General features: G+C 43.8%; 60 protein-coding genes (1 of these 60 running past the window's edge). All 60 read left to right on the plus strand.

Going from position 1 to position 57,671, the window contains the following annotated elements:
• The first annotated feature begins 121 nt into the window (after positions 1 to 121).
• Positions 122 to 1,051, plus strand: coding sequence for a chemotaxis protein CheV (locus L4C32_RS05315; protein ID WP_428195821.1), 930 nt, complete (start codon positions 122 to 124; stop codon positions 1,049 to 1,051).
• Between the two features lie 49 nt (positions 1,052 to 1,100).
• On the plus strand, positions 1,101 to 1,928 hold the full coding sequence (locus tag L4C32_RS05320) for a CheR family methyltransferase (protein ID WP_428195822.1): 828 nt from the start codon (positions 1,101 to 1,103) through the stop codon (positions 1,926 to 1,928).
• 229 nt (positions 1,929 to 2,157) lie between these two features.
• Positions 2,158 to 2,553, plus strand: coding sequence for a flagellar basal body rod protein FlgB (gene flgB / locus L4C32_RS05325; RefSeq protein ID WP_428195823.1), 396 nt, complete (start codon positions 2,158 to 2,160; stop codon positions 2,551 to 2,553).
• 3 nt (positions 2,554 to 2,556) lie between these two features.
• Positions 2,557 to 2,973 carry a flagellar basal body rod protein FlgC gene (flgC, locus tag L4C32_RS05330; protein WP_428195824.1) on the plus strand — a complete coding sequence of 139 codons (417 nt, stop codon included), beginning with the start codon at positions 2,557 to 2,559 and terminating at the stop codon, positions 2,971 to 2,973.
• Between the two features lie 17 nt (positions 2,974 to 2,990).
• Positions 2,991 to 3,704, plus strand: coding sequence for a flagellar hook assembly protein FlgD (gene flgD, locus L4C32_RS05335; RefSeq protein WP_428195825.1), 714 nt, complete (start codon positions 2,991 to 2,993; stop codon positions 3,702 to 3,704).
• A gap of 28 nt (positions 3,705 to 3,732) precedes the next feature.
• Positions 3,733 to 5,034, plus strand: coding sequence for a flagellar hook protein FlgE (gene flgE, locus L4C32_RS05340; RefSeq protein WP_428195826.1), 1,302 nt, complete (start codon positions 3,733 to 3,735; stop codon positions 5,032 to 5,034).
• 193 nt (positions 5,035 to 5,227) lie between these two features.
• The gene (locus L4C32_RS05345; RefSeq protein WP_428195827.1) at positions 5,228 to 5,977 is read left to right on the plus strand and encodes a flagellar basal body rod protein FlgF; all 750 of its coding nucleotides are present in this window, start codon (positions 5,228 to 5,230) and stop codon (positions 5,975 to 5,977) included.
• Between the two features lie 39 nt (positions 5,978 to 6,016).
• Entirely contained in the window at positions 6,017 to 6,805 is a 789-nt protein-coding gene (gene flgG / locus L4C32_RS05350; RefSeq protein WP_428195828.1) for a flagellar basal-body rod protein FlgG, read from the plus strand.
• Positions 6,806 to 6,820: 15 nt separating this feature from the next.
• Positions 6,821 to 7,597 carry a flagellar basal body L-ring protein FlgH gene (gene flgH / locus L4C32_RS05355; RefSeq protein ID WP_428195829.1) on the plus strand — a complete coding sequence of 259 codons (777 nt, stop codon included), beginning with the start codon at positions 6,821 to 6,823 and terminating at the stop codon, positions 7,595 to 7,597.
• A gap of 60 nt (positions 7,598 to 7,657) precedes the next feature.
• The gene (locus L4C32_RS05360; protein ID WP_428195893.1) at positions 7,658 to 8,749 is read left to right on the plus strand and encodes a flagellar basal body P-ring protein FlgI; all 1,092 of its coding nucleotides are present in this window, start codon (positions 7,658 to 7,660) and stop codon (positions 8,747 to 8,749) included.
• Positions 8,750 to 8,778: 29 nt separating this feature from the next.
• Positions 8,779 to 9,726, plus strand: a complete 948-nt coding sequence (gene flgJ, locus L4C32_RS05365) for a flagellar assembly peptidoglycan hydrolase FlgJ (RefSeq protein WP_428195830.1) — start codon at positions 8,779 to 8,781, stop codon at positions 9,724 to 9,726.
• Positions 9,727 to 9,777: 51 nt separating this feature from the next.
• A complete protein-coding gene (locus tag L4C32_RS05370; RefSeq protein WP_428195831.1) occupies positions 9,778 to 10,206 on the plus strand; it encodes a hypothetical protein in 429 nt (142 codons plus the stop codon).
• A 108-nt stretch (positions 10,207 to 10,314) separates the two neighbouring features.
• The gene (gene flgK / locus L4C32_RS05375; RefSeq protein WP_428195832.1) at positions 10,315 to 12,195 is read left to right on the plus strand and encodes a flagellar hook-associated protein FlgK; all 1,881 of its coding nucleotides are present in this window, start codon (positions 10,315 to 10,317) and stop codon (positions 12,193 to 12,195) included.
• A gap of 15 nt (positions 12,196 to 12,210) precedes the next feature.
• Positions 12,211 to 13,404 carry a flagellar hook-associated protein FlgL gene (gene flgL, locus L4C32_RS05380; protein ID WP_428195894.1) on the plus strand — a complete coding sequence of 398 codons (1,194 nt, stop codon included), beginning with the start codon at positions 12,211 to 12,213 and terminating at the stop codon, positions 13,402 to 13,404.
• Positions 13,405 to 13,900: 496 nt separating this feature from the next.
• Positions 13,901 to 15,040, plus strand: coding sequence for a flagellin (locus L4C32_RS05385; RefSeq protein WP_428195833.1), 1,140 nt, complete (start codon positions 13,901 to 13,903; stop codon positions 15,038 to 15,040).
• A 239-nt stretch (positions 15,041 to 15,279) separates the two neighbouring features.
• Entirely contained in the window at positions 15,280 to 16,416 is a 1,137-nt protein-coding gene (locus L4C32_RS05390; protein ID WP_428195834.1) for a flagellin, read from the plus strand.
• Positions 16,417 to 16,603: 187 nt separating this feature from the next.
• Entirely contained in the window at positions 16,604 to 17,737 is a 1,134-nt protein-coding gene (locus L4C32_RS05395; RefSeq protein WP_428195835.1) for a flagellin, read from the plus strand.
• 279 nt (positions 17,738 to 18,016) lie between these two features.
• Complete coding sequence (gene fliD / locus L4C32_RS05400) at positions 18,017 to 19,693, plus strand: flagellar filament capping protein FliD (RefSeq protein ID WP_428195836.1); 1,677 nt, start codon at positions 18,017 to 18,019, stop codon at positions 19,691 to 19,693.
• 39 nt (positions 19,694 to 19,732) lie between these two features.
• Positions 19,733 to 20,023, plus strand: a complete 291-nt coding sequence (fliT, locus tag L4C32_RS05405) for a flagellar protein FliT (RefSeq protein ID WP_428195837.1) — start codon at positions 19,733 to 19,735, stop codon at positions 20,021 to 20,023.
• 14 nt (positions 20,024 to 20,037) lie between these two features.
• Complete coding sequence (fliS, locus tag L4C32_RS05410; RefSeq protein WP_428195838.1) at positions 20,038 to 20,448, plus strand: flagellar export chaperone FliS; 411 nt, start codon at positions 20,038 to 20,040, stop codon at positions 20,446 to 20,448.
• Between the two features lie 170 nt (positions 20,449 to 20,618).
• Positions 20,619 to 22,100 carry a sigma-54 dependent transcriptional regulator gene (locus L4C32_RS05415; RefSeq protein ID WP_428195839.1) on the plus strand — a complete coding sequence of 494 codons (1,482 nt, stop codon included), beginning with the start codon at positions 20,619 to 20,621 and terminating at the stop codon, positions 22,098 to 22,100.
• A gap of 123 nt (positions 22,101 to 22,223) precedes the next feature.
• Positions 22,224 to 23,327, plus strand: a complete 1,104-nt coding sequence (locus L4C32_RS05420) for a sensor histidine kinase (RefSeq protein ID WP_428195840.1) — start codon at positions 22,224 to 22,226, stop codon at positions 23,325 to 23,327.
• The gene (locus tag L4C32_RS05425; protein ID WP_428195841.1) at positions 23,324 to 24,781 is read left to right on the plus strand and encodes a sigma-54-dependent transcriptional regulator; all 1,458 of its coding nucleotides are present in this window, start codon (positions 23,324 to 23,326) and stop codon (positions 24,779 to 24,781) included. Before L4C32_RS05420 ends, L4C32_RS05425 begins: the two co-directional genes overlap by 4 nt.
• A gap of 96 nt (positions 24,782 to 24,877) precedes the next feature.
• Complete coding sequence (gene fliE / locus L4C32_RS05430) at positions 24,878 to 25,189, plus strand: flagellar hook-basal body complex protein FliE (protein ID WP_428195842.1); 312 nt, start codon at positions 24,878 to 24,880, stop codon at positions 25,187 to 25,189.
• Between the two features lie 17 nt (positions 25,190 to 25,206).
• Positions 25,207 to 26,955 (plus strand): flagellar basal-body MS-ring/collar protein FliF, encoded by a 1,749-nt coding sequence (gene fliF / locus L4C32_RS05435; protein ID WP_428195843.1) that lies wholly within the window; start codon positions 25,207 to 25,209, stop codon positions 26,953 to 26,955.
• Positions 26,948 to 28,000, plus strand: a complete 1,053-nt coding sequence (fliG, locus tag L4C32_RS05440) for a flagellar motor switch protein FliG (RefSeq protein ID WP_428195844.1) — start codon at positions 26,948 to 26,950, stop codon at positions 27,998 to 28,000. The genes fliF and fliG overlap by 8 nt, the downstream gene beginning before the upstream one ends.
• A gap of 14 nt (positions 28,001 to 28,014) precedes the next feature.
• Complete coding sequence (fliH, locus tag L4C32_RS05445) at positions 28,015 to 28,830, plus strand: flagellar assembly protein FliH (protein WP_428195845.1); 816 nt, start codon at positions 28,015 to 28,017, stop codon at positions 28,828 to 28,830.
• Positions 28,827 to 30,149, plus strand: a complete 1,323-nt coding sequence (fliI, locus tag L4C32_RS05450) for a flagellar protein export ATPase FliI (RefSeq protein WP_428195846.1) — start codon at positions 28,827 to 28,829, stop codon at positions 30,147 to 30,149. The genes fliH and fliI overlap by 4 nt, the downstream gene beginning before the upstream one ends.
• A 3-nt stretch (positions 30,150 to 30,152) precedes the next feature.
• Entirely contained in the window at positions 30,153 to 30,584 is a 432-nt protein-coding gene (gene fliJ / locus L4C32_RS05455) for a flagellar export protein FliJ (RefSeq protein ID WP_428195847.1), read from the plus strand.
• A gap of 85 nt (positions 30,585 to 30,669) precedes the next feature.
• Positions 30,670 to 32,040, plus strand: a complete 1,371-nt coding sequence (locus L4C32_RS05460) for a flagellar hook-length control protein FliK (RefSeq protein ID WP_428195848.1) — start codon at positions 30,670 to 30,672, stop codon at positions 32,038 to 32,040.
• Between the two features lie 45 nt (positions 32,041 to 32,085).
• Positions 32,086 to 32,568: a flagellar basal body-associated protein FliL gene (gene fliL / locus L4C32_RS05465; protein ID WP_428195849.1), complete on the plus strand. Its 483-nt coding sequence runs from the start codon at positions 32,086 to 32,088 to the stop codon at positions 32,566 to 32,568.
• A 7-nt stretch (positions 32,569 to 32,575) separates the two neighbouring features.
• The gene (gene fliM, locus L4C32_RS05470) at positions 32,576 to 33,598 is read left to right on the plus strand and encodes a flagellar motor switch protein FliM (protein WP_428195850.1); all 1,023 of its coding nucleotides are present in this window, start codon (positions 32,576 to 32,578) and stop codon (positions 33,596 to 33,598) included.
• Positions 33,599 to 33,653: 55 nt separating this feature from the next.
• Positions 33,654 to 34,058, plus strand: a complete 405-nt coding sequence (fliN, locus tag L4C32_RS05475) for a flagellar motor switch protein FliN (protein ID WP_428195851.1) — start codon at positions 33,654 to 33,656, stop codon at positions 34,056 to 34,058.
• 2 nt (positions 34,059 to 34,060) lie between these two features.
• The gene (gene fliO / locus L4C32_RS05480) at positions 34,061 to 34,465 is read left to right on the plus strand and encodes a flagellar biosynthetic protein FliO (protein ID WP_428195852.1); all 405 of its coding nucleotides are present in this window, start codon (positions 34,061 to 34,063) and stop codon (positions 34,463 to 34,465) included.
• On the plus strand, positions 34,458 to 35,330 hold the full coding sequence (gene fliP / locus L4C32_RS05485) for a flagellar type III secretion system pore protein FliP (RefSeq protein WP_428195853.1): 873 nt from the start codon (positions 34,458 to 34,460) through the stop codon (positions 35,328 to 35,330). Before fliO ends, fliP begins: the two co-directional genes overlap by 8 nt.
• Positions 35,331 to 35,333: 3 nt before the next feature.
• Positions 35,334 to 35,603 carry a flagellar biosynthesis protein FliQ gene (fliQ, locus tag L4C32_RS05490; RefSeq protein WP_428195854.1) on the plus strand — a complete coding sequence of 90 codons (270 nt, stop codon included), beginning with the start codon at positions 35,334 to 35,336 and terminating at the stop codon, positions 35,601 to 35,603.
• Positions 35,604 to 35,615: 12 nt separating this feature from the next.
• Positions 35,616 to 36,398, plus strand: a complete 783-nt coding sequence (fliR, locus tag L4C32_RS05495) for a flagellar biosynthetic protein FliR (protein WP_428195855.1) — start codon at positions 35,616 to 35,618, stop codon at positions 36,396 to 36,398.
• A complete protein-coding gene (gene flhB, locus L4C32_RS05500; RefSeq protein ID WP_428195856.1) occupies positions 36,398 to 37,531 on the plus strand; it encodes a flagellar biosynthesis protein FlhB in 1,134 nt (377 codons plus the stop codon). The genes fliR and flhB overlap by 1 nt, the downstream gene beginning before the upstream one ends.
• Positions 37,532 to 37,674: 143 nt before the next feature.
• Positions 37,675 to 39,768 (plus strand): flagellar biosynthesis protein FlhA, encoded by a 2,094-nt coding sequence (gene flhA / locus L4C32_RS05505; protein ID WP_428195857.1) that lies wholly within the window; start codon positions 37,675 to 37,677, stop codon positions 39,766 to 39,768.
• Positions 39,769 to 39,798: 30 nt separating this feature from the next.
• Positions 39,799 to 41,322 carry a flagellar biosynthesis GTPase FlhF gene (gene flhF, locus L4C32_RS05510; protein WP_428195858.1) on the plus strand — a complete coding sequence of 508 codons (1,524 nt, stop codon included), beginning with the start codon at positions 39,799 to 39,801 and terminating at the stop codon, positions 41,320 to 41,322.
• The gene (locus tag L4C32_RS05515) at positions 41,315 to 42,202 is read left to right on the plus strand and encodes a MinD/ParA family ATP-binding protein (RefSeq protein ID WP_428195859.1); all 888 of its coding nucleotides are present in this window, start codon (positions 41,315 to 41,317) and stop codon (positions 42,200 to 42,202) included. Before flhF ends, L4C32_RS05515 begins: the two co-directional genes overlap by 8 nt.
• Positions 42,195 to 42,929 carry an RNA polymerase sigma factor FliA gene (locus L4C32_RS05520; RefSeq protein WP_428195860.1) on the plus strand — a complete coding sequence of 245 codons (735 nt, stop codon included), beginning with the start codon at positions 42,195 to 42,197 and terminating at the stop codon, positions 42,927 to 42,929. The genes L4C32_RS05515 and L4C32_RS05520 overlap by 8 nt, the downstream gene beginning before the upstream one ends.
• 48 nt (positions 42,930 to 42,977) lie before the next feature.
• Positions 42,978 to 43,346 (plus strand): chemotaxis response regulator CheY, encoded by a 369-nt coding sequence (gene cheY, locus L4C32_RS05525; protein WP_428195895.1) that lies wholly within the window; start codon positions 42,978 to 42,980, stop codon positions 43,344 to 43,346.
• Between the two features lie 31 nt (positions 43,347 to 43,377).
• A complete protein-coding gene (locus L4C32_RS05530; RefSeq protein WP_428195861.1) occupies positions 43,378 to 44,130 on the plus strand; it encodes a protein phosphatase CheZ in 753 nt (250 codons plus the stop codon).
• A gap of 9 nt (positions 44,131 to 44,139) precedes the next feature.
• Positions 44,140 to 46,269, plus strand: coding sequence for a chemotaxis protein CheA (locus L4C32_RS05535; RefSeq protein ID WP_428195862.1), 2,130 nt, complete (start codon positions 44,140 to 44,142; stop codon positions 46,267 to 46,269).
• 13 nt (positions 46,270 to 46,282) lie between these two features.
• A complete protein-coding gene (locus L4C32_RS05540) occupies positions 46,283 to 47,410 on the plus strand; it encodes a protein-glutamate methylesterase/protein-glutamine glutaminase (protein ID WP_428195863.1) in 1,128 nt (375 codons plus the stop codon).
• Between the two features lie 11 nt (positions 47,411 to 47,421).
• Positions 47,422 to 48,201 carry a ParA family protein gene (locus tag L4C32_RS05545; protein WP_428195864.1) on the plus strand — a complete coding sequence of 260 codons (780 nt, stop codon included), beginning with the start codon at positions 47,422 to 47,424 and terminating at the stop codon, positions 48,199 to 48,201.
• Entirely contained in the window at positions 48,191 to 49,192 is a 1,002-nt protein-coding gene (locus L4C32_RS05550; protein WP_428195865.1) for a chemotaxis protein CheW, read from the plus strand. The genes L4C32_RS05545 and L4C32_RS05550 overlap by 11 nt, the downstream gene beginning before the upstream one ends.
• Before the next feature lie 3 nt (positions 49,193 to 49,195).
• Entirely contained in the window at positions 49,196 to 49,690 is a 495-nt protein-coding gene (locus L4C32_RS05555) for a chemotaxis protein CheW (protein ID WP_428195866.1), read from the plus strand.
• A complete protein-coding gene (locus L4C32_RS05560; RefSeq protein WP_428195867.1) occupies positions 49,690 to 50,154 on the plus strand; it encodes a DUF2802 domain-containing protein in 465 nt (154 codons plus the stop codon). Before L4C32_RS05555 ends, L4C32_RS05560 begins: the two co-directional genes overlap by 1 nt.
• Before the next feature lie 254 nt (positions 50,155 to 50,408).
• Positions 50,409 to 51,023 (plus strand): cytochrome c biogenesis heme-transporting ATPase CcmA, encoded by a 615-nt coding sequence (gene ccmA, locus L4C32_RS05565; protein ID WP_428195868.1) that lies wholly within the window; start codon positions 50,409 to 50,411, stop codon positions 51,021 to 51,023.
• A complete protein-coding gene (gene ccmB, locus L4C32_RS05570) occupies positions 51,024 to 51,692 on the plus strand; it encodes a heme exporter protein CcmB (RefSeq protein WP_428195869.1) in 669 nt (222 codons plus the stop codon). It abuts the gene before it with no gap.
• A gap of 54 nt (positions 51,693 to 51,746) precedes the next feature.
• On the plus strand, positions 51,747 to 52,487 hold the full coding sequence (locus L4C32_RS05575; protein WP_428195870.1) for a heme ABC transporter permease: 741 nt from the start codon (positions 51,747 to 51,749) through the stop codon (positions 52,485 to 52,487).
• Positions 52,488 to 52,489: 2 nt separating this feature from the next.
• Positions 52,490 to 52,696, plus strand: coding sequence for a heme exporter protein CcmD (gene ccmD / locus L4C32_RS05580; protein WP_428195896.1), 207 nt, complete (start codon positions 52,490 to 52,492; stop codon positions 52,694 to 52,696).
• Complete coding sequence (gene ccmE, locus L4C32_RS05585; RefSeq protein WP_428195871.1) at positions 52,693 to 53,178, plus strand: cytochrome c maturation protein CcmE; 486 nt, start codon at positions 52,693 to 52,695, stop codon at positions 53,176 to 53,178. The genes ccmD and ccmE overlap by 4 nt, the downstream gene beginning before the upstream one ends.
• Positions 53,175 to 55,130 (plus strand): heme lyase CcmF/NrfE family subunit, encoded by a 1,956-nt coding sequence (locus tag L4C32_RS05590; protein WP_428195872.1) that lies wholly within the window; start codon positions 53,175 to 53,177, stop codon positions 55,128 to 55,130. The genes ccmE and L4C32_RS05590 overlap by 4 nt, the downstream gene beginning before the upstream one ends.
• 2 nt (positions 55,131 to 55,132) lie before the next feature.
• Positions 55,133 to 55,684: a DsbE family thiol:disulfide interchange protein gene (locus L4C32_RS05595; protein ID WP_428195873.1), complete on the plus strand. Its 552-nt coding sequence runs from the start codon at positions 55,133 to 55,135 to the stop codon at positions 55,682 to 55,684.
• Complete coding sequence (locus tag L4C32_RS05600; RefSeq protein ID WP_428195874.1) at positions 55,684 to 56,202, plus strand: cytochrome c-type biogenesis protein; 519 nt, start codon at positions 55,684 to 55,686, stop codon at positions 56,200 to 56,202. Before L4C32_RS05595 ends, L4C32_RS05600 begins: the two co-directional genes overlap by 1 nt.
• Positions 56,199 to 57,416: a c-type cytochrome biogenesis protein CcmI gene (ccmI, locus tag L4C32_RS05605; protein ID WP_428195875.1), complete on the plus strand. Its 1,218-nt coding sequence runs from the start codon at positions 56,199 to 56,201 to the stop codon at positions 57,414 to 57,416. Before L4C32_RS05600 ends, ccmI begins: the two co-directional genes overlap by 4 nt.
• A gap of 179 nt (positions 57,417 to 57,595) precedes the next feature.
• Positions 57,596 to 57,671, plus strand: the 5' end (the start) of a protein-coding gene (locus L4C32_RS05610; protein ID WP_428195897.1) for an MlaA family lipoprotein. It continues 710 nt past the right edge of the window; the window shows 76 of its 786 coding nt (coding positions 1-76); the start codon lies at positions 57,596 to 57,598; the stop codon falls past the right edge of the window.

The following is a 57,671-nucleotide window of genomic DNA, read 5'->3' on the forward strand; positions in this document are numbered from 1 at the left end:
GTGGATGATACATTTAGAAAGGAATGTACTTTATAATATTTCATTCTGTTTATCTTATCTGCAATGAATAGATGATCATAGATGTAGTCTACTAAAAAAAGAACAAGATGGAGCCACACAAATGACTGGGATTCTTGATTCAGTGAATCAACGCACACAAATTGTTGGACAAAACCGCTTAGAGTTGTTGACCTTTCGTTTAATGAGTCGCCAACGCTATGGGATAAATGTTTTTAAAGTAAAAGAAGTGCTTCAGTGTCCAAAACTAACTGCACTACCAAATTTAAGCCCTATGGTTAAAGGTGTGGCCCATATTCGTGGGCAAACAATCTCAGTGATTGATTTAAGTCAGGCTATTGGTGGAAGACCGGTTGTTGATCTCGAAAAGAGCTTTCTTGTCATATCTGAGTTTAATCGAACCATCCAAGGTTTTCTTGTTAGTTCAGTAGAAAGAATAGTCAATATTAACTGGGAATCAATGTTGCCACCACCTGATGGCGCGGGCAACGACCACTATTTAACAGCGGTAACTACCATAGATGAAGATCTAGTAGAAATTATTGATGTAGAAAAAATATTGTCTGAAATAATGCCAGTTGAAGAGACAATGGATGCTGGCCTGATTGAAGAGATTTCGGAAATCAGCGATGTTACTGCACGTAAAGTGTTGGTATCAGATGACTCCTCTGTTGCAAGAAAACAGGTAAAAAGAGCGATTGAAGCCATTGGGTTTGAAGTGATTTTAGCCAAAGATGGAAAAGAAGCGCTTGAGTTGCTAGAACAGATGGCAGAGCAGGGCAGCATTTATGAGCAGCTCGCATTGGTGATTTCAGATATTGAGATGCCAGAAATGGATGGTTATACCTTCACCACTGAAGTCAGACGAAATCCACAATTAAAAGATCTTTATGTGATTTTACATACGTCATTAAGTGGCGTGTTTAATCAGGCAATGATTGAGCGCGTTGGTGCCAACAAATTTATTGCAAAGTTTAACCCTATAGAATTAGGGACAGCAGTTAAAGAAGCAATGGAAGTGACTCAAAAATAATCAGCCCTATATGGGCTATTAATATTGAACATTAAAAATAAGAGCAAAAATGACCTCAATAAGTATTAGTGAGCAAGAGTATCGTGATTTTAGTCGATTTTTAGAAGCTAAGTGTGCTATCTCGCTTGGAGATGGCAAGCAGTACTTAGTTCGCAGTCGGTTAAGCCCACTTGTTCAACGTTTTTCATTAAGCTCGCTTTCAGAGTTATTAATGAAAGTGTCTACTGGCCGTGATAGAGAACTGCAACTGGCGGCTGTGGATGCGATGACGACGAACGAAACGTTGTGGTTTAGAGATACCTATCCGTTTAAAGTGTTAGCAGAGAAGTTGTTGCCTGAATTTGCCGCTAATAAACGTCCGATTAAAATCTGGTCTGCAGCGAGTTCATCAGGGCAAGAGGCATACTCTATGGGAATGACCATTGCCGAGATACAAGCTCGTCGACCAGGTTTTCTACCTAATGTTCAAATAACGGGCACGGATATCTCTCAAACTATGCTTGATAACTGTCGTGCCGGTATCTACGATAACTTAGCGTTAGGTAGAGGCTTGTCACCAGAACGAAAAAAACAATTTTTTAAAGATGTTGGCGATGGCCGTATGGCGATTGATGACAAAATAAAACGAATGATGAACTTTCGTCCTCAAAACTTGATGGACAGTTACGCGCTGCTCGGTAAGTTTGATATTATTTTTTGCCGTAACGTGTTGATCTATTTTACGCCGGAAATGAAGTCGAAAGTGCTTAATCAATTAGCGGGAAGTTTAAACCCAGGTGGATACTTACTGTTAGGGGCTTCTGAGTCGTTAACGGGTTTAACCGATAAATTTGAAATGGTACGTTGTAACCCAGGTATTATTTATAAATTGAAATAACCGGATACGACGCTCCTCTTCAACATCAAATAAACGGCTTCGGCCGTTTTTTTTCCCTCTTTCCCGTCACTTTTATTCAATCTGGCTCATTCCTTGCTAAACTTATCTCATTATTAGAATGTATCTATGTGAAATCTTGGCATAGCAATTGCATTTATTTATACGTAATAAAAGATTTATCAGAAAAGAGTAAAGCAACATCAGTTTGAACGTTCTTGTAGAGGTAGATATGGGCATTTCTTTTAATAACGCATTGGGTATACACCAACACACCGTTGGCGTCCGTGGCGACAGGGCTGAGATAATCTCAACCAATATCGCCCAGGCAAATACTCCAGGTTTTAAATCAAGAGGAATGGACTTTAGTCGAGCACTACAAGCGGCAAGCTCTGGGGCAAGTATCGGCCTTAGTCGCACAGATGGACGGCACATTAATGCCTCTACTAAGGTGACGGGTGAAAAGATGTACCGTACTCCGACACAACCTGATACGGGTGATGGCAATACGGTAGATGTGGATTTGGAGCGTAATTTATTTATGCAGAACCAATTGAGATATCAAGCATCTTTGGACTTTTTAGGTAGCAAGTTCAAAAACTTAACCAAAGCAATTAAGGGGCAATAACAGATGAGCTTATTTAATGTTTTTAACGTTACAGGTTCGGCCATGAGTGCAGAATCGGTTCGTCTTAATACTACCTCGAGTAACATGGCAAATGCGGACAGTGTCAGTAGCTCAGCTGAGCAGACTTACAAAGCCCGTCAAGCCATCTTTGGAGCGGAATTGAGCAAAGCAAAATATAACCGTGATGAGAGTGTCCCGGTAAAAGTTCTCGGTATTGTTGAGAGTCAAAAACCTCTTGTTGCGGAATATAAACCAGATCACCCTATGGCAAATGAAGATGGCTATATTTTTAAGCCTAACGTGAATGTCATGGAAGAGATGGCGAATATGATCTCAGCATCACGTGCGTACCAAACGAACGTACAGGTTGCTGATGCAAGTAAACAGATGCTGCTGCGTACGCTGCAGATGGGTCAATAGGGTAAGGGAGACATATTATGGCCGGAATTAACGGCATAGGTCAAAACAGCCTATCCTACATCGATCAGCTGAAAGATATGCAAGACAAGAAGCTGAAAGGTGAAGAAAAAGTCACAGGTCAAAACGAACTGAAGCAAGAGGACTTTCTCTCTTTGCTGACTAAACAGCTTGCCCAGCAGGACCCGTTTAAGCCAGTTGGTAATGATCAAATGATTGCGCAAATGGCATCATTTGCCACCGTTGATGGTATCGGAAAGATGAATAGCCAGTTCGATAGTTTGAACTCGTCTATGACCTCTAATCAGGCTCTACAAGCGTCATCGCTGGTTGGCCGTGATGTTCTAGTACCAGGCGCAAAAGGGTTAAAAGAAGCAGATAAGGGCATGGCAGCAATGGTTAAATTGCCGCAATCGGTTAATAACTTACTCGTTCGTATTGAGAATGAGCAAGGACAGTTAATGCGAACCTTAGATGCGGGCGCTAAACCTGCAGGCGACACTCGAGTTGAGTGGGACGGAAAAGATGAAAACGGCAACGCATTGCCTGCTGGCCGCTACAGTGTAAAAGCGGGTGGCATACTAGACGGAGAGAGCAAAGAGTTTGATGTTTCAACTTACGCAAACGTCAACAGTGTTCTTCTTGGTAAAGGCGATGGAAATGTATTGCTCAATCTAGCTGGTTTCCAGTCACCAGTTCGACTTGCAGAAGTATTAGAAGTCGGCAAAGCATAATACAAAGAGTTAGATAGGGGATTCAGGAATGTCATATGTATCATTAAGCGGTTTAGCCGCTGCCCAAAAAGATTTGAATACAACCAGTAATAACATTGCCAATGCCAACACATACGGCTTTAAAGAGTCCCGTGCTGAGTTTGGAGATGTGTACTCTACATCGTTGTTCTCAAATGCTAAGACCACAACGGGCGGTGGTGCTAATACGTCCATAGTGGCACAACAATTCCATGAAGGCTCTAGTATTTATACCAACAATCCGATGGACTTACGAATTGCAGGGCAAGGTTTTTTTGCCGTGGCTAAGAATAGGCTTCAACCAGCAACGAATGAACTAACAAGAAATGGCGCTTTTCATTTAGACAAAGATAACTACATGGTAACGTCAGATAATCAATCATTGTTAGGTTATGAAGTTGATGCTGAAAGTGGTGAAGTCACCTCTTATGAACCCAAAGCGATCAAAGTACCCGATCAATTTGGTAAACCGAAACAGTCTGAGAACGTTGAGATCGGATTGAACTTGCCATCGAATGCTCCGGCAAAAGATGTCGCTCTGTTCGATGCCAACGATCCAGATACCTATAATAAGTCGACGTCTATTACGGTTTATGACTCAAAGGGTCAGCCGTATAAAATGACCACCTATTATGTGAAAGATCAAACTAAGCCCAATACGTGGAGTGTGTATTACACAGGCACTGACGCAGAGGGTGAAAAACCGGTGAACATTGCTGGTGGAGATGCAAGCAGTGCGACTGGACATGTGGGCCATACTCTAGAGTTTAATCATGATGGTACCCCGAAAGTTATCAATGCTGGCCAACCGATCATTTCCGAGGCGTTAGGTGATGCGAGTACGATGAATCTAAATGGTGCTGATCCCTCTCAAGTATTGACCATGAATTTTGATACACCAACGCAATACGCTGCTCCTTTTGAAATGCGTCGATTTAATGAAGATGGTGCTACCACGGGTTACTTAGCCAAGGTGGACATCGATGAGCGCGGTAATATTGTTGGTTCTTACTCGAATGGCCAAGATGTCACTCTAGGACGTATTGCTACAGTACGTGTCGCTAATATGCAGGGGTTATCTCAGCAAGGTGGTACTCAGTGGCAAGCGAACCAGAAATCTGGTGCAGCGGTCTGGGGTGAAGCAAATCAAGGCTCATTTGGTGCGATTCAAAGTGGTACCATTGAGCAATCGAATATTGATATGACGCAAGAGCTGGTTGATCTAATTTCAGCTCAGCGAAACTTCCAAGCGAACTCACGTTCATTAGAAGTTCATAATCAGTTACAACAGAATATTCTACAAATCCGATAGAGAACTGCCTCTTATCGTTTTCGTCTTTGCCACCTCATCGAAGGTGGCAATTTTTTACCAACTCCTGCATTAAACATCGGTTACTCTTCAAATACCACCTCCAAAAAAATCTCAAACCATTGAAAATAAAGATTATTAATTCATGGCACAGTTATTGCTTTATCCTGATTAATAACGATTTCAGGAGTAGACAATGGATCGCGCACTATTTCTCGCCATGAGTGGGGCAAAGCAGAATATGCAAGCTATGCAGCTTCGTTCAAATAACTTGGCGAACGTGAGTACTACAGGCTTTCGAGCTGATTTAGCACAAGCAAGGTCAATGCAAGCTTATGGTGAAGGTCTACCTACTCGTGTGTTTAATATGACAGAACGTCCTGGACAAAACTTTCAGCAAGGATCAGTGATTACCACAGGTCGAGATCTGGACATTACGATTGAAGGTGATGGTTGGTTAGCAGTGCTAGACAACACGGGCCAAGAGGGGTTAACCCGAGCAGGCAACCTGAAAATCGATCAATCAGGTCTATTAATGAACAGCAGTGGTCAACTGATTCTTGGTGAGAATAATGCACCAATTACTCTGCCCCTTCCCCTCGCGAAAATAGAGATTGGGCGTGATGGTACTGTGTCTGTGTTAGAGCAAGGCGCACCAGCAGAAGCGATGGAAGAGATAGATCGAATTAAATTGGTTCGCCCTGATAATCGTTCACTGTTTAAAGATACTAACGGTCTGTTTCGTTCAAAAAACCCCGATGCGGAGTTTGAAGCTGATGCCAGTATTACCATTTTAAGCGGTGCCATCGAAGGCAGTAACGTTAATGCCGTAGGTGAAATGACAAGTTTGATTGACCTTCAGCGTCAATTTGAAATGCAAGTTAAGATGATGAGCACAGCCGAAGAGATGGATAAAGCCTCTGACATGTTGTTGCGCAGTAGCTAATGTCATCATTAGCCTAAACAGAGAGTAAAGGATTAAATTATGCATCCAGCATTATGGGTCAGTAAAACGGGTTTAGACGCGCAGCAGACTAACATTTCGACTATTTCGAATAACTTAGCTAACGCCTCAACCATAGGTTACAAGAAAGGCCGTGCTGTTTTTGAAGATCTGTTTTATCAGAATATCAATCAAGCAGGAGCAAAGTCATCGCAAAACACTGAAATGCCGAGTGGTTTAATGCTTGGGGCGGGTGCAAAAGTGGTGGCAACCCAAAAAGTCTTTACCAATGGTAATGCTCAAACCACCTCTAACGCGATGGACATGATGATTGAAGGCGATGGCTTCTTTCAAGTGTTAATGCCCGATGGCAATATTGGTTATTCGCGTAATGGTCAGTTTACCCTTAACGATGAAGGCACCATGGTAACGTCGGGATCAGGGTATTCATTAGAACCTGAAATTACTATTCCTGATGATGCTATTAATGTCACCGTTGGCACCGATGGTGAAGTCTCCGTACGGCTGCGAGGTCAGCAAGAGAACCAGGTAATTGGTCAAATTACTACCGTGGATTTCATTAACCCAGGTGGCCTTGAGCCTATTGGACAAAACCTTTATCTACCAACCGGTGCTAGTGGTGAAGCTCAAGAGGGAACACCAGGATTGGAAGGGTTAGGGGCGATTCGTCAATCCATGCTTGAGACATCGAACGTGAATGTCACCGAAGAACTGGTCAACATGATTGAAGCGCAACGCGTTTATGAAATGAACTCTAAAGTGATCTCTGCTGTAGATAAGATGATGAGCTTTGTTAACCAACAGCTTTAATGTAGGAACCCTGTGATGAAACGAATTATTACACTCACACTAGCAGCGTTATTAACCGGCTGTGCATTGCCGCCTTCGATGGAAGAGGACGATATCAACTCTGCCACGACCGTTGTGGATGCGGTTGAAGGCGATAAAAGTGATGAAGAGAGCGGGGGGATTGTTGACACTTTACGAAACCGTACGGATCCATTAGCGGGAGATCCTGCTTGGGCACCGATAAATCCAAAGCAGAAACCTGAGCACTATGCTGCAGCAACAGGTTCACTGTTCAATGTGGATCATGCACAGAATCTCTATGATGATTCCAAACCTCATGGGCTTGGCGACATCGTTACCGTGTTACTGGAAGAGCAAACCAAAGCGGCAAAAAGTGCGGATGCGGATTTAGAAAAATCAAATGATGCAACCATGGACCCATTAAGTGTCGGTGGTGAAGAACTCAAAATTGGTGATTATAATTTTTCTTATGAGCTGAATAATGAGAATAAATTCAGTGGCAACAGTTCGGCCAACCAAAGTAACAGTTTGAGTGGTTCAATTACCGTAGAGGTGATTGAGGTGTTGGCCAATGGCAATTTAGTGATTCGGGGTGAGAAATGGCTAACGCTGAATACTGGGGATGAGTACCTACGCCTAAGCGGCACGATCAGGCCGGAAGATATCGACTTTGAAAATAACATTGCCTCCACACGTATTTCCAATGCCCGTATTCAATATTCAGGTACGGGAGATCAACAAGATATGCAAGAACCAGGATTCTTGGCACGATTCTTCAATGTATCATTGTAATTACCCGTTATTGGCCAGGAATTTGACGTGAATAGAGCAGCAGTACAACAATTAGTGACCTTGACGACGAAGTGGTTAGTACTCACATGGGTTGTCGTTGCTCTTCTTCCTGCCCAAGCGGCAAGAATCAAAGATGTGTCAAAAGTTGCCGGGGTTCGAAGTAACCAACTGGTTGGTTATGGTTTAGTCACGGGTCTTCCTGGCACAGGAGAGTCAACCCCATTTACTGACCAAAGCTTCAATGCCATGCTACAAAATTTTGGCATTCAATTGCCACCCGGCACCAAACCAAAAACCAAAAATGTTGCTGCCGTTATTGTTACTGCCAACATGCCCGCGTTTACTAAACAGGGGCAATATATTGATGTCACTATCTCTTCTGTAGGCTCAGCAAAAAGCCTACGAGGTGGAACGCTAGTACAGACCTTCCTTAAAGGTTTAGATGGAAAAGTGTACGCCATTGCTCAAGGCAGCTTGGTTGTTAGTGGTTTCAGTGCAGAAGGGGCTGATGGGTCTAAGATTGTGGGTAATAATCCAACCGTAGGTCGTATTTCAGATGGCGCGATTGTGGAACGTGAAATTCCATCACCTTTTGGCCGTGGCGACTTCATTACCTTTGATCTGTTTGAGTCTGATTTTACTACGGCGCAGCGATTGGCAGATTCGGTCAATACGTTTTTAGGTCCGAGTATGGCCTCAGCGATTGATGCGACCTCAGTCAGAGTGAGAGCACCACGAGATTTAAGCCAACGTGTTGCCTTTTTATCTACGATTGAAAATATCGAATTTAATCCAGCAGATGGTGGCGCGAAGATCATTATTAATTCACGTACTGGCACCATAGTGGTGGGGAAACATGTTCGTCTCAAACCTGCCGCAGTCACACATGGCGGAATGACAGTCGCCATAAAAGAGAATTATGAAGCGAGTCAACCGGGGCCGTTCAGTGATGGGCAGACAGTAGTGGTTCCTGATACCGATATTGAAGTCACCGAAAAGCAAGGCAAGATGTTTAATTTCGAACCGGGGTTAACATTGGACGATTTGGTTCGTGCGGTGAACGAAGTTGGTGCTGCCCCTTCTGATTTAATGGCGATTCTTCAAGCTCTAAAGCAAGCTGGTGCTATTGAAGGTCAGCTGATCATTATTTAAACAAACACTATACGTAAAGGAGGAACCTTATGATCAATAATCAAAACATGACCGATGTGGGGTTCATCCACGATATAGGCAGTTTAGATAAACTGCGTCAAGATGCGGTTGGTAGTGATGAAAGCAGTAAAAATAAAGCATTAAGAAGTGCCGCCGAGCAGTTTGAGGCGATTTTTACTCAAATGCTATTTAAATCAATGCGTAATGCAAATTCTGCGTTTGAATCTGATTTAATGAGCAGTGAAAATCAGAAGTTCTTTGAACAGATGCATGATGACCAGATGTCATCAGAATTGAGTAAGTCTGGATCATTAGGTTTGGCTGATATGATTGTGGCGCAGTTAAGCTCTCATCAAAATGGTGAAGAGGCAGAATCTAGAGTCGCTATGCGCAATGCTGCTCTTGATACCAGTTTACGTCTTCCTGTTGATCAGGAGACGGCAATAAAAGCCGCAGATGAAGCTGTTAAAGTGATGGCGAGTGTTGATAAAACGCCTGAGCAGCCAACCACGTTTGAGTCACCAAAAGAGTTTGTTACCTCAATGAAACCTTACGCAAACAGTGCTGCCAAAGCGTTAGGAGTGGAACCCTCTCTGTTACTTGCTCAAGCCGCATTAGAGACGGGTTGGGGCAAAAAAGTCATTAAAAACTCGGCAGATCATAGTTATAATTTATTTAATATAAAAGCGGATCGTAGCTGGCAAGGCGATAAAGTGAATAAGCAGACGTTAGAGGTTTATAATAATATTCCTGTCAAAGAGAGTGCGGCTTTTCGTTCATACGATAACTACCAATCAAGCTTCAATGATTTTGTTCGCTTCTTAAACAGTAACCCGAGATATGGTAAAGCACTGGAGAGTAGCGACAGTTCGGAAAGCTTTATTCGAGGTATTCACAAAGCCGGTTATGCAACAGACCCCAATTATTCAGATAAAGTGCTCAGTGTTATGAAGCAAGTTGACAGTTTACTTAAATAATCCTGCCAGATCATTTACAATCCAGCTAACTCATTTGGCTGGATTTTTTTTATGACGGAAGTAAATTTGAAAGCACAACCGATCCCTAATCGTAACGATGATATTCGTTCGGATCCCTTTGTGCAGAAATTGTTGAGTAGAATGCCTGATGAGGTGAGTAATAGTTTTACAGAGAAACAGTTGACTTGCTTGTTGACTTCTTTGGGCTCAAGGCGTTGGGGGCGCCATAAGGTAGATGTTCGTACTACCGTCGGATTTTTTCATTGGCGTTACTATTTTGTTTTTCTTTTTGGGCGTAACCGCCGTGAGTTAAGCCGATTGGAGGAGAGAGTCAGTCTGTTAGCCAAAGCAGTGATGCTAACCACGGCTTTGCTATTTGTTTTGCTGGTGGTTTATCTGCTTAAATCCGCTGCTGGTATTGATCTCTTCCCTGGGTTTTCACTTGGAATCTGGGGGTGGTTTAAAGGGGAATACCTCTAACAAACGCGTCATTCCTATGACGGCAAAATCCTGCCTGAAAATATTGGCTTAATATTTGCATTGTTGTTGGTGTTATTTACTGAAACCATCAGCAATTTTGGAGGCCACATGGGATTTGATCTGCTTACTATAGGTACACAAGGTGTGCTTACTGCTCAGAAGCAGCTCAATACTACGGGTCACAACATCAGTAATGTGAATACTGAAGGGTTTAGCCGTCAATCTGTAGAGCAAGAGACCAATAATCCCGCTTGGATTGCCGGTAATACTTACGGAACCGGTGTTCATGTTGCCAATGTTCGTCGCGCTTACGATCAGTTTGCCGTCAATGAACTGAATTTATCGACAACGACCCTCCATGCTGCCTCAGAATCAGACTCTCACCTTGATGTGATGACCAATATGCTGTCATCCATCTCATCAAAGAAAATCCCAGAAAACATTAATGACTGGTTTGATGCCGTAAAAACTCTTGCCGACAGCCCAAATGAAATCGGGGCTCGAAAAGTGGTATTAGAGAAATCGCGTTTAGTCTCTCAAAATTTAAATGACTTTCAAGAGACGGTTCGTCAGCAATATGCAGATACCAATAAGAAAATGGATCTTGTCGTTGCGAGAATGAACGGCATCGGTCAAGAGATCGAAGAGCTGCATAAGCTGATGATCAAGTTGCCTGGACCGCATAATGACTTGATGGACAAGCATGAAAAACTAATTAAAGAGTTGGCTCAATACACCAAAGTTACCGTCACTCGACGTGCAGAAGGCAACACATTTAATGTGATGATTGGTAGTGGCCACGCCTTGGTATCAGGTACTAATGCCAGTGAATTGCGAATGATTAATGGCGTTCCGGATCCGCAACAACGTCGCCTTGCGATGGTGGAAGGGAGAGGGGTTAAAGCGATACAAAGTGATGACATCGGCGGTCAAATGGCGTCACTGTTTGAGCAGCGAGATCATACTATCCCACAAGTGTTAGATGAATTAGGTCGTGTTGCTATAGGGTTCAGTGGTCAAGTTAATGCACTGCAAGAGCAAGCAATTGATCTACGCGGCAATGTTGGGGCGGCAATTTTTACCGATATTAACGAAGAGCGAGCGGTTAAAGCAAGAGCCTTTATTGGCGGAGAGTCTAGTGCTGAAGTAGGGGTTTATATCGATGATATTAGTCAGCTAAAAGGGGGAGACTACTCGCTTAAATATGATGGTAGTCAATACTCGATTATCTCTCCTCAAGGTGAGTACTTAAAGGTAGACCCGTCTGGCAGTCCAAAGACATTCTCCCTTGACGGAATGCGAGTGGTGATCGACAACGATCTTGCAGCCGGTGAGCGTGTCATATTAAGGCCAGCAAGAGATGGTGCCGCCAATATTCAGTTGGTGATGAATGAGCCTGAAAAAATTGCGGCACAAAGTTACCGCAGCTCAGAGTCTTTCTCTACGGGGAGTGCTTCACTGAAAATGTTGCAAGCGGGGCCATTGAAAGAGTTTCAGGTAGTGGTGTCACCAGCGGCCAATCAATTTGCCGTATTGGACATGAAAGGCAACATTATAGTAGAACCGCAAACATATCCACCCACAGGTCCGGTTACAGCGGGAGGCTCAACGTTTGAGCTGACTGGTGGTGCTGCACCTGGAGATAAATTTGCTGTTAACTTAACGCCCTCCGAAGGGGACAATGGCAACTTATTGATGATGCAAGCGATCCAGACGAATAAAACCATGAATGATGGACGTTCGACCGTGATTGATCTGTTTGAAAATGTGAACACTGATATTGGTTTACAGAAATCAACAGCAAGCCGTTTAAAAGAGGTGGCAAGGATTGAGAACGAAGCAGCCCAAAGTCGAGTGGGTTCTATTTCTGGTGTTAACTTAGATGAAGAAGCAGCTAACATGATGAAGTTCCAACAAGCGTATATGGCTTCTTCAAGAATTATGTCGGCAGCCAATGAAACCTTTGATAGCATTTTACAGATTAGATAGTAGGGAGTGACATAGATAATGACTAGAATATCCAGCTTCCATAACTATCAAGCTGTTCAAAATGACATGATGCGTCAGCAGACTAAACTCAGTCATAACACCGCACAGATGGCTTCGGGAAAAAAATTACTGACTGCTGGCGATGATCCAGTGGCGATGCTCTATTCTCAGAATTTACGTCAGCAATCAGAAGAGATAAAACAGTACCTTGATGCCATTATGCTGGGGCGAAATCGCTTAGAGAGAAATGAAATTGCGATTGCTAATGCTGAAACGTATTCCGATGAGGCGAAACGTACGGTCATGGAGATGATCAACGGCTCCCTCTCTAAAGAAGATCGCCATGCTCATGCGCAAGATCTTCAAGGTCTGTTTGATAATATGTTGAATTTGGGTAATACCATGGATGAATCTGGCAACTTTTTGTTTGCCGGCACCAAAGCCAGAACTCAACCTTTTTTCCGTGCTAATGATGGTACTGTTAGTTATGCTGGTGATGATTATCAACGAAAAGTGAGAGTATCAAACAGCATTGAAGTACCAGTGAATGATCCTGGCAGCAAACTGTTTATGGAGATTCGGAACCCTTTTGGAGAGTTCGAACCTGTCTATGACTTAGAAGTTGGGTCTACGCTGTTACTGACTCGGGCCACCAATAGCGATTATTTAGACAAGAGTGAATATTCAGTCTCTTTCTTTGCTGCCCCTAATGGGCAATACAATTATCAGTTATCTAAAGATGGCAGTATGGTGAGTACTGGTGAGTATGATCCTAGTAAATCGATTGAATTTGGCAGTGTCGCAGTACAAGTTCGAGGTGAGTTTAAATCAGGGGATACCATCAATTTAACCCCACAACGAACGTTTAATATGTTCGATACCTTTCAAGAGGGAATTGTACTGTCAGAGAGAGATCTTGATGATGCGACGGGAACTGCGGAGCTTCATAAAGTCACTGAACAATTTTCGGCGGCATTTATTAACCTTAACCGAGCCAGAGCCGATGTTGGTTCTCGACAAGGCACGTTAGACAATCAAGAAAACCAGCATGATGATTATAACTTAACCTTAGCAAAGTCGATCAGTAACATTGAAGATCTAGATTATTCAAAAGCAGTGATTGATTTCAATGAGAACACGCTGGCACTCAAAGCTTCTCAACAAGCGTTTGCTAAAACAAAAGACATCTCACTGTTCAATTACATCTAACGATACTCTTATAACGAGAGCGGCAAAGCACCTTTAGCAAGGTGCTTTTTTTATGAATGAAATGAAAGGGATTGCCAAGAGGAAATGAGTTGCCGCATTAATGATCGAATTAAGGGAGGCAAGCGGCAAAGGAGTAAGAACAAACAAAGAAAACCCAGTAAATAACTGTATAAACAATGAGATACGAGTTAATTGATCTTTTTTCTAAAATATTGAAATATTGGCGCACTAAATGCATTATTAACAGTGTAGTTAGTATGAAAGCGACTGTGTTTAAGTACTAATTGATTGTTATTTAATGACTTGAGAGAAGAAGTTATTAAATAATATTTATTTGAAACGAGATTTTTAAAAGTTGGCAAGTTATTTGCTTTACTTAGTTTAGATAAAGTCTCTAGACTAAAAAATCTTATACGATATTGGTGTAATAACCATATCAATTTTGATGGGTTTGCACAGCAATTTCGCAAAGAGAGCGAAGCCAAAGGAGAGCAACATGGGTGTAAATGTTAACACCAACGTAGCTGCAATGACTGCGCAGCGTTACTTAAATAAAGCGACTGATGATCTTACTGTTTCCATGGACCGTTTGTCCTCTGGTAAACGTATCAACAGTGCAAAAGATGATGCAGCTGGCCTGCAGATATCTAACCGATTAACCTCTCAGATCCGTGGCCTTGATGTCGCTATGCGTAATGCCAACGATGGTATTTCCATTGCACAGACTGCAGAAGGGGCGATGGAAGAATCAACAAACATTCTTCAGCGTATCCGAGATCTGTCTATTCAATCTGCAAATGGCTCGAACTCCGACGATGATCGCCGATCTATCCAGGATGAAGTGCATGCTTTGCAAGATGAACTGAACCGTATTGCCGAAACCACATCATTTGGTGGACGACGTCTACTTAATGGGTCGTTTGGTGAGTCAGCATTCCAAATTGGTGCTAACTCTGGTGAAGCGGTATTGATTGAACTAACCAGTGTTCGTGCAGATAATGAAAACATGGGTGGGCAACGTTTTACCGGTACAGTCGGCAAAACGGCAGATTGGGGTGTTGATCCTCAAAAAAGCGACCTTAAAATTGAATTCATGTCCGGCACGGGTGAGCCTGTAACGATTGATCTACGTGGCCATCAGGGTGACGATATTCAAGAAGTGGCTACTTACATTAATGGTCGTTCTGAAGAGTTATCAGCATCAGTGGATGAAGATGGACAGTTGCAAATCTTTATTGCAAAACCTAATGTTCAAGGTGATGTTTCATTTTCAGGTAATCTTGCAACCGAGTTAGGTTTGGCCAGTGGACCAGGTGTAAAAGCGACGGTAAATGAACTTGATGTTCGTTCAATCGGCGATGCTCAACTCTCTATTGGTGTGGTGGATTCAGCATTGGCTTACATTGATAAGCAGCGTGCAGAATTGGGTGCGATGCAGAACCGTTTAGGTCACAGCATCAGTAACTTAACCAACGTCCAAGAGAATGTATCTGCTTCGAATAGCCGAATTAGAGATACAGACTTTGCAAAAGAGACAACACAGTTAGCAAAAGCACAAATTTTGCAACAAGCAAGTACCTCAATTCTTGCTCAAGCAAAACAGTTACCAAGTGCTGCAATAAACTTGCTCCAGTAATTGTTCTTTGGCTTCACTTTGCAACAGCAGTCAATATGAATAGACAAGAAGCGCTCTCATCTCTCATTAGCTTCTTGTCTATCAGACCGCTGGCAAATTTATGCCGCAACAACCAACTGCGAGCACCTATGCCCCAATAGGGGCTACCCTCATTATTATTCAAATATACCCCTTCTGATGTAAAGTTAACTGATTGCTAGCCGTTATAGACTTCATTGAGATGTTTTATAGGGGGCAAAGTGGCAATTACCGTTAATACCAATGTACCTGCGCTTATTTCTCAGCGACATCTAAACAGTGCAAACATGCAATTAGAGCAGGCGATGCAGCGATTATCTTCTGGTAAGCGAATAAACAGTGCCAAAGATGATGCCGCCGGGCTACAGATATCGAATCGATTACAGACGCAAATGCGCGGTTTGGATGTGGCGGTGCGTAATGCCAATGATGGTATATCGATAGCGCAAACGGCTGAGGGAGCAATGAGTGAAAGTACCTCTATTTTACAACGCATGCGCGACCTCGCCTTGCAGTCATCAAACGGTTCAAACTCTGCTGTCGATCGGCAAGCCATTCAAGAAGAAGCGACAGCACTGAATGCCGAGTTAAATCGAATCGCAGAAACCACTTCGTTTGGCGGGCAACGTCTGCTTAATGGCAGCTACGGCTCTCGAGCATTTCAAATCGGTGCCAATGCCGGTGAAGCGGTATTATTAAAGCTAAATAGTATGCGAAGTGATACCTCGACTATGGGTGGGTATCATTATGTCGCTTCGGCGCGCTTGGACAATCGCTGGCAAGTTCCGGATAAGGAACAAACGCTCTCCATGTCATTTGTTGACCAATATGGTGCTAATCAACAGATTGAGATCAATGCTAAAGCGGGGGATAACATAGAAGAGCTCGCGACTTACATTAATGGCCAGACTGACCAAGTTAGTGCATCGGTGACCGAGCATGGCCAACTGCAAATCTTTGCCTCTGCCAAGTCGGTGTCGAGTGCGATCACTTTTGAGGGGAGCCTTGCTTCTGGTTTGGCAATGAATGGCCCAGTATTTGATACGGTCTCCGATCTCGACTTAACCACCGCAGGGGGGTCGCAAAGAGCCATTGCGGTACTTGATACTGCATTAGGCTTCGTGGATGAGAAAAGAGCACAGTTAGGTGCTTTCCAGAATCGATTAGGCCATGCCGTGAACAATTTAGATAATATTCACGAAAATGTTGCGGCTTCAAACAGTCGAATTGCTGATACTGACTTTGCCAAAGAGAGTGTCAAGTTGGTAAAAGCACAGATTTTACAACAGGTCAGTTCCTCCATTCTTGCTCAAGCTAAACAGTCTCCACAAATGGCATTGAAACTGTTAGGGATGTAGTCCATTCACGCAGAATATATATTTGCCAATATTCCTTAAGTTAGAATTTCCTTCTATATTTACTCTACAATGTTAAAAAGACGTAAAGATTTAAGCGTAATCGTCGTTATAGATAGAACCAGAGATGGAATTAACCGTTTCCTGGTATGAGACAGGAAACAGTAAGAAACCTAGTGGAGTATAAATAATGGCTATTAATGTAAACACTAACGTGTCGGCAATGACAGCACAGCGTTACTTAAACCAAGCATCTGATGGCGTGGGTAAGTCAATGGAACGTTTGTCTTCAGGTTATAAAATTAACGGTGCTAAGGATGATGCGGCTGGACTACAAATTTCCAACCGTTTAAGTTCCCAGGCTCGTGGCCTTGACGTTGCTGTTCGAAATGCCAATGACGGCATCTCCATTGCGCAGACGGCGGAAGGGGCGATGACTGAGTCGACAAGTATCTTACAACGTATGCGTGATCTTTCACTACAATCTGCAAACGGATCCAACTCCGACTCAGATCGTGTGGCTATCCAAGAGGAAGTCTCGGCACTTAACGATGAATTAAATCGTATTGCTGAAACCACTTCTTTTGGTGGTAATCGTCTACTAAATGGTACGTTCGGCACAAAATCGTTTCAGATTGGTTCTGATTCGGGTGAAGCGGTTATGTTATCGATGGGTAACCTTCGTTCAGATAATGCTTCGATGGGCGGGATGACTTACACCGCTGAAAACGGAAAAGACAAAGACTGGGCGATCAATGCTGAAAACGCAAATCTTACGATAGCGTTTGTAGATAAAGATGGAACCGAACAAGAGCTTACAATCAATGCAAAACAGGGTGATGATATTGAGCAGGTTGCGACCTACATCAATGGTCAAACTCGGTTAATCAACGCTTCTGTATCAGAGAAAGGAGAGCTGCAAATTGTCTCTTCGAACGCTGATATAAAAGGAGATATTGCATTTGGTGGTTCATTAAATAGCGAATTAGGCTTGGGTCAAAGCAAGGCTGAAACGGTACAAGATATTAATGTATCCACAGTAGGTGGTTCACAAAAAGCAGTGGCATTATTAGACTCTGCTTTACAGTTTGTTGATAGTAATCGTGCACAATTAGGTGCATTCCAAAATCGTTTTAGTCATGCAATCTCTAACTTAGACAATGTAAGTGAGAATGTATCGGCGTCGAACAGTCGTATTAAAGATACGGATTTTGCGAAAGAGACAACATCAATGACAAAGTCTCAAATTTTGCAGCAGGCGAGTTCTTCTATTCTTGCTCAAGCAAAACAGACTCCCAATGCAGCACTTGGTCTGCTTGGATAAGTCATGAGATAATAAGCTATAGAAAATACCGGATTGAGTTCCGGGTTTTCTTTTTCATTCCCTCCTCATCGTTAAATCTATTCTTTTCCTCAATTATCTAAAAACTGGTTCGATATTTGCTTTATATCTATTGGGGACATTTCATTTCAATAGTTTTGGCTTTAATTTATTGATTTTAATATTGTTTCTATGTGTATTTTGTTAAGCGGCAAATTATTACCGCATAATGATATCGATTATGAGCTCGTTTCGTTTTGAAATAGTAGATAAGGAATCTTAATGAGCGTGAACCCTATGGGGCCATCAGGTGGATTAGATGTCAATTTAATCACCCAAAAAGTAGTTGATGCGGAGCGTATACCTCGTCAGAACCGCATTGATAACGATCGAACTGATATTCAAACCAATATCAGTGCGTATGGCCGTCTTAGAGAGTCACTCGATAGCATCAAATCATTAATGAACAACTTTCGACAAGAGAAAGCCTTTGCGCTTCGAAATGCAGAATCAAGCAATGATGAAGTGATGTCTGCTACGGCGTCAACTGAAGCACTAGCAGGAAAGTACAGTGTCAACGTGCTGCAATTGGCACAAGCGCAAAAATTGGCTTCATCAGCCATGCCTGAGGATACTAAGTTTGGTCCAGGTGAGATGACGCTGCACCTAGGTGATAAAGAGTTTACGGTTAACATTAAGAGTGAACACGCTACTCTGGTTGATGTGGTTAAAACAATCAATTCAGGCCAACCCAACCCAGGCATTAGAGCTTCCATCATTAAAGATAATGCCGGATCGAGATTGATATTGGGTTCAGATCGATCTGGCGTAGAGAATCAGATCAAAATAGATGTATCGGCGATGCCGGGTAATGCCTTGCATAATTTTGGCTATACTTCCTATGTGGATCATGCATTAGGTAGTGTTGATGACATCGCTGAAAGTGCTTACGATTATATGACTGAAGAGCCTGAAACCAAAACGGCTGAAGAGTTAGAGAGAGAGCGAAGAAAAGACCCTGATGACCCAACCAGCTCGATTCCAGGTTGGAGTGAGGAGACGTCAGGAACGCTGACTAGTGCACTGCCTGATGAAAGTACTACGGCGGATATAAGCACGGCGGCAGTGGATATGATTCCGGGATTAATTGGTACCGTCGCCGGCATCAGTATGCCAGCGGCCCTTGCGGTGACTGCAGCGCAAGCGGGTTATAATAAATCGGTTGGAATGAGTGAATTGCAATCTGCAACAGATGCGAAGGTGATTGTGGATGGTATTGCAGAGATCAGCAGTGAAACCAACGTAATTTATGATGTCATACAAGGTGTGGATTTAACGTTAAAGTCGACGTCAAAAAAGTCTGATAAGCCATTAGAACTTGATATTCAATATGATAAACAGAGTGTTAAGGCATCAATAGAGCAGTTTGTAGAATCTTATAATCAGTTCTTTCAAGTATCAAAAGTACTGGGTGGCGTCGATCCTGAAACAGGGCGTGCGGGTCCTTTATCAGGGGAGAGTGTGGTGCGTTCTTCACAGTCTCGAATGAAATCAGTCCTGTCGACTGAGATTGAAGCCGCACCAGAGTCGATGAAGAGCTTGACAGAGTTGGGTATTTCGACCACCAGACAAGGTAACTTAGAGATAAACTACAATATTTTGGATGAACAGTTAGAGAAAAACTTTGCTAATTTGCATTCATTTTTTGGTGGACAAAATGGTTTTGCTAAAAAAGTGGAAGATGCCATTCAAGATTTTACTAATGTCAGTGGGCCAATACGTACCCGAGAGACTTCATTAAAGGATCAAAATTACCGATTAAATGATACTCAAGTCACATTAGATCGACGCATGGAAAGTCTTGAAAAAAGAACCTTAGCGAAGTTTTCAAACATGCAAGAAGCGACAGGGAAAATGAAGACTCAGTTAGCGGGAATGATGAATGCATTACCAGGTTAAGATGACTATTCAGGCAATCAATGGTGGTAAAGGGGTGTAATGAGTAACTTAATGAACCAATTAGCTGAGTTAGATCATACTTTATTGTTTGAGCTTAACAGTAGTGAAGCTGATGTTGATAAGATAGTTCGATTGGTTGATTGTCGTGAACAGTTATTAACTGAAGTATCGAACGGTACAAACGTTGATAGTAAAACGTGGAGTTGTGCGGTGGAAAGGACTCAGCAAGTGCTTACTCTTATGGGTAACGAAACCAGTTCGTTGGCGACGCAAATGCAAAAGCTCCGACATAGCAAGAAATCTGTTCAGATGTATAATAAGTTTTTATAAAAGAAGGAAAACCAATGAGAGGTTCTCTACAGGCTTACAAAAAAGTATCCATTGATAGCCAATTGGGCTCTGCGTCACCTCATAAGGTCATTCAGATGTTGATGGCCGGTGCAATTGAACGCCTTATTCAAGGAAAACTGTCAATGCAACAAGGCAACCTAGCAGTAAAAGGTGAGCGTCTTGGTAAAGCATTAGACATAGTGATCAGTTTACGAACTTGTCTCTCTATGGATGATGGCGGAGAAATTGCGGAGAATTTGGATGCATTGTATGAATTTATGATCGCTCAAATTACTAAAGCGAATCAGTACAATGAAGCTGAACCAATTGATGACGTTGTTGAAATGCTGCGTGAAATCAAATCTGCATGGGATCAAATCCCCACAGAGTTTCATAATCTAACTGCTGAAAAAATAGGCAAATAGATTGATTTTATATGACACTACTTTGAAATTGAGAAATTTTCTCTCCTTCAACGTGTTATATTGCCTTATCTAACGCTATTATTTACAATTAAAATAATAATGGATCTTGAATTACTGCTGTTCACACACTGAGCCTCAGACATTCTTAAGTAGGCACGAATAATTCTTATATGCATGGTTTAGCCAAAATACTCGTAATAGAAGACGATAATCAAAATCGACATGATTTAGGTGTTATTCTTGAATTTATTGGAGAGCAGTGTCAGCGTATCTCCTCTCAGGAGTTAGAGAGCGTTGACTGGGATGCTCCTTGGACAGCGTGTCTGCTCGGACAGATAGGCGACGTATTAACCGTCGTTTCAAAGCTGACCTCATCTAACCATATTCCTGTTATTACGCTAGAAAACTATCGAGAAGTCCTTGAAAATACGCCCAGCTTTGTTGGGGAGTTAACTCGACCGATTAACTATTCACAGATCAGCGAAGCTCTTCGTCATTGTCAGGACTTTTTAGGACGAAGAGGTTATAAACACCCAAGTCTATCCCGTCAAAATATGCTGTTTCGTAGCATGGTTGGCCGCAGTGACTGCATCAGTGAAGTTCGTCATCTTATGGAACAAGTCGCTGGAACCGATGCCACCGTTCTCATTTTAGGTGAGTCGGGAACAGGCAAAGAGGTGGTTGCCCGTAATATTCATTATCACTCAGCACGCCGAGATGGACCTTTTGTCCCCGTAAATTGCGGTGCTATTCCTCCAGATTTATTAGAAAGTGAGCTGTTTGGTCACGAGAAAGGCGCGTTTACTGGTGCGATTACCGCCCGTAAGGGTCGCTTTGAGTTGGCAGAGTCAGGCACACTTTTTCTTGACGAAATCGGTGATATGCCGATGTCTATGCAAGTTAAATTATTAAGAGTCCTGCAAGAACGTAGCTTTGAACGTGTTGGTGGCAGTAAAAGTATTAAAACTAACGTTCGCATTGTTGCTGCTACTCATAGAGATCTTGAAGGTATGATTTCTGCGAGTGATTTCCGTGAAGATCTCTACTATCGATTGAATGTATTTCCTATCGAAATGCCCGCATTAAGAGACCGGAAATTTGATATTCCTCTTTTACTGCAGGAGCTATTAACTCGAATGGAGGCAGAAGGGGGCAATCGAATTCGATTAACGCCTCGTGCCGTTAATTCCTTAATGGAACATGATTGGCCAGGAAACGTGAGAGAGCTGGCGAACTTGGTTGAACGATTATTGATTCTATTCCCTGGTGAACTGGTTGATGTGAACCATCTGCCGACTAAGTATCGTTATAGTGATATCCCAGAGTTTCAGCCTGAGTTCGAATCAGATGCTTCCTCAATCGAGGAGCAAGAGCGAGCAGCTCTTGCTGATATGTTGGCTAACTTCGAAAGTGAGAGTGATATCGCAACTGCGGTTACCCCACTACCGACGCTGAGTCCCTCTTCAGATCTGCCTATTGATGGGGTCAACTTAAAAGAGATGCTGGCGGATGTTGAAGTAAACATGATCTGCCAGGCATTAGAAGCTCAACATGGGGTTGTCGCACGAGCTGCCGATATGCTTGGAATGCGTCGTACTACCTTGGTTGAAAAAATGCGTAAATACAATCTGAATAAAGACGATCTGAAGTAAGTGACAGTAAATTGACGTAATTTAAATGAGCCACTTCGCCGTAAATATATGATATAAAACAATAAAAAGACTGGCATGTATTGTGCATTCCAGTCTTTTGTCTTTATATGGTGGAAATTTGGCATGACAGAAGTGAACGAAGTCGAACCGACTCTTAAGCAACCCCGCTCTAGTGAACCTAACTCACCCTTAGGCACTCTAGAAGAGCAAGTGACTCGTTACAAGCAAGTATTAGATGTGATGCCTGCTGGTGTTATTCTGTTAGACACCCAAGGTGCTATTTGTGAAGTGAACCCTGAAGCTTCCAAGCTCCTTGGCGAACCACTACTTGGTGAAAAGTGGTTCTCAGTCATACAGAGAGCCTTTGATCCTAAGGAAGATGATGGGCATGAAATATCACTGCGTAATGGACGTAAAGTTCGTTTAGCTATTTCCGCTTCAGACATGGGCCAGTTGATCCTTATCACTGATCTTACCGAAACCCGGTTGCTACAGTCGCGAATGAGTGACATGCAGCGCTTATCTTCACTAGGTAAAATGGTCGCCTCACTTGCCCACCAAGTCAGAACCCCGTTATCCAGTGCCATGTTATATGCCTCAAATTTAGGCGCACCCAACCTACCTGCTCCAACCCGTATTCGCTTTCAAACCAAACTGGTCGATCGATTGCACGATCTTGAGAAACAGGTTAATGACATGCTGCTGTTTGCTAAGGGAGGAGATAATAAAGTCGTAGACCATTTCTCCATTGCGGATCTGGTTGATGAGTTTACTCCAATGGTTGAAGCTGTGATCACCAATAATCAGGTGGATTATGCGGTTGAAGTGGAAGACGAATCAGCCATGGTTATGGGTAACTCAAACGCTATTGCGAGTGCAATTAGCAACTTAGTAATGAACGCCATTCAAGTTTCTGGAAAAGAGTGTCAAATTGATGTCTATTTCAGAGCGGTTAACAATGAACTCCGTATTTCGGTACAAGACAATGGACCAGGGATACCGTTATCGCTACAAGATAAAATAATGGAACCATTTTTCACGACTCGCTCACAAGGAACCGGGCTAGGTTTAGCAGTAGTACAGATGGTATGCCGTGCACATAAAGGCAGTTTAAATCTTCATTCAGTACCCGACGATGGTGCTTGCTTTACCGCTGTTATCCCCCTTTCAAATAAATCAAACACCGCTTCTGAGGCAGAAACGTTGAATTCTGGAGAAATATCATGAATCAAAGCACAGTACTCATCGTAGAAGATGATGAAGGCCTACGTGAAGCCTTAGTGGATACTTTGGCGCTGGCCGGTTATGAATGGCTAGAGGCAGACAGTGCGGAACAAGCGTTGTTGATACTTAAAGAGCAAGCCGTTGATATTGTCGTTTCAGACGTTCAAATGGCCGGTATGGGCGGGTTGGCACTATTGCGAAACATAAAACAACACTGGCCTAAACTACCAGTACTGTTGATGACGGCTTATGCCAATATTGAAGATGCCGTTGGAGCAATGAAAGAGGGCGCTATTGACTATATGGCTAAACCCTTCGCTCCAGAAGTCCTGCTCAACATGGTTAGCCGTTATGCCCCGGTAAAAGCGGAGCAATCAGATGCCATTGTTGCTGATCCGAAAAGTTTAAAACTGCTTAGTTTAGCGGAAAAAGTGGCCGCGACTGATGCTAACGTCATGGTCTTAGGGCCAAGTGGTTCAGGAAAAGAGGTGATGTCACGTTACATTCATAACACCTCGAAACGCAGTTCTGGCCCATTTGTTGCCATCAATTGTGCTGCGATACCCGATAACATGTTAGAAGCGACCTTATTTGGTTATGAAAAAGGCGCGTTTACCGGTGCGGTACAAGCGTGTCCTGGTAAGTTTGAACAGGCGCAAGGTGGCACCATCTTGTTGGATGAGATCAGCGAGATGGATCTGAGTCTTCAGGCCAAACTCCTGCGTGTACTGCAAGAGAGGGAAGTAGAGCGACTTGGTAGCAGAAAAAGCATTAAATTGGACGTTCGAATCCTTGCAACGAGTAACCGTGATCTGAAAAAATACGTACTGGAAGGTAATTTCAGAGAGGATCTCTACTATCGATTGAATGTGTTTCCAATTACCTGGCCTGCCTTAAGTGAACGACAGGGTGATATTGAACCTTTGGCGGTACATTTAGTGGAGCGTCACTGCCAAAAACAAGGGCAACCCGTTCCTAGCTTTAGTGAGCAGTCGATTGAAAAGCTAAAATCTTACACTTGGCCAGGTAATGTTCGAGAGTTAGACAATGTGATTCAACGCGCTCTGATCCTTTGCAGTGGAAATCTGATCTCTACGGACGATATTTTACTAGAAGGGCTAGATTGGAATGACGCGGGAGGTTTACAGTTAGCCGTAGAGCAGTCAGCTGCTGTCGCCCCTAGAGTGTCTCCCGTCGCTGAGCCAGAAGCAGCACAACCAATCACCGCTCAAAGTGAACAACATCCAACTCAAACGAGCACTGCACCTATATCATCGTCAGTGAGCGAGAGCTTAGGGGGCGAGTTAAGAGGGCAAGAGTTTGCGATCATTTTAGAGACGATTAATGCCTGTAACGGTAAACGAAAAGATATTGCTGAGAAATTAGGGATCAGCCCAAGAACGTTACGTTACAAGCTGGCAAAAATGCGTGATGCTGGGATTGAAATCCCATGTTAGGACGAATAAATAACAATAGCCAACCTTGGCATATAACTTGCTTTATTCCTAATAGAAGAGATGGTTTGTCAAATATTTGACCTAAAGAGGCAGCAGATGAAACTTGGTGAATTACAGAGCGAAATGCAGACAATGAAACTGGAAGCGTCAAATACGATGCGTCCAGCGACAGGCAAGCAAGTATCAGAAGATTTTGGTGCTCTATTTAACCAAGCAATCAATAAAGTGAATGGTTTACAACAGTCCTCTAGTAACCTTGCGACACGTTTTGACCGAGGTGATGAAGGGGTATCGTTATCTGATGTGATGATTGCACGAAACAAATCAAGTGTCGCCTTTGAAGCAACGGTTCAAGTTCGAAATAAGCTGGTCGATGCCTATAAGCAGATCATGAGTATGCCAGTATAATTTTCGGGAATTAAGCAGTGTCAGAAGAAACGAAAAATACAGATATCGCGGTTAGCGATGATGATCTCTCTCCAACGGGCGCAATGGCCATCGATGCGGATAGTGATATTCAAGATACCGATGCTGATGAAAAAAGCAGTTCAAAAGTTGACTCCGCCCTTGGTAATTTAGATCTCCTTCGACAAGTCATTCTGATTCTTTCAGTCTCTATTTGTGTTGCCCTCATTGTGATGATGTTTTTCTGGGCACAAAAAACAGAGATGCGTCCACTGGGTACGTATGAAACCGAAGAGCTCATTTTGGTTCTTGACTACCTAGACCAATCCCAAACAGAATATGCACTAGAAGGAAATACCATCCGTGTTCCTTCTGATCAATTCAGTTCCTTAAAACTTAATTTAAGCCGTGCGGGCCTAAATAAATCGACCAGCGCTGGCGATGATATATTACTTCAAGATATGGGGTTTGGCGTTTCTCAACGTTTAGAGATTGAGCGACTGAAACTGAGTCGTGAACGTCAGTTGGCTGAAACCATTGAACAACTTCGCCCAGTTAGAAAAGCGCAAGTGTTGTTGGCCATGCCAAAACAGAGTGTATTTGTTCGCCATAACCAAGAAGCGTCTGCAACGGTATTCTTAACGCTACGCTTAGGGACAACGCTTAATCAAGAAGAGGTCGACTCTATCGTTGATATGGTAGGCAGTGCTGTACCGGGAATGAAAACGACCCGTGTTACCGTTACCGATCAAAATGGTCGACTGTTGAGTTCTGGGTCGCAAGATCCAATGGCGACCGCTCAACGTAAAGAGCAAGAGCTTGAACGAAAGCAAGAACAGGCCCTTCGAGATAAAATTGATGCCATTCTTATCCCTATCCTAGGGTTAGGCAACTACACTTCGCAAGTGGACGTTTCGATGGACTTTAGTGCTGTCGAACAGACGAAAAAGCGCTTTGATCCACAAACCCCCTCTACTCGAAGTGAATACACGCTAGAAGATTATAATAATGGTAACGTAGTGGCTGGTATTCCGGGCGCCCTCAGTAACCAACCACCGGTGGACTCCGCGATTCCCCAAGATGTTGCCGAATTAAAGGATGGCGGTTTACTGGGTCAAGGGTCGGTTCATAAAGAAGCAACTCGAAACTTTGAGTTAGATACTACAATTAGTCATGAACGTAAGCAGACAGGTATTGTTGCAAGACAGACTGTGTCAGTGGCGATTAAACACCATAAAATGGTGAACCCTGAATCTGGTGAGGTTACTTACGAACCGGTCAGTGATGCCATGATTGAGAACATTCGAAACATCATTATTGGCAGTGTCGGCTTTAGTGAAGCGCGTGGTGACTTACTGAATGTACTGAGTGTTAAGTTTGCTGAAATAGAGACTGGCGTCGTTGAAGATGTCGCTATTTGGGATCATCCTAGCTTCAATGAGTGGATGAAGTGGTTAGCAGGTGCCTTAGTCATTATCGCGGTCATCTTGCTGTTGATACGCCCTGCAATGAACAAATTACTGTTCCCTAATCGAGATAAAGATGGCAATGAGCTGGGCGAAGATGGATTACCTATCCGCAGTGGTGATGACCTCGATCTGTTAGGGGCTGACTTAGATAATGCGGACGAATTTGAGTTTGGTTCGGGCGTTGACCTACCAAATTTACACAAAGATGAAGATCTGTTAAAAGCAGTTCGAGCCCTAGTTGCTAATGAACCTGAATTAGCAGCACAAGTAGTTAAAAATTGGATTTCTGATAATGGCTAATGATTTGGCAGTAAATGAAAATGAAGCTGAAGAGCCGGAAAGCTTTGATCTTACAAGCATCTCAGGCGCTGAGCAGTCAGCGATCTTACTGTTAAGTTTGAGTGAAGATGATGCAGCAAGCATTATTCGTCACCTTGAACCTAAACAGGTGCAACGTGTGGGCAGTGCAATGGCCAGCGTCGCCAACTTGAATCAAACTAAGGTTTCTGCGGTTCACCGAGCTTTTCTCGAAGATATTCAAAAATATACCAACATAGGTATGGGCAGCGAAGACTTCATGAGAAATGCGTTGGTTGCAGCGCTTGGTGAAGATAAAGCGGGTAATTTAGTTGACCAAATTCTACTTGGGAATGGCTCTAAAGGCTTGGATTCACTGAAATGGATGGATCCACGACAAGTAGCGAATATCATTCTTAATGAACACCCACAGATTCAAACCATCGTGCTCTCTTACCTCGATGCTGATCAATCGGCGGAAATTCTGTCACAGTTCCCCGAGAGAGTTCGTCTTGATCTTATGATGCGAATTGCCAATTTAGAAGAGGTGCAACCAAACGCATTAGCAGAATTGAATGAGATCATGGAGAAGCAGTTTGCAGGTCAATCTGGCGCACAAGCAGCCAAAATTGGCGGCTTGAAGGCTGCTGCTGAAATTATGAACTACCTCGACAACAGTGTTGAAGGCTTGTTGATGGATCAGATTCGTGACCAAGATGAAGATACGGCAACCCAAATCCAAGATCTTATGTTTGTGTTTGAAAACCTTATTGAAGTGGATGACCGTGGTATTCAACAGATACTTCGAGATGTGCCGCAAGAAGCGCTGCAAAAAGCGCTTAAAGGTGCAGACGAAGGACTTAGAGATAAGATGCTGCGTAATATGTCTAAACGTGCTGCAGACATCCTTAAAGATGATCTTGAAGCGATGGGGCCAATACGTGTTGCTGATGTCGAATCGGCGCAAAAAGAGATTCTGGCTGTTGCACGCCGTTTAGCTGACTCTGGTGAGATCATGCTAACTGGTGGCGCAGATGAGTTCTTATAACAGGAGCGGCGACAATGAGTGTAAACCCTAGACGCGGCTTTTTAAGAATTCCCGAAAGTGAACAACAAGAGACAACGGCTGAGTGGGATTTGCCCAACTACGCTGGTGCAGAACAAGAAGCGAAAGAGACCGCGTATAATTACGATCCTGGCTGGATGCCCGAAGCGCATGCCGATGAGTTTGAACAGCCAATGGTGTTAACCGAAGAGCAGATCGAACTGATTAAACAAGGCGCTTACAATGAAGGGTTAGGTCAAGGTCAAGAGGCGGGTTTTGCTCAGGGTTTTGAACAAGGCAAAAACGAAGGCTTTGCTGAAGGGAAGTCGGAAGGCCATACCGCAGGTTTAGCGGAAGGGCTAGCAGCAGGTACTCAACAGATTGATGACCAGGTAAAGCAGCTTGTTATGATGGTGGACCAATTCTCCGAACCTATGGCGCTATTAAATTCGCAAGTTGAACGTCAATTGATTGATATGGTACTTGCCCTAACACGTGAAGTGATACACGTAGAAGTTCAGACTAACCCTCAATTAATTTTAGATACCTTCAGAGAGTCAGTCGAGACATTGCCTGTTAATGAACGTGATATCCAGATTTTTTTACACCCTACCGATGTGGAACAAATAACTACAGCGTATGGGGAAGAGGCCATTGCTCAAAAGACGTGGACACTACATGCTGAGCCCTCACTCAATCAAGGTGATATTAAAATCAGCGCGGGTAACTCCAGTGTCAACTACTTGATTGAAGAGCGAATCAAAACCGTATTGCAAAAATTTTGTGGGGTGAATCGCCATCAAGAACAGCAATCTACGGACCCATCACTATGATCTCCCTCTCTGAGAGATTATCTCAATATAAAACCGATGCACTGACGACTCGAGCGATCGCGTCAGGACGTTTGGTTCGTGTGGTTGGCTTAACGTTAGAAGCGATAGGCTGTCGTGCTCCAATTGGCAGTACCTGTTTAGTAGAAACCATGACAGGCAGCATTGAAGCTGAAGTGGTGGGTTTCTCTGGAGAACACCTTTTTTTGATGCCGAGCGAGCAAGTTTCGGGCGTACTACCGGGAGCAAAAGTGACTCCGATTCTCAATGATAACGGGATAGCGGTAGGCATGGAGTTGTTAGGCCGTGTGATTGATGGTATGGGCGCCCCTTTAGATGGCCTTGGAGAGATTTACACTGAGCAACGTGCGTCCTTTACCTCTGAACCGATCAACCCTCTACAGAGAAAACCGATCAGTGAACCACTCGATGTGGGCCTGAAAGCGATCAATGGATTACTCACCGTCGGTAAAGGTCAACGTATTGGTCTGTTTGCCGGCTCTGGTGTTGGTAAATCGGTCACCCTAGGGATGATGACACGTGGTACTACCGCACAAGTTGTCGTGGTTGGCCTGATTGGTGAGCGTGGCCGAGAAGTAAAAGAGTTTATTGAAGAGATTTTAGGCACTGAAGGCCGTGCTCGTTCAGTGGTGGTCGCCGCTCCTGCTGATGCCTCTCCATTAATGAGATTAAAAGGGTGCCAAACGGCCTTAACCATCGCTGAATATTTTCGCGATCAGGGATTAGACGTATTATTACTAATGGATTCACTCACCCGATTTGCACAAGCACAGCGTGAAATTGCACTCTCAGTGGGTGAGCCACCTGCAACCAAAGGGTATCCACCTTCAGTGTTTGCAAAATTGCCCGCTTTGGTGGAGCGTGCTGGTAATGGGCGAGATGATCAAGGCTCAATTACTGCGTTCTTTACCGTGTTGACGGAAGGGGATGATCTGCAAGATCCGATTGCTGATGCTTCGCGAGCAATTCTTGACGGCCATATAGTGCTTTCAAGGGAGATGGCTGATGCGGGTCACTATCCAGCGATTGATGTTGAGCGTTCAGTTAGCCGAGTCATGCCACAGATTACCAGTGATGAGCAGATGTTGATGTCAAAAGCGGTACGACAAGTACTCTCAATTTGTCGTAAGAATCAAGATTTAGTCTCGATTGGTGCCTACAAGCCAGGTACCGATCCTGCAATAGACCAAGCGTTTACGTTAAAACCAAGATTAGACGACTACTTACAGCAAGGGATGAAAGACTCTGTGCCGTTTGATATGTGTGTCAATATGCTCCGCTCAGTACTGCATGGGGAGTAATGAATGGATAACGCGTTAGAATTTCTGTTACAACAAGCGAAAGAGAAAGAGAACCAAGCGGTACTCGCGTTAAACAATGCTCGAGGGGAACTTGAAGGCTATTACGATCAGATTCGCCAGATTGAAAAGTACCGATTAGATTACTGTAACCAGTTATTAGAACGAGGCAAACAGGGGCTGACCGCGAGTCAATATAGCCATCTTAATAAATTTCTGGTGCAACTTGATGAGACGTTAACCAAACAAAGAAGTACGGAAGAGCATTTTGTTTCTCAACTCTCTAATTGTGAGCATTATTGGCAAGAGACCCGTAAGAAGCGTCGGTCTTATGAGTGGATGCTGGAAAAAAGAGAGAAAGAGAAGCAACGTTTACTGGATAAACAAGAGCAAAAAATGATGGATGAATTCTCTACATTACAGTATACCCGTAGATAGTGGCTCACTTTTTGCTTATTAACCCATTAAGTAAAAAGAAACAGTCAGACTTCCCTAGATATGTGCGTGAACAAGAGAATGTAAGATGAACCAAGTAGATTTGAACGTATCGACCTTAGGGGCAGGAAAAAGCGTTTCCTCGTCCTCCTCAACTACTACGACATCGGCTGAACAAGCTGAGTCGGAAGGTTTTTTAAGTGAGCTTCAGTCACTGCTTTTTGGCTCTGATGACGTAGAAGGAAAAACCGAGACTTCTTCAGAAAATAGTGAAGAGGTTGATTCTATAGCAAAAATAGACTCTGATTCGTCCGAAAGCACTAAGATGTTGCTCGAGGCGGAGTCAGATGGTGATGTCAGCGATGAGGTGAAAAGCAGTAATGCTGAAGCTCAATTGGCTGAAGGTGATGAGTTTCTATCACGCCTGAATAATGCAAATCAAACGTTGGTGAGTGAGGATAAGTCTCCAGCGAAGAGTACGAATCAAGCGGCAACTGACGAGCTAGGCAAAACATTGCCACCTAGCAGTGATGCCATTGAACAGAGTACTCAAACGAAGACTCAAGAGAGTGACTCTGAACAGTTACAGAGTGATGAAAAGATGGCAGCGTTATTTGGAGCAACTGCGGCGACTGATGTGGATACCAAAGCTGCGGTTAAGCTACAGAGTAGCAATGGTGAGCGTCTTACTAGTGACAGTGCATCCAAAGTCCTCAATAGTGAAGTGATGACTCAGGCAGGTAAAGAGTCCACGCAACAAGCACTTTCAAGCGCAGGTGCAGACTCACTGCAAGGAGCCACTAAAGCGATCCCTCACGGTAGTGTTGTGGCTACAGAGAGTAAACATACTGAAGCGGCATTGATGGCATCTACAGCGGCCATGGGGGCAGGACTGCATAAAAATGGCGAGAAGATTGACCCTAATAATTTAACTGGACAAGATGGTTTAGCGATGCAAACGGCATCGGCAACCGCGCAACAAGGTACTGGCGCTCAACCGATTAAAACCGACGCTCAGCTGGCTGCTACTCAACAAGCCTCTATGCATTTATCGGCTCAAGATGCGAGTGAAAAGCTGTCAGAGAAAATGAGTGTCATGATCTCTAAAAACCTAAAACACGTAGACATTCGTTTAGATCCACCAGAGCTTGGAAAAATGCAGATTAGATTGCATATGAATAATGATCAAGCTTCGGTACAATTCACGGTTGCTAACGCGCAGGCAAGGGAATTAATTGAACAATCTTTGCCAAGATTGAGAGAATTAATGTCTCAACAAGGTTTACAGCTTGCAGATACGGATGTTCAGCAGCAGAATAGGGACCAATCTGGTCAATATTCATATCAGAAACAAGAGCATGTAGAGTCTGGAGATAATTTCTCTGAAGAGTCTTCTGAAATGGTTGAAAGCAGAGTGCAAATAAGAGATCCCGATAAAAGGATCAGCTTCTATGCATAAAAGCCCTAAATCACTATATTATTAAGAGTCGCCGAGGAACCATTCATGGCAGATGATGGAACAGAAAAAAAGAGAAGTCCGATTCTCTTTATCATAATTGGAATCGTGTTGGTTGCTGGCATTGGTGCCGGGGCTTGGTTCTTCTTTTTATCTGGAGGCGATACGCCAACAGATGATGCTGCTGTGGTTGAAGTGGATGAGAGCCAAAATGAAGCGTTATATGTTAACGTCTCTCAACCCTTCATTTTTAATGTTACCGGCGATCACAAAAACCGTCTAGTACAGATAAAAGTGCAGCTGATGGTGCGTGGGAACGATAACGATGCATTAGCTCAACTGCATACGCCACTGGTTGAGAGCTCAATTCTCTCCTCTTTTGGTGCGGCAACTCTTGAACAGTTAAGGTCTCCAACAGGCCGACTAGAGATTAGAGCGCAAGCGTTGAGTGATTTACAAGCGGCTTTCGATAAAATCGTAGGGAAACCTGTGGTTGAGAAAGTGTTATTTACCGATTTTGTAATGCAATAGGTTCATTGTGACTGACTTACTAAGCCAAGACGAAATTGATGCACTTCTCCACGGTGTCGACGATGTAGAAGAAGAGGATAATAGCTCCGAAGATTCGGGTGAAATGAGCTTTGATTTCTCATCTCAAGATCGAATCGTTCGTGGACGCATGCCGACGCTTGAATTGATCAATGAGCGTTTTGCCCGTCATATGCGTATTAGCCTGTTTAATATGTTAAGAAAATCCGCCGAAGTGTCAGTCAATGGCGTACAGATGCTTAAGTTCGGTGAGTATCAAAATACCCTTTACGTTCCTACCAGTTTGAACATGGTTCGTTTCCGCCCGTTAAAAGGCACTGCACTTATCACTATGGAAGCTCGCTTAGTCTTTATTTTGGTTGAAAACTTCTTTGGTGGTGATGGCCGTTTCCATGCCAAGATTGAAGGGCGTGAATTCACGCCGACTGAGAGACGAATCGTTCAGTTACTGCTTAAAACTGTTTTTGAAGATTATAAAGAGGCTTGGTCTCCAGTGATGGGGGTTGAGTTTGAGTATTTGGACTCGGAAGTGAATCCAACCATGGCGAACATTGTCAGCCCAACGGAAGTGATCGTTGTTAGTTCGTTTCATATTGAAGTGGATGGCGGCGGTGGGGACTTCCATATCGTTATGCCATACTCAATGGTTGAACCGATTAGAGAACTGCTTGATGCTGGTGTCCAGAGTGACAAAATGGACACAGACGTACGTTGGAGTAAAGCGCTACGCGACGAGATAATGGGTATTCCCGTCGAGCTTCGAGTCAACTTATTAGACACCAAAGTGTCGCTTCGTGATCTGATGGAGATGCAAAAAGGTGATATTATTCCTATCGAGATGCCTGAGTCAGCAACGGTGTTTGTGGAGGAGCTTCCTAGTTACCGTGCGAAGATGGGGCGCTCGAAAGATAAGTTGGCGATTCAGATTTTTGAGAAAATAAAACGCCCAGATGTGGTAAAAACGGATCTTGCTTTTTTAGGGGAAGATGCTCTGTTTGATTTTGACGACTGATAGTTATCAAGTAATAATCACAAACGCAATCAGCTCAATATTATAAGGTACAAAAATGGATTCTAAAGAACAACAGATGGCAGATGAATGGGCAGCAGCATTAAGTGAAGATGCGCTAGCACAGACTCAAACCGATGATGCTGTTGCAGCCCCTCTTGATGAATTGACGGACAGTTCGCCTCCAATTACGGATGATGAACGTCGTAAATTGGATTCGATTTTAGACATCCCTGTTACTATTTCGATGGAAGTGGGTCGCTCGCAAATAAGCATTCGTAACTTGCTTCAGTTGAATCAGGGCTCAGTGGTTGAGTTAGATAGGATTGCTGGTGAGTCTCTGGATGTCATGGTAAATGGCACCTTAATTGCCCACGGCGAAGTGGTGGTAGTTAATGACAAGTTTGGTATTCGTTTAACCGATGTGATTAGCCAAACTGAACGTATCAAAAAGCTTAGATAGCGATGAAAAACAGTCACTGTAGCCTGATTGCATTCACTCTATTCCCTTTTACAGCACTGGCTTCTTCAGAGGTAGGCTCGTCAACGACTAATCTTGATTTGGCGACCACTATCGGCTCGCTGATTTTTGTTCTGCTGCTTATCTTTGGATTAGCATGGATGATGAAAAAGATGCGTGTACCGGGAATGATGGGTAGCAGTGGGCCATTGAAAGTGATCAAACAGATGCCGATCGGTCCTAAAGAGCGGATCATGATTATACAGGTAGGCGAAGAGCAGTTGGTGGTTGGTGTGACAGCGCACAATATCAATCTATTGACTAAATTAGAGACGCCTCTTGAAGATGCGAGCGTTGAAAGCGCCTCTTTTGCCAATCAAATTAGCCAATTAATGAGTAAAAATGAATAAAAATAATCTCATCGCTRCCTTTTGGTTACTCTTTACTTTCTCTCTGTTTGCTCCGGCAGTTATCGCCGTTGATGATCTTGCGGCAACCATTCCTGCCACGGCAGCGGGTGCTGAAGGTATCACGGTTACAGCAATGCAAAAGGATAGCGGCGCTTCTAGCAGTACCGCAAAAGGCAGTTCATCGGCGAGCGTAGGCATTCCAGCGTTCACCATGACCACCAATGGCGACGGTGGTGAAGATTACTCGGTAACCCTACAAATTGTTGCCCTGATGACCTTGCTGGGCTTCCTGCCCGCGATGGTTATCTTAATGACCTCGTTTACGCGTATTGTCGTGGTCATGTCTATTCTTCGACAAGCGATGGGTTTACAGCAGACGCCATCGAATCAAGTGATCGTCGGGATAGCGATGTTTTTAACCTTCTTTGTGATGTCTCCAGTTATCGATAAAGTGAATACCACAGCGATTCAGCCTTATATAAATGAAGAGTTAACCGCCAGAGAAGCGTTTGACAATGCTCAGGTCCCGATGAAAGACTTCATGCTAAAACAGACAAGAATCAAAGATTTAGAAACCTTTGTTAACATGGCTGAGATTGAAGTAGACAACCCAGAAGATGTGCCTATCTTTGTGGTGATCCCCGCCTTTGTAACGTCAGAATTGAAAACGGCCTTCCAAATTGGTTTTATGCTATTCCTCCCCTTCTTAATTATCGACTTAGTGGTGGCTTCGGTATTAATGGCCATGGGTATGATGATGTTGTCACCGATGATTGTGTCACTGCCGTTTAAACTGATGTTGTTTGTGCTGGTGGATGGATGGAACTTAATTCTCTCTATGTTGGCCGGCAGCTTTGCGAGGTAGCGAATGACTCCTGAGATTGCGATAGAAATATTCAGAGGGGCGCTCTACGTCGTACTACTATTAGTGTGTGCCATTATTATTCCGAGCTTGATGATTGGTTTAGTGGTTGCGGTGTTTCAGGCGGCGACCTCTATCAATGAACAGACGTTAAGCTTTTTACCAAGATTGATCGTTACCATACTCGCCCTGATGCTATTTGGTCACTGGATGACACGTATTATGACCGAGTATTTTTTAGATATTGTTGCCCGTATTCCGCTAATTCTCTATTAGAGTGATCTGATTATGGAGTATCCCACCGCCGTTATACTTGACTGGATTGCCAACTACTTTTGGCCGTTCACGCGTATCTCCGCCATGATGATGGTGATGACGGTGTTTGGTGCGCGCTTTGTCTCTTCTCGAATTCGCCTCTACCTTGCCTTAGCGGTCACGTTTGCCGTCATGCCCTCTATTCCAGCAGTACCTAAAGAGATTGAACTGCTCTCTCTAGCAGGTTTTATTACCACTGCGGAGCAGTTGATTATTGGTGTCTCAATGGGCATGGTAACCCAATTTGTCATACAAACTTTTGTGTTGCTAGGGCAAATTTTAGCGATGCAATCGAGTTTAGGTTTTGCCTCTATGGTGGATCCTGCGAATGGACAAAATACCCCGGTACTGGGTCAGCTCTTTATGTTGTTGGCTACGCTGTTCTTTTTGATCACCGATGGCCACCTTAAAATGATCAACTTTGTAGTGATCAGTTTTAAAACATTACCTATAGGGTCGGGGCAGTTAACCGTCATCGATTTTCGCTCACTGGCCACCTGGCTGGGAGTGATGTTTAAAGCTGCGCTCAGCATGTCACTTTCGGGCATCATTGCACTGCTTACCGTTAACCTATCGTTCGGAGTCATGACCCGTGCAGCACCTCAATTGAATATCTTCTCACTGGGTTTTGCCTTTGCCTTAATGATTGGTTTATTACTCTGTTGGTATATCTTAATCGGGATGTTTGGTCACTATGATCTGCACTGGATGAGAGCTGAAACTCAGATTTGCAGTCTTATTAGGTTGGACTGCTGATGGCTGAGAGCGAAAGTGGTGCAGAACGCACCGAGGACGCAACGCCCAAACGCTTGCAACAGGCCAAAGATAAAGGGCAGGTTGCAAGGTCAAAAGAGCTCGCTTCAGTTGCTGTTTTAGTCTTCGGCGCGGTGTCATTAATGTGGTTTGGTGGATTTATTGGCCAAGCATTAATGAATATTATGAGGCGTTTTTTTTCGATTACCCGTGATGAGATTTATGCCTCAGGAAAGTTATTAGATATAGTGACGGGTGGCCTATCTCAACTTATTCTCCCGCTCTCTTTGGTGCTCATTACGCTGTTTGTCGCCGGAATGATTGGGGCGGCGGGGTTAGGTGGAGTCAGTTTTTCAGTGGAAGCCGCTAGACCTAAACTGTCAAAAATCAATCCGATGAGTGGCATTAAACGTATGTTTGGTATGCAGAGTTGGGTTGAGCTGCTCAAATCGATTCTAAAAGTGACGCTTGTGGCTGGTGTCGCTTTTTATTTGGTTGAGTCTAGCTTAGAAGATCTATTTCAACTAAGTCTCGATACCTACCCTTCAAATATCTTTCACGCATTAGAAATCTTGCTCAACTTTGTTCTGCTTATCAGCTGTTCATTGCTGGTGGTAGTGGCGATTGATGTGCCGTTTCAGATTTGGCAACACGCCGATCAGCTAAAAATGACTAAGCAAGAAGTGAAAGATGAATTTAAAGAGACGGAAGGTAAACCAGAAGTGAAAGGGCGCATTCGAATGTTGCAGCGCGAGATGACGCAGCGACGAATGATGTCAGCGGTACCTGAAGCGGATGTAATCGTAACTAACCCGAGTCACTTCTCAGTGGCGCTACGTTATGAACATGATAAAGATAAAGCGCCAATTGTAGTTGCCAAAGGCATTGACCACATCGCTTTAAAAATTCGTGAAGTGGGTAACCAGAATAAAATACCCGTTGTGGCGGCTCCGCCACTGACTCGTGCACTCTATCACTCTACTGAAGTTGATCAACAGATCCCAGATGGCCTATTTGCTGCAGTGGCTCAAATTTTAGCTTATGTCTATCAACTGCAGCAATTTAAGCGTCGAGGTGGTAGCAAACCTAAGCTGGATGAGAAGACGTTAACCATTCCTGATGAGTTAAAACGCTAATATTTGCAGTCAGTTACTAAGTGTCAACTTATTGACTTATTTGTGGCTCATATTTTGCATATTCAAGGTTCGTTGTTCAATAAAAGTCTTGTTAGTAGGGCTTCTATTCGTAAAATCACTTTGAAGTAAGTAATGAATTAACTATGAAGCTAGCCATTCCCTATACCGACAAACTTGCTTTTCTCAAAGGACGATCGATTCCAGCGATAGGCGCACCGATTTTAGTCCTTGCTGCCCTAGCAATGATTATTCTTCCAATGCCGCCTTTGCTGTTGGATTTAATGTTTACCTTCAATATTGCGCTAGCGATGATCGTATTGTTAGTCACCATTTATACTCGTCGCCCTCTCGATTTTGCAGCATTCCCTACGGTACTGCTAGTCGCTACTCTGCTACGTTTAGCCTTGAATGTAGCCTCAACTCGAGTGGTATTGCTCTATGGTCATGAAGGTGATGGTGCAGCCGGACAAGTGATTGCTGCTTTTGGTAACGTGGTTGTCGGTGGTAACTATGCGGTGGGCTTGGTGGTGTTTTTGATCTTGATGATAATTAACTTCATGGTAGTAACAAAAGGTGCGGGTCGTATCTCTGAAGTAAGTGCCCGCTTTACCTTAGATGCCTTGCCAGGTAAGCAGATGGCAATTGATGCCGACTTGAATGCTGGCCTAATTGATCAAGAAGAGGCAAGAACACGACGCTTTGATGTCACTAAAGAGGCGGACTTTTACGGCTCAATGGATGGTGCGTCCAAATTTGTAAAAGGCGATGCTATTGCCGGTATCTTGATTCTGTTTATGAATATCGTTGGCGGTTTGGCCATTGGTATGATCCAACATGATGTTGGCTTTAAAGATGCAATACAGATATACACGCTATTGACTATTGGTGATGGTTTAGTCGCTCAAATCCCATCACTGTTGCTGTCTATTGGGGCGGCAATCATGGTGACCCGTCAAAATACGGAAGAAGACATGGGTGAGCAGATGGTATTCCAACTGTTTGATAATCCCAAAGCACTTATGATTACAGCTGCTATTCTTACTGTTATGGGTCTTGTGCCGGGAATGCCACACTTCTCATTTCTGCTGTTAGCCATAGCAGCTGGTGGTGGCGCTTACTACTTGCATAAAAAGAGTAATAAAAGCGAAGAGGAAGATGACAGTAAACCAAGTACCGAACTGTTACTTCCGGGCAATAAAGAGCTGTCATGGGACGATGTTCAACCTGTCGATATTATCGGCTTAGAGGTTGGTTACCGACTTATCCCTATGGTGGATAAAGAGCAAGGTGGCGAGTTATTAGAGCGTGTGAAAGGGGTTCGTAAGAAGTTATCGCAAGATTTTGGCTTTTTAGTGCCGTCAGTTCACATTCGAGATAATTTAGAGTTAGCACCTAATATTTATCGTATAACATTGATGGGCGTGGCGTTTGGCGAAGCTGAAATTCGCCCCGATAAAGAACTAGCGATTAACCCAGGCCAAGTTTATGGTGCAATAGAGGGTGAGTCGACCGTTGATCCTGCCTTCGGACTAGAAGCGGTTTGGATTAATGAAGATCAACGAGAACACGCTCAAGCATTAGGTTATACCGTGGTGGATGCCGCCACCGTGCTAGCGACCCATTTAAGCCAGATTTTGACCAATAATGCGGCGCAGTTGATTGGCCATGAAGAGGTACAAAATCTGTTAGAAGTATTAGGTAGGTCAACACCAAAACTGATTGAAGGCTTTGTACCAGAGCAACTCTCAATGAGTGTGGTGGTTAAAGTACTACAAAACCTACTTAACGAAGCGATTCCTATTCGAGATATTCGTACTATTGTACAGACACTGTCCGAGTTTGCGCCAAAAAGTCAAGAACCTGACATATTGACCGCTGCCGTTAGGATTGCATTGAAGCGACTTATTGTTCAGGAAATCAATGGCATAGAGGAAGAGATGCCAGTTATTACCTTGATTCCTGAATTGGAACAAATATTGCATCAAACTATGCAGGCTTCAGGAGGAGAAAGCACAGGAATTGAACCAGGATTAGCAGAGAGGCTGCAAACCTCATTAACAAAAGCAACGCAAGAGCAAGAGTTGAAAGGCGAGGCGGCGGTGTTACTGACATCGGGAGTGTTGCGCTCAACGCTAGCCAAATTTGTTAAGAATACTATTCCGAATTTAAGAGTGCTCTCATATCAAGAGATCCCTGATGAGAAACAGATTCGTATCGTTCAAGCTGTTGGAAATTAGTAGTGCTGAAGTTAGCACGGGATAAAGCCATTGAAGATTAAAAGATTTTTTGCCAAAGATATGCGCACGGCACTGGTTCAAGTGAAAGAAGAACTGGGTGTTGATGCAGTCATCATGTCGAATAAAAAAGTGACTGGCGGCGTAGAAATTGTCGCTGCGATTGATCCTGAGCATCAACCTTCAGGTTCGATGACTGGCCGCCATACCGTACCTCATGAACGCTCAATCGATAACGATCGAGTTAGCATTAATGGCGCAGGCAATAATCAAAGCGGATCAATGACGCGACGTTTTGCCAATATGCTAAAACAGTATGGTAATGGCACCCCGCCATCAGAGCCAGGCGCGCAATCACAGCATCATGCTAATGAAGAGCGTGAAGAGGACTCACTGACTGCGTTATTGAAGCGTCAGTCAAAGTATCAACACAGTGGCATGAACTCATACAGCGACACCGCCAACATCAGTCAAGCCGCATCACAAAACCCGACCTTAAGCGCATTGATGAAACATGATCGTCAGCAGAGTCAGCAGCATGAGCGACAGAGACCGAAACTGGATCCATCACGTTTTGAACGCCATGATAATGGGGCGCATCAGCAAGAGAGTGATGATCTTGAGAAGATGCGTGCTGAGATGACATCAATAAGGCGTCTGTTAGAACATCAAGTATCAGGGTTAATGTGGCAAGAAGTTGAACGCCGTGAGCCACTGAGAGCGATGCTGATTAGCCGTTTGAAAAAAATGGGTATCTCAGAAGAGCTTGCAGACCAACTGGCTTGTTACATTCCTGAAGAGCTATCTGGCCCCGAAGCGTGGTCTGCACTGCTCAATCTATTAGCGGATCAAATATCCACCACCAAAGACGACCTACTACAAAAAGGGGGGGTTGTTGCGCTCTTAGGGCCGACTGGTGTGGGGAAAACCACCACCATAGCGAAACTTGCTGCTAGAGCGGCGATGGATTTTGGACCTGATCAAGTCGCACTGGTCACCACCGACACTTTTCGTATTGGCGCCAGTGAGCAACTTGCTATTTATGGTAGAATTTTAGGTTGTCCAGTAAGAATTGCTAAAGATGCGGATGAACTTGCCGATGTAATCTATCAGTTAAGAAATAGGAAGCTGGTATTGGTTGATACCGCAGGGATTGGGCAGCGAGACATTCGACTTTCAGAGCAGCTTGATACATTGATGTTAAATAACTCTTTAAAGATTAAAAGCTATCTAGTTCTACCATCGACTTGTCAGCTGAAAGTACTGCAAGAGACAGTAGATCATTTTAAACGGATACCATTATCTGGTTGCATTTTAACCAAACTTGACGAATCTCTAAGTTTAGGCGAGTTAATTAGCGTCATAGTCCAAAATTCGTTACCAATAGCTTATCTTGCTAATGGGCAACGAGTTCCTGAAGATATCGTTTTGGCTCAACCAAAATATTTAGTCGCTCAAGCCAACAAGTTGTTAAAAAAAGCAACACAAAATGAGCCACACTTTTGGAGTACTGACATAGATATTGATAATTCACCATCGGCAGAAAAATATGATTAACGAAATAGTACAAGATCAGGCTAGTGGTCTTCGCCGCATGACACAACCGACGCTAACGAAGGTGGTGACTGTCACAGGTGGTAAAGGTGGTGTAGGCAAAACGAATGTGACTATTGGTTTGGCCGTTGCTATGGCCAAACAAGGCAAGAAAGTAATGATCATGGATGCCGATCTAGGACTTGCCAATATTGATGTCATGTTAGGAGTTCGTCCAAAATATAATTTGAGTCACTTGCTAGCTGGCGAGTGTGAATTAAAAGATACAATTACTGAAGGTCCGCACGGGATTAAGATTATCCCAGCATCATCAGGAACAGGTTCAATGGCAGAATTGAGTCCAATCCAACATGCGGGGTTGATTAGAGCCTTCAGTAGCCTTGAAGATGAAATCGATGTTTTATTGATTGATACCGCGGCAGGTATCTCCAATATGGTGACAAGTTTTGCCCGTGCTGCCCAAGATGTCATTGTCGTGGTGTGTGATGAACCCACATCCATTACTGATGCGTATGCATTGATTAAAATTTTAAATAAAGAGCATCAAGTCTCTCGCTTTAAAATTGTCGCCAATATGGTAAGAAGTTACCGCGAAGGCAGAGAACTGTTCGGTAAGCTAACCTTAGTAACAGATAGATTTTTAAATGCCAATATGGAGTTAGTTGCCTGTATTCCAATGGACGACAAAGTACGGCAGTCAGTAAAAAGACAAAAGATTGTCGTGGATGCTTACCCACGCTCTCCTGCTGCATTAGCAATAAGCTCATTGGCAAATAAAGCACTAACGTGGCCAGTACCACGAAAACCAGGTGGACACTTAGAATTTTTCGTAGAGCGGCTGCTGCTTCGAGATGAAAAATTAGGGGAAAGGTTTGGTGAATAAACCGTTAACGTATGATCAAGTATCGAACAGAGACACTCAGAGGCTTTTTATAGAAAAGCACTCTAACTTGGTTAAACGCATTGCCCATCATTTGGCTGGAAGACTTCCACCAAATGTGCTGATTGAAGACCTCATTCAATCTGGAATGATAGGTTTACTCGAAGCTCAGCAGAATTTTGACGCCACTAAAGGTGCGAGTTTTGAAACTTTCGCTGGGATAAGAATTCGCGGCTCCATGCTGGATGAAATGCGTAGAGGGGACTGGGTTCCTCGCTCGGTACATAAAAATAGTCGATTGGTGTCTGGAGCGATACGAGAGCTTGAAGCTCAACTATCTCGTGATCCTACCGATAAAGAGATTGCTAAGCACCTTGAAATGAGTCTTGAACAGTATCATCACATATTGAATGATGTGAGCTGTGGTCGACTGGTCGGTATAGAAGATTTAGGTGTCTCTGAAGACACCATTACTACCGATGAAATGTCATCACAAAATTTGCCTTTTCAAGGGGTGGCTGAAGGAAGCTTTAAAGAGTCATTAGTGGCAGCGATCAAAACGCTACCTGAAAGAGAAGCGTTAGTATTATCGCTTTACTACGATGAAGAACTTAACTTAAAAGAAATTGGGGCTGTATTAGGTGTCAGTGAATCACGTGTATGCCAAATATTGAGTCAATCTACTCAACGTCTACGATCCAAGTTAACCGCTTGGACTGCAGATAATTAATTTCAATACCAATATTTGACCTCAATGGAGGCAGCTTTGAATAAAGACATGAAAATCCTTATTGTTGATGATTTCTCAACGATGCGTCGTATCGTAAAGAACTTATTACGAGACCTTGGATTTAATAACACTCAAGAAGCCGATGACGGATTGACAGCATTGCCAATTCTCAAAAAAGGCCATATTGAGTTTGTTGTTACTGACTGGAACATGCCAGGCATGCAAGGTATCGACCTTCTTAAAACCATCAGAGCAGATGACTCCTTAAAACACTTACCTGTTTTAATGATTACTGCTGAAGCGAAGCGAGAGCAGATCATTGAAGCCGCTCAAGCGGGTGTAAATGGTTACATTGTTAAGCCGTTTACTGCTGTAACTTTAAAAGAAAAATTAGACAAGATATTCGAGCGTCTATAAACGTTACATAAGCAGTTAAGGTGATATTTGCATGATTTCATTAGAGCAAGCCAACGCGTTGGTAGCATTTCTTGAAGCGGGTGATCAGACTAGTGCTGATGATTTAGTGAACAGTATTGCTATGGGAGTGGAGCAATCCAATCCTGAACCTAATTCGTTAAGCAATGAACCACTATTTCACGAGATTGGAGAGCTTACACGAGATCTCCATGATGCACTGGCGAGTTTCTCCGGCGATGAGCGTATCTCAACGCTTGCTAATGATGAAATTCCAGATGCAAGAGATCGTCTTCAGTATGTGATCGACAAAACAGAGTTAGCTGCAAATAAAACTATGGATGCGGTAGAGCGATCTTTACCAATTGCCGACAGTTTGCATGAAGGGCTTCTTGAAGTTAGACCTCAATGGAATAACTTGATGAGAGGTCGCATTGACATCTCTGAGTTTAAATCACTCTGCCACAACATTGATCAATTGCTGACTCAAGTTGAAGGTAACAGTACTGAATTACGTGGTGAACTAACCGACATTTTGATGGCTCAAGATTTCCAAGATCTTACGGGTCAAATTATCAAACGAGTCATTACGTTAGTGCGAGAAGTTGAGGAGAGGCTAGTAGAGATCATTACAGCCTTTGGTATAGAACAAAACAATAGCCAAACCAATACAGAGAAAAAACCATCAATAGAAGCCGAAGGGCCAATCATGGATACGGAAGAGCGTGCAGACGCAGTCTCTTCTCAAGATGATGTTGATGATTTACTGTCTAGTCTTGGTTTCTAAGGGATAAACATGAGCTTTGATGTAGATGAAGAGATCCTCCAAGACTTTTTGGTAGAAGCCGGAGAGATTCTTGAATTATTGTCCGAACAGTTAGTTGAATTAGAGCAGAGCCCTGATGATGGGGAGCTTCTTAATGCAATTTTCCGTGGTTTCCATACCGTCAAAGGTGGTGCTGGATTTCTATCACTTACAGAGCTAGTGGATGCCTGTCATGGTGCTGAGAATGTCTTTGATATTCTTAGAACGGGTAAGCGTAAAGTAAACGCTGAATTGATGGACATTATCTTAGAAGCCCTCGATACCGTAAACGTTATGTTTTCAGCGGTCAAAGATGGTGAGCCGATGGTGGCTGCAGAACAGAGAATCCTCGATGAGCTGCACAGATTAAGCAAACCAGAATCTGAAGACGAACAGGTAGCTGCTGAGCCGGAACCGGAACCAGAACCAGAACCTGTGGTTGAGGCGGCGAAAGGGAGTGAAAATGAGTCTATAGATGATATCAGTGATGATGAGTTTGAACGCCTTTTAGATGAGCTCCATGGTAAAGGTTCAGGTCCAGGTGTGAGTGCACCCGCTGAAGCAAAGAGTACGCCAACAGCAGCTCCGGCCGCTGATGGCGATATCACTGATGATGAATTTGAACGTCTTCTCGATGAGTTGCACGGTTCAGGCAAATCGCCTAATAAGAGCAGCAGTGAGAAACCCGCTAATAAACCTGTTGAAAAACCAGCGGCATCGAATTCAGAAATGATTACTGATGACGAATTTGAAAATCTGCTTGATGAATTACATGGCAGTGGTAAAGGGCCACTAAAGGCGTCAGCGACACCAACACCTGCTGCCCCTGAAAAAGCACCACAACCACCGAAGGCGGCTAAACCTGCAGCTGCACCAAAACCAGCCGCTAAACCACCAGAAAAACCTGCGGCAAAAGCGGCACCAGCAAAGGCGGCCAATAAACCTCAAGTAGAAACCACGGTGCGTGTAGATACGTCAACACTCGATACCATTATGAACATGGTTGGTGAATTAGTGTTAGTGCGAAACCGACTAGTGAGCTTAGGCTTAAACAGTAATGATGAAGAGATGTCTAAAGCGGTTTCCAATTTAGATGTTGTTACTGCAGATATTCAGGGTGCAGTCATGAAGACCCGAATGCAGCCAATCAAAAAAGTATTTGGTCGATTCCCTCGAGTGGTACGTGATTTAGCCCGTAGTCTTAATAAAGACATTGTTCTTGAGATGCGCGGTGAAGAGACGGATTTAGATAAAAACTTAGTTGAAGCACTTGCTGATCCACTGATTCACTTGGTGAGAAACTCTGTTGATCACGGTATTGAGATGCCTGACGACCGTGTTAAAACCGGCAAAAATCGTACGGGTAAAGTGATTTTGTCTGCCTCTCAAGAAGGGGACCATATTGAGCTTAGCATCATTGATGATGGTGGTGGTATGGATGCCGATGTATTACGCGGTATTGCGGTGAAACGTGGTCTAATGGATGACGATGCAGCCTCTCGCCTATCCAATAAAGAGTGTTATAACTTGATTTTTGCCCCTGGATTTTCGACCAAAGAGAAGATCTCTGATATTTCGGGTCGTGGGGTAGGAATGGACGTAGTAAAAACGGCCATTAACCAACTAAACGGTAGCATTGATATTGACTCAGAAATGGGTAAAGGGACCAAAATCATCATCAAAGTACCATTGACGCTGGCGATTCTGCCAACCTTAATGGTCGGTGTTGCTGATCAGCCTTTTGCTTTGCCATTAGCCAGTGTTAACGAAATATTCCATTTAGATCTCTCTAAGACTAATACGGTGGATGGCCAATTGACCATCATCGTCCGTGAGAAGTCGATACCTCTGTTCTATCTACAGAATTGGTTAGCGAGAGATCCAAATCTAGCAAATCAAACACCGGGTCATGGTCACGTCGTTATTGTGCAATTAGGCGGTCAACGCGTTGGATTCGTTGTGGATACTCTTATTGGACAAGAAGAAGTGGTAATTAAACCGTTAGATGAATTGTTAAAAGGCACCCCAGGTATGGCTGGAGCAACCATTACCAGCGATGGTCATATTGCATTGATTCTTGATGTACCTAATTTGCTTAAACAATATGCTAACAGAGGTTAGATAAAGGGAACACATGGCCTTAAAAGTATTGGTAGTTGATGATTCAAGCTTTTTCAGACGTCGTGTCAGTGAGATTATAAACGCTGACCCAATGCTGGAAGTTATTGATGTTGCAGTTAACGGAAGGGAAGCGGTTGAAAAAGCCAAATCAATAAGGCCTGATGTCATTACCATGGACATTGAGATGCCGGTAATGGATGGTATTACGGCTGTCCGTGAGATAATGAAAGCCTCACCGGTTCCTATCCTAATGTTCTCTTCATTAACGCATGATGGCGCGAAAGCCACATTAGATGCGTTAGATGCGGGAGCATTGGATTTTTTACCGAAAAAATTTGAAGATATCGCGCGAAATCGTGATGAAGCGGTCTCACTTCTGCAGAAGCGAGTTAAAGAGATTGCCCGAAAAAAATCCTCAATGCGCATGGCGACTCGTACACCTGTGTCGAGTGCAACAGCCACTAGCACTACACTGTCGCGCACTACACCTGAAAGAACCAGCAGTCCTGTCGTTTCTAAACCCGAAGTGTTGACTAAGAAAGCAAAATTTCGCTCTTCGGGTAAGAAGTATCAGCTGACTGCTATCGGGACCTCAACAGGGGGGCCGGTGGCACTGCAGAAGATTTTAACGGAGATTCCAGCTAACTATCCGCACCCCATTGTGTTAATACAGCATATGCCAGCAACGTTTACTGCTGCTTTTGCTGCTCGCTTGAATAACCTATGTAAAATCAAAGTGAAAGAAGCTGAAGATGGTGACATGCTCAAACCCGGTTGTGCCTATTTAGCACCTGGTGGCATGCAGATGATGATAGATGGGCGGCCAGGAAGTGCTCGTCTAAAGATTATCGATGGCGGTGAGCGAATGAATTATAAGCCTTGTGTGGATGTTACTTTTGGCTCGGCTGCCAAGGTTTATAAGAACCAAGTACTATCCATGATTTTAACGGGCATGGGTGCTGACGGTCGAGAAGGCTCTCGAATGCTGAAAAGCGCTGGTGCTACGATTTGGGCGCAAGATGAGCAGAGCTGTGTGGTTTACGGCATGCCTCAAGCTGTCGCCAAAGCCGGTATCTCAAGCGAAGACTTGCCACTTGAAAGAGTCGCAGAGCGGATGCTGGTGGAAGTTGGGCTCAAATAGGGGATTTAGCATTGATAATCTGGAGCGTTGCCAATCAGAAGGGTGGAGTAGGTAAAACAACCACAACCATCACCCTTGCCGGCTTACTTAAGGAGAAAGGACATCGCGTATTGTTGATCGATACCGATCCGCATGCCTCTTTAACCACGTATCTAGGTTTTGATGCCGATGAAGTAAAAATCAGCTTGTTCGATGTTTTTCAACAAAATGAGATTGATAAAAGCAGTGTCCAATCGTTGATCTGTAAAACAGATTTTGCCGATTTAGATATTATTCCTGCTCACATGTCATTGGCGACGCTTGATCGTGTGATGGGCAATCGAAATGGTATGGGACTGGTACTTAAGCGAGCGATTGACGCGTTAGAAGATGAGTACGATTATGCTCTAATTGATTGCCCTCCAATTTTAGGGGTAATGATGGTCAATGCCTTAGCGGCAAGTACTCGGGTGTTGATCCCGGTACAAACTGAATTCCTAGCCATGAAAGGGCTAGAACGAATGATGCGTACTTTGAAAATCATGAAAAAATCAAAGCCACACTCATTCTCAGTGACCGTAGTACCAACCATGTATGACAAACGTACTCGTGCCTCATTGACAACACTGCAAGAGTTGAAAGTGAGATTTAAAGATTATGTGTGGCCATCAGCTATACCCATTGATACCAAATTCCGAGATGCCAGTTTGAAACGAATGCCACCCTCATATTGTTCGGCAAAGAGCCGCGGTGTAATTGCCTATCAGTCACTATTAGCTTATCTATTGAGGTCAGAACTTGATGATGAATAGTGAAAGAATGTCCGGTGAACAAGCCCTCGATAGCTATTTTTTATCACTATTTGATGAAGGCGTTGTTGAGACTCCTGAGCCATTGAGTGATCTCGAACCTACTCATGTTACTGAAAGAGTTGAAGACCCTATTGCAGAGCCGACAGTTCAGAGTCAACCTCTCGTTAAGTCGATTGCTGAAACGCCAAAAGGGACTGTTTTTTCAGAAGCACCAGAATTAAAAAATGTCCAACAGTTATTAAACCAACTTAAAAATGTGGAGCCGAATACACAGCAAGATAATGAAACCACTGCTAAAATTGAAGTGATAGAGTTATCAGAAGCGAGTATTGATAAGGTTGAGCTAACCCAAGAGGTTGAAGAGATTCAAGAGTGGGTTGTAGAGAGCCCACCGGAAGCTTTAGTGCAAGTTGAAGAGCAGGTCGAGATAATCGCTAAAGGTGTTATCGAAACCGAGGTTGAACTTCACGTTGAGCCCGAGTTAGAGACTCTGACGGATAGCCCATTAGAGTGGGAACAGACTGAGGTGGGTGATGAATTTCAGCTGCTGTTCTTTATTGTGAATGGAATGACGTTTGCGGTGCAACTTGCTGAGTTGGGCGGTATTCATGAAAAAACAGAGCTCAATCATTTAATCGGCAGACCCACTTGGTATTTGGGTATGCAAACGGCAAATGAGAACAAATATCATGTCGTTGATACCGCAAAATGGGTGATGCCAGAAAAACTGAATGATGAAAAATATCAAGAGGAGTACCGTTATATAGTACTGCTTGGTGACAGTAATTGGGGACTTGCATGTAATCAACTTGTTGGTACCGAATCGATAACAAACGAACAAATTCGATGGCGAGAAACAGCGGGAAAAAGACCGTGGCTTGCTGGAATGGTTAAAGAAAAAATGTGTGCCTTAATCCATGTTGAGGCTCTTGTTGCCATGCTTAATGCCGGTTTGGACATTAAAGGTATGGATTGCGAGCAAAAAGGATAAAAAATGTCTCAGACTAATGAAATAGAAGTACGTAAAGACCAAAATAACGACGAAGTCCTTCAGTGGGTGACTTTCCAGCTGGAAGAGGAGACATACGGCATCAATGTAATGCAAGTACGTGAAGTGTTGCGTTATTCAGAGATCGCCCCTGTACCTGGTGCTCCGGATTATGTGATCGGAATTATCAATTTACGTGGTAATGTCGTTACCGTTATCGATACTCGCTCTCGTTTTGGTTTGGTTCAGGGTGAAACAACTGATAATACAAGAATTATTGTTATTGAATCAGAGCGACAAGTAATTGGTATCCTAGTTGACAGTGTAGCTGAAGTGGTATATTTACGTGCTTCAGAGATTGATACAACGCCAAGTGTTGGTACCGATGAGAGTTCTAAGTTCATTCAAGGTGTTAGCAATAGAGAAGGCAAGTTGTTGATATTAGTTGACCTTAACAAACTCCTATCCGAAGACGAATGGGATGATATGGCTCATATGTAATGACTGAAGAACTTTTTAAACAACTGCCACTGTTCCTTGCTATTGGCGCAGTGTGCTTGTGCGTTGTCATCCTGATCATACTACTGAATCAGCGAAAAAAACTTGAGACCAGTTTAACTGAAGTTAACGCTCAGCTGACTTCTGTCACTAAGTCGCACAATAGTTTAAAAAAACAGTTCGTCGAGCTACGAACCGCTTCAATCAACATGGGTCATAGATTGGTCGATGTTAACGAGCTACAACAGAATACAGCAGACCGAATTTCAGAGCTGGAGTTCTCAGATGCGGATAGTCGTCTCTATTCACGTGCCAATAAGCTCGTTAAGCTTGGTGCAGGAATCAATGAGTTAATGGAAGAGTGTGAGCTTCCAAAAGCTGAAGCTGAGCTTATGATGTCTTTGCAGAGTAAATTAACTGGCAAAGAGTCGATGCCTCCTTTAAGGCCAGACAAGAAAGTTCGCTAGTCGCTATCCTGTAGAGTAAGAGAGATTATTAAGCCCTTATGATCATCATCATAAGGGCTTTTTTATGCCCGCTGTAACCCTAAGGAGGTAGTTGTTTTTACTGGCTTTTCTTAAAATCTTATAAAAATAATAGTTAGCTCAATAAACGACACATTTGTTTACTTTAATCGCCTGTCTAACTTGTTCTATATCTAACTTTATCTATTTCTGTTGTGCTAGAATATCGACACTATTTACAGGAAGTACTCTTTTCTATGCTGGAAATTCGTGATCTGCACTGTGTTCGAGATGAACGTGTTCTTTTTGAACACTTAAACTTCACCATTGTTGCTGGTGAGTTAGTTCAAATTGAAGGTCGAAATGGTGCTGGAAAAACCACTCTTTTACGTATTATTGCCGGTTTAGGCGATGCTGACGCAGGGGAAGTGTTCTGGCGAGACGAAGCCGTTCACTCAGCCAGAGAAGAGTTTCATAGCGAATTGCTTTTTTTGGGTCATAACACCGGCGTAAAAAAAGAACTAACGGCTTTTGAAAACCTCGCCTTTTATCAATCTATGCACGGCCAATCTGATCACGGAATTTTATGGGACGCCTTAACAAAGGTGGGCTTAGCGGGTCGTGAGGATGTACCAGCAGGGCAGTTATCAGCTGGCCAACAACGACGTGTGGCTTTAGCGAGATTGTGGATCAGTCAACATAAGCTTTGGGTACTCGATGAGCCACTTACTGCGATTGATAAGCAGGGTGTGAAAGTATTGGAAGCCCTCTTTAGTGAGCACGCAAAACGTGGCGGAATGGTGCTATTAACCACTCACCAAGATATGTTTTCTGACAGCGATAATTTACGAAAAATTCGGTTGGGTGAATAGATGGTTAACGCATTTTATCAAGTCGTTCGACGCGAGTTACTGATTGCATTTCGTCGTCAAGCAGACATATTAAACCCTCTTTGGTTTTTTATCATCGTGATCACGCTTTTTCCTCTCAGCATTGGGCCTGAGCCGAATTTGCTGGCCAGAATTGCCCCTGGAATCATTTGGGTGGCCGCGCTGCTATCTGCGCTGCTCTCACTAGAGCGACTTTTCCGAGATGATTTTGCTGATGGCTCATTAGAACAGATGATGCTGATGCCAAGCCCGTTATCAGTACTGGTATTAGCCAAGATTGTTGCACATTGGTTATTAACGGGTCTGCCTCTATTGATTATTAGTCCGTTATTGGCGATTTTACTCTCGTTAGATTGGCCAACCTACAAAGTGATTGTATTAACCCTATTGCTGGGCACCCCAACGCTGAGTTTTCTTGGTGCAATTGGGGTGGGTTTAACTGTTGGGCTGCGTAAAGGGGGAGTCTTGCTTAGTCTTCTTATTTTGCCGCTCTATATCCCGGTTCTAATTTTTGCTACGTCAGCGATTGATGCAGGCAGTTTAGGCATGGCATATAATGGCCAACTTGCTCTGTTAGCCGCGATGTTAATGGGGTCAGCAACTTTAACGCCTTTTGCAGTGAGTGCAGCACTCAGAGTAAGTGTTAACTAACAACGTACATCGATTTACTATTTTTATTTTTACAGTGAACAAGTGAGAATACGCATGTGGAAGTGGCTTCATCCTTACGCAAAACCGGAAAAAACCTATAAACTTTGCAGTACCTTGCTGCCTTGGTTTGCTGTTACGTCTCTGATCTGCCTTGTCGTAGGCACGGTATGGGGCTTAGCCTTTGCGCCTTCTGATTATCAGCAAGGAGACAGTTTCAGGATCATCTATATCCATGTGCCAGCGGCTGCCCTGTCAATGGGGGCTTACCTCTCCATGGCGATAGCCGCATTTATTGGTTTAGTCTGGCAGTTAAAGTTATCGGATATGGCCGCTGCGGCTATGGCACCGATTGGAGCGGTGTTCACGTTTATCGCTCTGCTAACCGGCGCGGTATGGGGAAAACCAATGTGGGGCGCTTGGTGGGTATGGGATGCTCGCTTGACCTCTGAACTGATTTTACTTTTCTTATATTTAGGTGTTATCGCACTCTACAGTGCATTTGATGATCAAAAAACAGCGGCAAAAGCGGCTGGAATCCTTGCAATCGTGGGTGTGATTAATTTACCAATCATTCATTACTCAGTTGAGTGGTGGAATACTCTGCATCAGGGCGCGACAATTACCAAGTTTGATAAGCCCTCAATTGCACCTGAAATGCTGTGGCCTCTATTAATCAATATGCTTGGCTTTGGAACCTTTTTTACCACCGTGACTCTTATACGTTTTAAAAATGAAATTTTACAACGTGAAGGACACAGACCTTGGGTTAGAGATCTTGTGAGGAAAAACGGATGAATATGCACTTTGATACCTTAAGTGACTTCTTTGCGATGGGGGGATATGCACTCTATGTATGGGGGGCTTTTGGCGCTACCGCACTCGCGCTGCTTTGGATTTTAGTCAGTAGTCTTCTCACTAAAAATCGTCTTTTAAAAGAGATTTCACAAAAAATAGCTCGAGAAAAACGCATTCAAGACGCACAAAATTTGGAGAACACATTATGAATCCAAGACGCAAAAAACGTTTAGGGTTGATCCTAGCTTTAGTTATCGGTATCAGTGCGACCATAGGTTTGATGCTCTATGCACTTAATCAAAATATGGATCTTTTTTATACCCCAACTGAGTTAGTTCATGGCAAACCAGATGGCACTAAGCCTGAAGTGGGCCAGCGCTTGAGAATTGGTGGCATGGTGGTGGTTGATTCTGTTAAACGTGATAGTGACTCTCTACGCATTAGTTTTAAAGTGGCGGATGTTGGCCCTCAAGTTACGGTCACCTATGATGGTATTCTTCCGGATCTATTCCGTGAAGGACAAGGCATTGTCGCTCAAGGCGTACTGGTGAATGCCACGACGGTTGAAGCCCACGAAGTGTTAGCGAAACATGATGAAGAGTATATGCCTCCTGAGATTGCAGAAGCGATGAAAAAAACGCATGAGCCACTCAAGTATACCGATCAACAGACGGAAGGAAGTGTGCAATGATTGCTGAACTGGGTCACTTTGCGCTGATCGCCTCGCTCGGGTTAGCGGTATTATTGAGCTTCTTCCCATTGTACGGAGCCTATAAAGGTAACGTTGCGATGATGCAGAGTGCTAGACCGCTCTCATGGGGAATGTTCTCATTAATTGCGGTCTCTTTTGTCATTTTAATGTGGTCATTTTACACCAATGACTTTACCTTGAAGTATGTGGCCAGTAACTCAAACAGTCTGCTGCCTTGGTATTACCGATTAACGGCAGTGTGGGGTGCTCACGAAGGTTCATTGTTACTTTGGGTTCTGATCCAAGCGGGTTGGACGGTGGCGGTTGCCGGTTTAAGTCGCGGCATGCCACAAGAGTCTATTGCACGTGTGTTAGCCATTATGGGTTTGATCACCGTCGGATTTTTGCTGTTTATTATCGTCACCTCTAATCCGTTTTTACGAACCTTGCCTATGTTTCCAATTGATGGACGCGACCTTAATCCACTGTTGCAAGATCCGGGTCTGATTGTTCATCCTCCTCTTCTCTATATGGGATACGTGGGTTTCTCCGTCGCCTTCTCATTTGCGATTGCCTCATTGATGTCAGGTAATCTTGATACCGCTTGGGCTCGCTGGTCTCGTCCTTGGACACTTGCTGCTTGGCTGTTCCTGACAGTAGGTATTGCGCTTGGTTCATGGTGGGCCTATTACGAACTTGGCTGGGGCGGTTGGTGGTTCTGGGATCCTGTTGAAAATGCGTCATTTATGCCTTGGTTGGCAGGTACGGCATTGATTCACTCTCTGGCAGTGACCGAAAAGCGTGGCACCTTTAAAGCGTGGACAGTGTTGTTGGCAATTAGTGCTTTCTCACTCAGTCTGCTGGGTACCTTTTTAGTCCGTTCGGGTATTTTGGTTTCGGTGCATGCCTTCGCCTCTGATCCTGCACGCGGAATGTTTATCCTAGGTTTCTTGGTGGTAGTGATTGGCGGATCGTTGCTGTTATACGCGCTACGAAGTTCCAAAGTTCGAACCCGTGGAAACTTCAGTCTGTTCTCTCGCGAAAACATACTGCTGGCCAATAATATCCTATTAATTACCGCGTTAATGGTGGTGTTAATTGGTACTTTGCTGCCGTTAGTCCATAAGCAGTTAGGATTAGGTTCGGTATCCATTGGTGCCCCGTTCTTTAACACCTTGTTCGCTTGGTTGATGATCCCATTTGCTTTCCTACTAGGTATTGGTCCTCTTATCCGTTGGAAACGCGATAGCATTGCTAATATCAGTAAGAGAATGGCGATAACGGCTGTGATCACGGTGCCGTTGAGTGCTGTGATGGTGCTGCTGTTAGCAACCACTTTCCATTGGATGGCGATGTTAGGTTGGATGATGTCTTTATGGATTATCATTCTGCACGGTTTTGAAATTTATGAACGAGCCACTCATCGTCACGATCTAAAAACCGGTCTTAAGAAATTAGGACGTAGTCACTGGGCGATGGTACTTGGTCATGTTGGTTTAGCTGTGACGGTCATCGGTATCGCTATGGTGCAAAACTACAGCATTGAAAAAGATGTACGTTTAGCACCCGGTGAGAGCATTGTGGTAGAGGGTTATACTTTCAACTTCTATGGTCTTCGCGATAAAGATGGTCCTAACTATGATGGTTACATTGCGGATTTCGAGATTACCAAAGATGGCAAGTTCATCAATAATCTGCACGCTGAAAAACGTTTTTATACCACAGCACGATCAATGATGACAGAAGCGGCGATTGATCGCGGTTTTACCCGTGATCTCTATGTTGCTATGGGTGAACGTCTTGATGATAACGTGTCATGGGCGGTGCGTATCTACTACAAACCATTTATACGTTGGATTTGGGCTGGCTCAATCTTTATGGCTCTTGCAGCAGCATTAGCAATATCAGATAAGCGCTACCGTTTCAAAAACCGAAATAAGCAGGAGGTGTAGTCATGAATAAAAGTATTCTTTTTGCTCCTCTGTTGCTGTTCATCGCGTTAGTGGTGGTGTTTGGTACTCAGTTAAGTCGCAACTCTGACGGAGATGATCCGACAAAGCTTGAGTCGGTACTGGTCGGTCAGCCAGTGCCTGAGTTTAAGTTGGAAGATTTAGAACAACCAGGCCTGTTGCACGATCAAGCGATTTTCAAAGGTGAACCTCTACTACTCAATGTGTGGGCGACTTGGTGTCCAACCTGTTATGCAGAGCACCAATATTTGAATACCTTAGCCAAGCAGGGTGTCAAAATTATCGGTCTTAACTATAAAGATGAGCGCGATAAAGCCAATGGTTGGTTAACAGAGCTAGGTAACCCTTATATGATCAGCCTATTTGATGGTGATGGGATGCTGGGTTTGGATCTGGGTGTCTATGGCGCACCGGAAACCTACTTGATCGACGCTGAAGGAATCATTCAATATCGCCACGTGGGTGATGTAAATGATGCCAATTGGAATGACGTTTTAAAACCTATGTATGACAAAATGCTAGCGGAGGCAAAATAATGAAAAAACTCGCTATTTTAGCTATCAGCTGCCTATTTTTCTCAGTCACGGCGTATGCCGCTATTGACGTCCATACGTTTGATTCCGCCGAGCAAGAGGAGCAATTTAAATCTCTGAGTAACACCTTACGTTGCCCTAAATGCCAAAACAACACCATTGCCGATTCCAACGCTGGCTTAGCTCAAGACCTTCGACAGAAAGTGTATGAGATGACCAAAGAGGGAAAATCAGAGCAACAGATTATTGATTATATGGTTGCTCGTTATGGCAACTTTGTCACCTATGATCCACCGATGACTCTGGCGACTTCAATTTTATGGCTTGGTCCATTTAGTGTATTGGCGTTAGGGGCTGGTTTTATTGTTATACGCAGCCGTAATAACAGTAAAAAACGTAAAAATCCAGCGTCAGATGAGTGGGACAAGGATCAAGAGGAACGATTAAACTCGTTGCTTTCAGATTCAGATGAAAGTGCCACAAGTCAACAAGACTTAGACACTAAGCAGGTGAAAAAATGATGTTATTTTGGGTCTCTACCCTAGTGTTAATTGCCATTGGTGCAGTGATAATTATTGTGCCATTGTGGCAAGCTAAACTGACTGATGAAGATGCTCAACGTGATCAGCTCAACAAGGCTTTCTATAAAGACCGTTTGGCTGAATTAGAAGAGGAGTCATCAGAAGGCTTAGTGAGCAATCAAGATGAGATGATTAAAGAGCTAAAACAGTCGCTACTTGATGATATTCCGCAAGAGAAATCAACGGCTAAAGATACCAGCAGTGCAAAAGCTTTCATTGCTCCTGCACTGGTTGTGTTCATCGCTATCACTTATGCATTCTACTTCAAATTCGGTAACTTGGATAAAGTCGAACAGTGGCAAGATGTGGCGCAGCGTCTTCCGGCACTATCACAAAAGTTGATGGCTCCTGAAGGTGTTGAGTTAACGGAACAAGAGATGGTGGAAATCATCTTATCCTTACGTACTAAGCTGCACCATGAACCTAACGATGCGATGGGCTGGTTACTGTTAGGCCGTATCGGTATGGCTAACCGTGATGCTGAAACGGCTTCCGGTGCGATGGAGAAAGCGTACCGTCTTGAACCAGGTAACCCTGATATTCAGTTAGGTTATGCGCAAGCGATGATGCTAAGCGGTGATGATGATCAAGCGGATAAAGCCCGTAAGATGCTACGTGTGGTCGTTGCAAAAGATCGTACTAATCTACGCGCGTTATCACTGCTGGCCTTTGACTCTTTTGAACGTGGTGATTACAAGGGAGCGATTGTCGCTTGGAGCACCATGCAAAAAGCGATCGGGCCCGATGACAACCGCTATGAGATGCTAAATCGCAGCATTGAAAGAGCAATGTCTCGCATGAACCCTGAAAAAGCGGTGGCGGGTAAAAGTGTTGCAGTGACAATTGCCTTATCAGAGGCGGTACAACTTCCTAAGCAAGGGGTAGTGATTGTGTCGGTTCACAGTGCCGATGGCGCTAGAATGCCAGTCGCTGCAGTTCGTTTGCCAATCGGTCAGTTCCCACTTACCGTCACGCTGGATGACAGCAATAGCATGATGCCTGAGCGTAAGTTGACGTCATTATCTGAGTTGATGATCCGCGCACGTATTGATGCAGACGGAAATGTTTCTACCCGAGAGGGTGATTGGTATGGTGAAAGTGAAGCCGTGACGATGGGTGAGCCAGTCACCGTAGTGATTAACCAGCAATACTAAGCGGCATTCAGCTTGAAATAAGGATGGGTCAGCACTGCTGACCCATTTTCTCTCTAATCAAGTTCGATCAATCATCGATTTAGCATATGATCTCACGCTATTCCTCGCTATAATTATTGTCTAGTGTATTGGATTTGTCATTTTAGGGATAAAGTGTGAGAAAGTTGTTTGGCCTGGTTATGCTGATCATTGTTGGATTATCGGGTTGTGCACAAACCCAAGACGCTGAATTACATGCGGTCACTGGTCCTAAAA

This window comes from Aliivibrio kagoshimensis, assembly GCF_050337105.1.
In the GTDB taxonomy this organism is placed as follows: Bacteria; Pseudomonadota; Gammaproteobacteria; order Enterobacterales; family Vibrionaceae; genus Aliivibrio_A; species Aliivibrio_A kagoshimensis.

Bases quoted from the DNA above. Each gene is read 5' to 3' on its own strand.
- L4C32_RS05535 (WP_428195862.1), top strand. From the start codon at position 44,140: ATGAGCTTTGATGTAGATGAAGAGATCCTCCAAGACTTTTTGGTAGAA.
- L4C32_RS05415 (WP_428195839.1), top strand. From the start codon at position 20,619: ATGCATGGTTTAGCCAAAATACTCGTAATAGAAGACGATAATCAAAAT.
- L4C32_RS05575 (WP_428195870.1), top strand. From the start codon at position 51,747: ATGTGGAAGTGGCTTCATCCTTACGCAAAACCGGAAAAAACCTATAAA.
- L4C32_RS05385 (WP_428195833.1), top strand. From the start codon at position 13,901: ATGGGTGTAAATGTTAACACCAACGTAGCTGCAATGACTGCGCAGCGT.
- L4C32_RS05315 (WP_428195821.1), top strand. From the start codon at position 122: ATGACTGGGATTCTTGATTCAGTGAATCAACGCACACAAATTGTTGGA.
- flhA (WP_428195857.1), top strand. From the start codon at position 37,675: ATGAAGCTAGCCATTCCCTATACCGACAAACTTGCTTTTCTCAAAGGA.
- fliR (WP_428195855.1), top strand. From the start codon at position 35,616: ATGGAGTATCCCACCGCCGTTATACTTGACTGGATTGCCAACTACTTT.
- fliS (WP_428195838.1), top strand. From the start codon at position 20,038: ATGAGAGGTTCTCTACAGGCTTACAAAAAAGTATCCATTGATAGCCAA.
- ccmB (WP_428195869.1), top strand. From the start codon at position 51,024: ATGGTTAACGCATTTTATCAAGTCGTTCGACGCGAGTTACTGATTGCA.
- L4C32_RS05600 (WP_428195874.1), top strand. From the start codon at position 55,684: ATGAAAAAACTCGCTATTTTAGCTATCAGCTGCCTATTTTTCTCAGTC.
- L4C32_RS05425 (WP_428195841.1), top strand. From the start codon at position 23,324: ATGAATCAAAGCACAGTACTCATCGTAGAAGATGATGAAGGCCTACGT.
- flgK (WP_428195832.1), top strand. From the start codon at position 10,315: ATGGGATTTGATCTGCTTACTATAGGTACACAAGGTGTGCTTACTGCT.
- L4C32_RS05420 (WP_428195840.1), top strand. From the start codon at position 22,224: ATGACAGAAGTGAACGAAGTCGAACCGACTCTTAAGCAACCCCGCTCT.
- L4C32_RS05560 (WP_428195867.1), top strand. From the start codon at position 49,690: ATGACTGAAGAACTTTTTAAACAACTGCCACTGTTCCTTGCTATTGGC.
- cheY (WP_428195895.1), top strand. From the start codon at position 42,978: ATGAAAATCCTTATTGTTGATGATTTCTCAACGATGCGTCGTATCGTA.
- flgH (WP_428195829.1), top strand. From the start codon at position 6,821: ATGAAACGAATTATTACACTCACACTAGCAGCGTTATTAACCGGCTGT.
- fliN (WP_428195851.1), top strand. From the start codon at position 33,654: ATGGATTCTAAAGAACAACAGATGGCAGATGAATGGGCAGCAGCATTA.
- flgE (WP_428195826.1), top strand. From the start codon at position 3,733: ATGTCATATGTATCATTAAGCGGTTTAGCCGCTGCCCAAAAAGATTTG.
- fliT (WP_428195837.1), top strand. From the start codon at position 19,733: ATGAGTAACTTAATGAACCAATTAGCTGAGTTAGATCATACTTTATTG.
- ccmD (WP_428195896.1), top strand. From the start codon at position 52,490: ATGCACTTTGATACCTTAAGTGACTTCTTTGCGATGGGGGGATATGCA.
- L4C32_RS05540 (WP_428195863.1), top strand. From the start codon at position 46,283: ATGGCCTTAAAAGTATTGGTAGTTGATGATTCAAGCTTTTTCAGACGT.
- fliO (WP_428195852.1), top strand. From the start codon at position 34,061: ATGAAAAACAGTCACTGTAGCCTGATTGCATTCACTCTATTCCCTTTT.
- L4C32_RS05530 (WP_428195861.1), top strand. From the start codon at position 43,378: ATGATTTCATTAGAGCAAGCCAACGCGTTGGTAGCATTTCTTGAAGCG.
- L4C32_RS05345 (WP_428195827.1), top strand. From the start codon at position 5,228: ATGGATCGCGCACTATTTCTCGCCATGAGTGGGGCAAAGCAGAATATG.
- flgD (WP_428195825.1), top strand. From the start codon at position 2,991: ATGGCCGGAATTAACGGCATAGGTCAAAACAGCCTATCCTACATCGAT.
- flgJ (WP_428195830.1), top strand. From the start codon at position 8,779: ATGATCAATAATCAAAACATGACCGATGTGGGGTTCATCCACGATATA.
- flgC (WP_428195824.1), top strand. From the start codon at position 2,557: ATGAGCTTATTTAATGTTTTTAACGTTACAGGTTCGGCCATGAGTGCA.
- L4C32_RS05460 (WP_428195848.1), top strand. From the start codon at position 30,670: ATGAACCAAGTAGATTTGAACGTATCGACCTTAGGGGCAGGAAAAAGC.
- fliI (WP_428195846.1), top strand. From the start codon at position 28,827: ATGATCTCCCTCTCTGAGAGATTATCTCAATATAAAACCGATGCACTG.
- L4C32_RS05555 (WP_428195866.1), top strand. From the start codon at position 49,196: ATGTCTCAGACTAATGAAATAGAAGTACGTAAAGACCAAAATAACGAC.
- L4C32_RS05590 (WP_428195872.1), top strand. From the start codon at position 53,175: ATGATTGCTGAACTGGGTCACTTTGCGCTGATCGCCTCGCTCGGGTTA.
- L4C32_RS05395 (WP_428195835.1), top strand. From the start codon at position 16,604: ATGGCTATTAATGTAAACACTAACGTGTCGGCAATGACAGCACAGCGT.
- L4C32_RS05515 (WP_428195859.1), top strand. From the start codon at position 41,315: ATGATTAACGAAATAGTACAAGATCAGGCTAGTGGTCTTCGCCGCATG.
- fliG (WP_428195844.1), top strand. From the start codon at position 26,948: ATGGCTAATGATTTGGCAGTAAATGAAAATGAAGCTGAAGAGCCGGAA.
- fliH (WP_428195845.1), top strand. From the start codon at position 28,015: ATGAGTGTAAACCCTAGACGCGGCTTTTTAAGAATTCCCGAAAGTGAA.
- ccmI (WP_428195875.1), top strand. From the start codon at position 56,199: ATGATGTTATTTTGGGTCTCTACCCTAGTGTTAATTGCCATTGGTGCA.
- fliJ (WP_428195847.1), top strand. From the start codon at position 30,153: ATGGATAACGCGTTAGAATTTCTGTTACAACAAGCGAAAGAGAAAGAG.
- ccmE (WP_428195871.1), top strand. From the start codon at position 52,693: ATGAATCCAAGACGCAAAAAACGTTTAGGGTTGATCCTAGCTTTAGTT.
- fliQ (WP_428195854.1), top strand. From the start codon at position 35,334: ATGACTCCTGAGATTGCGATAGAAATATTCAGAGGGGCGCTCTACGTC.
- L4C32_RS05370 (WP_428195831.1), top strand. From the start codon at position 9,778: ATGACGGAAGTAAATTTGAAAGCACAACCGATCCCTAATCGTAACGAT.
- fliL (WP_428195849.1), top strand. From the start codon at position 32,086: ATGGCAGATGATGGAACAGAAAAAAAGAGAAGTCCGATTCTCTTTATC.
- L4C32_RS05550 (WP_428195865.1), top strand. From the start codon at position 48,191: ATGATGAATAGTGAAAGAATGTCCGGTGAACAAGCCCTCGATAGCTAT.
- flgB (WP_428195823.1), top strand. From the start codon at position 2,158: ATGGGCATTTCTTTTAATAACGCATTGGGTATACACCAACACACCGTT.
- flgG (WP_428195828.1), top strand. From the start codon at position 6,017: ATGCATCCAGCATTATGGGTCAGTAAAACGGGTTTAGACGCGCAGCAG.
- ccmA (WP_428195868.1), top strand. From the start codon at position 50,409: ATGCTGGAAATTCGTGATCTGCACTGTGTTCGAGATGAACGTGTTCTT.
- fliE (WP_428195842.1), top strand. From the start codon at position 24,878: ATGAAACTTGGTGAATTACAGAGCGAAATGCAGACAATGAAACTGGAA.
- fliD (WP_428195836.1), top strand. From the start codon at position 18,017: ATGAGCGTGAACCCTATGGGGCCATCAGGTGGATTAGATGTCAATTTA.
- L4C32_RS05320 (WP_428195822.1), top strand. From the start codon at position 1,101: ATGACCTCAATAAGTATTAGTGAGCAAGAGTATCGTGATTTTAGTCGA.
- flhB (WP_428195856.1), top strand. From the start codon at position 36,398: ATGGCTGAGAGCGAAAGTGGTGCAGAACGCACCGAGGACGCAACGCCC.
- L4C32_RS05595 (WP_428195873.1), top strand. From the start codon at position 55,133: ATGAATAAAAGTATTCTTTTTGCTCCTCTGTTGCTGTTCATCGCGTTA.